This is a genomic window from Kocuria oxytropis (assembly GCF_040981195.1).
Lineage (GTDB): Bacteria > Actinomycetota > Actinomycetes > Actinomycetales > Micrococcaceae > Kocuria > Kocuria oxytropis.
Window position 1 is genome coordinate 454,694 of the sequence record NZ_JAVFXA010000001.1, and the last position, 55,985, is coordinate 510,678.

The 55,985-nt window shown below is 74.4% G+C and carries 54 protein-coding genes (1 of these 54 cut by a window edge); 27 read left to right on the top strand and 27 right to left on the bottom strand.

Annotated features, from left to right (window positions below; all coding sequences use genetic code 11):
* The 3 genes in view from QYM41_RS02090 to QYM41_RS02100 are tightly spaced (each overlapping or abutting the next) and all read right to left on the bottom strand, a layout consistent with a single transcriptional unit that may run on beyond the window.
* Positions 1–200 carry the 5' portion of an AzlD domain-containing protein gene (locus QYM41_RS02090; protein ID WP_368798071.1) on the bottom strand. It extends 112 nt beyond the left edge of the window, so only the first 200 of its 312 coding nucleotides appear in the window; the start codon lies at positions 198–200; its stop codon lies off the left edge, out of view.
* The gene (locus QYM41_RS02095) at positions 197–937 is read right to left on the bottom strand and encodes an AzlC family ABC transporter permease (RefSeq protein ID WP_368798072.1); all 741 of its coding nucleotides are present in this window, start codon (positions 935–937) and stop codon (positions 197–199) included. The genes QYM41_RS02090 and QYM41_RS02095 overlap by 4 nt, the downstream gene beginning before the upstream one ends.
* Complete coding sequence (locus QYM41_RS02100; RefSeq protein ID WP_368798073.1) at positions 934–2,967, bottom strand: glycoside hydrolase family 15 protein; 2,034 nt, start codon at positions 2,965–2,967, stop codon at positions 934–936. The genes QYM41_RS02095 and QYM41_RS02100 overlap by 4 nt, the downstream gene beginning before the upstream one ends.
* 100 nt (positions 2,968–3,067) lie before the next feature.
* On the opposite strand from QYM41_RS02100, the gene QYM41_RS02105 reads away from it, so the two are divergent.
* From QYM41_RS02105 to QYM41_RS02115, 3 genes are read left to right on the top strand one after another with little or no spacing between them, the layout of a single operon-like run.
* Positions 3,068–3,382 (top strand): metal-sensitive transcriptional regulator, encoded by a 315-nt coding sequence (locus QYM41_RS02105; protein ID WP_368798074.1) that lies wholly within the window; start codon positions 3,068–3,070, stop codon positions 3,380–3,382.
* 46 nt (positions 3,383–3,428) lie between these two features.
* Complete coding sequence (locus QYM41_RS02110) at positions 3,429–3,638, top strand: heavy-metal-associated domain-containing protein (RefSeq protein WP_368798075.1); 210 nt, start codon at positions 3,429–3,431, stop codon at positions 3,636–3,638.
* A complete protein-coding gene (locus QYM41_RS02115; protein WP_497795581.1) occupies positions 3,631–5,928 on the top strand; it encodes a heavy metal translocating P-type ATPase in 2,298 nt (765 codons plus the stop codon). The genes QYM41_RS02110 and QYM41_RS02115 overlap by 8 nt, the downstream gene beginning before the upstream one ends.
* Positions 5,929–6,039: 111 nt before the next feature.
* Here QYM41_RS02115 and QYM41_RS02120 read toward each other — a convergent pair whose 3' ends face one another.
* From QYM41_RS02120 to pdxR, 3 genes are all read right to left on the bottom strand, one after another.
* Complete coding sequence (locus QYM41_RS02120) at positions 6,040–6,543, bottom strand: hypothetical protein (RefSeq protein WP_368798076.1); 504 nt, start codon at positions 6,541–6,543, stop codon at positions 6,040–6,042.
* A gap of 61 nt (positions 6,544–6,604) precedes the next feature.
* Positions 6,605–7,195, bottom strand: coding sequence for a DUF308 domain-containing protein (locus QYM41_RS02125; RefSeq protein WP_368798077.1), 591 nt, complete (start codon positions 7,193–7,195; stop codon positions 6,605–6,607).
* Positions 7,196–7,277: 82 nt separating this feature from the next.
* The gene (pdxR, locus tag QYM41_RS02130) at positions 7,278–8,828 is read right to left on the bottom strand and encodes a MocR-like pyridoxine biosynthesis transcription factor PdxR (protein WP_368798078.1); all 1,551 of its coding nucleotides are present in this window, start codon (positions 8,826–8,828) and stop codon (positions 7,278–7,280) included.
* Positions 8,829–8,925: 97 nt separating this feature from the next.
* On the opposite strand from pdxR, the gene pdxS reads away from it, so the two are divergent.
* Positions 8,926–9,879 carry a pyridoxal 5'-phosphate synthase lyase subunit PdxS gene (pdxS, locus tag QYM41_RS02135; protein WP_368798079.1) on the top strand — a complete coding sequence of 318 codons (954 nt, stop codon included), beginning with the start codon at positions 8,926–8,928 and terminating at the stop codon, positions 9,877–9,879.
* On the top strand, positions 9,876–10,478 hold the full coding sequence (gene pdxT, locus QYM41_RS02140; RefSeq protein ID WP_368798080.1) for a pyridoxal 5'-phosphate synthase glutaminase subunit PdxT: 603 nt from the start codon (positions 9,876–9,878) through the stop codon (positions 10,476–10,478). The genes pdxS and pdxT overlap by 4 nt, the downstream gene beginning before the upstream one ends.
* A gap of 56 nt (positions 10,479–10,534) precedes the next feature.
* Here the strand turns inward: pdxT and QYM41_RS02145 are convergent, their stop codons facing one another.
* From QYM41_RS02145 to QYM41_RS02165, 5 genes are all read right to left on the bottom strand, one after another.
* Positions 10,535–11,428: a universal stress protein gene (locus tag QYM41_RS02145; protein WP_368798081.1), complete on the bottom strand. Its 894-nt coding sequence runs from the start codon at positions 11,426–11,428 to the stop codon at positions 10,535–10,537.
* Between the two features lie 39 nt (positions 11,429–11,467).
* A complete protein-coding gene (locus tag QYM41_RS02150) occupies positions 11,468–12,460 on the bottom strand; it encodes a universal stress protein (RefSeq protein WP_368798082.1) in 993 nt (330 codons plus the stop codon).
* Between the two features lie 51 nt (positions 12,461–12,511).
* Positions 12,512–13,864, bottom strand: a complete 1,353-nt coding sequence (locus QYM41_RS02155; RefSeq protein ID WP_368798083.1) for an MATE family efflux transporter — start codon at positions 13,862–13,864, stop codon at positions 12,512–12,514.
* An 83-nt stretch (positions 13,865–13,947) separates the two neighbouring features.
* The gene (locus QYM41_RS02160) at positions 13,948–15,405 is read right to left on the bottom strand and encodes a benzaldehyde dehydrogenase (protein WP_368798084.1); all 1,458 of its coding nucleotides are present in this window, start codon (positions 15,403–15,405) and stop codon (positions 13,948–13,950) included.
* Positions 15,406–15,534: 129 nt separating this feature from the next.
* On the bottom strand, positions 15,535–15,912 hold the full coding sequence (locus QYM41_RS02165) for an RNA-binding S4 domain-containing protein (protein WP_368798085.1): 378 nt from the start codon (positions 15,910–15,912) through the stop codon (positions 15,535–15,537).
* A gap of 355 nt (positions 15,913–16,267) precedes the next feature.
* On the opposite strand from QYM41_RS02165, the gene QYM41_RS02170 reads away from it, so the two are divergent.
* Both QYM41_RS02170 and QYM41_RS02175 read left to right on the top strand, forming a co-directional pair.
* On the top strand, positions 16,268–17,113 hold the full coding sequence (locus tag QYM41_RS02170; protein ID WP_368798086.1) for an ABC transporter substrate-binding protein: 846 nt from the start codon (positions 16,268–16,270) through the stop codon (positions 17,111–17,113).
* Between the two features lie 153 nt (positions 17,114–17,266).
* Positions 17,267–19,246: a M13 family metallopeptidase gene (locus QYM41_RS02175; RefSeq protein WP_368798087.1), complete on the top strand. Its 1,980-nt coding sequence runs from the start codon at positions 17,267–17,269 to the stop codon at positions 19,244–19,246.
* Between the two features lie 102 nt (positions 19,247–19,348).
* On the opposite strand, the gene QYM41_RS02180 is transcribed toward QYM41_RS02175, so the two are convergent.
* The 4 genes from QYM41_RS02180 to QYM41_RS02195 form a co-directional block, all read right to left on the bottom strand.
* Positions 19,349–20,869 carry an APC family permease gene (locus QYM41_RS02180; RefSeq protein WP_368798088.1) on the bottom strand — a complete coding sequence of 507 codons (1,521 nt, stop codon included), beginning with the start codon at positions 20,867–20,869 and terminating at the stop codon, positions 19,349–19,351.
* Positions 20,866–21,741, bottom strand: coding sequence for a universal stress protein (locus QYM41_RS02185; RefSeq protein ID WP_368798089.1), 876 nt, complete (start codon positions 21,739–21,741; stop codon positions 20,866–20,868). Before QYM41_RS02185 ends, QYM41_RS02180 begins: the two co-directional genes overlap by 4 nt.
* A complete protein-coding gene (locus QYM41_RS02190) occupies positions 21,738–23,183 on the bottom strand; it encodes a flavin monoamine oxidase family protein (protein ID WP_368798090.1) in 1,446 nt (481 codons plus the stop codon). The genes QYM41_RS02185 and QYM41_RS02190 overlap by 4 nt, the downstream gene beginning before the upstream one ends.
* Before the next feature lie 106 nt (positions 23,184–23,289).
* Positions 23,290–24,021 (bottom strand): mycothiol-dependent nitroreductase Rv2466c family protein, encoded by a 732-nt coding sequence (locus tag QYM41_RS02195; protein ID WP_368798091.1) that lies wholly within the window; start codon positions 24,019–24,021, stop codon positions 23,290–23,292.
* 145 nt (positions 24,022–24,166) lie between these two features.
* Here QYM41_RS02195 and QYM41_RS02200 point away from each other — a divergent pair, with 145 nt between their 5' ends.
* Complete coding sequence (locus tag QYM41_RS02200) at positions 24,167–24,850, top strand: TetR/AcrR family transcriptional regulator (RefSeq protein ID WP_368798092.1); 684 nt, start codon at positions 24,167–24,169, stop codon at positions 24,848–24,850.
* A 22-nt stretch (positions 24,851–24,872) separates the two neighbouring features.
* On the opposite strand, the gene QYM41_RS02205 is transcribed toward QYM41_RS02200, so the two are convergent.
* Positions 24,873–26,306, bottom strand: a complete 1,434-nt coding sequence (locus tag QYM41_RS02205; protein WP_368798093.1) for an aminobutyraldehyde dehydrogenase — start codon at positions 26,304–26,306, stop codon at positions 24,873–24,875.
* A gap of 243 nt (positions 26,307–26,549) precedes the next feature.
* On the opposite strand from QYM41_RS02205, the gene QYM41_RS02210 reads away from it, so the two are divergent.
* On the top strand, positions 26,550–27,047 hold the full coding sequence (locus tag QYM41_RS02210) for a DUF427 domain-containing protein (RefSeq protein ID WP_368798094.1): 498 nt from the start codon (positions 26,550–26,552) through the stop codon (positions 27,045–27,047).
* A 7-nt stretch (positions 27,048–27,054) separates the two neighbouring features.
* Positions 27,055–28,077, top strand: coding sequence for a hypothetical protein (locus tag QYM41_RS02215; protein WP_368798095.1), 1,023 nt, complete (start codon positions 27,055–27,057; stop codon positions 28,075–28,077).
* 13 nt (positions 28,078–28,090) lie between these two features.
* Here QYM41_RS02215 and QYM41_RS02220 read toward each other — a convergent pair whose 3' ends face one another.
* The 3 genes from QYM41_RS02220 to QYM41_RS02230 are packed head-to-tail and all read right to left on the bottom strand — an operon-like array spanning position 28,091 to position 31,589.
* On the bottom strand, positions 28,091–29,449 hold the full coding sequence (locus QYM41_RS02220; RefSeq protein WP_368798096.1) for an MFS transporter: 1,359 nt from the start codon (positions 29,447–29,449) through the stop codon (positions 28,091–28,093).
* A 10-nt stretch (positions 29,450–29,459) separates the two neighbouring features.
* Positions 29,460–30,464 (bottom strand): PDR/VanB family oxidoreductase, encoded by a 1,005-nt coding sequence (locus QYM41_RS02225; RefSeq protein ID WP_368798097.1) that lies wholly within the window; start codon positions 30,462–30,464, stop codon positions 29,460–29,462.
* Positions 30,465–30,473: 9 nt separating this feature from the next.
* Positions 30,474–31,589, bottom strand: coding sequence for an aromatic ring-hydroxylating oxygenase subunit alpha (locus QYM41_RS02230; protein ID WP_368798098.1), 1,116 nt, complete (start codon positions 31,587–31,589; stop codon positions 30,474–30,476).
* Positions 31,590–31,764: 175 nt separating this feature from the next.
* Here QYM41_RS02230 and QYM41_RS02235 point away from each other — a divergent pair, with 175 nt between their 5' ends.
* From QYM41_RS02235 to QYM41_RS02260, 6 genes are all read left to right on the top strand, one after another.
* Positions 31,765–32,379 (top strand): PadR family transcriptional regulator, encoded by a 615-nt coding sequence (locus QYM41_RS02235; RefSeq protein ID WP_368798099.1) that lies wholly within the window; start codon positions 31,765–31,767, stop codon positions 32,377–32,379.
* A gap of 201 nt (positions 32,380–32,580) precedes the next feature.
* On the top strand, positions 32,581–33,537 hold the full coding sequence (locus QYM41_RS02240) for a hypothetical protein (RefSeq protein ID WP_368798100.1): 957 nt from the start codon (positions 32,581–32,583) through the stop codon (positions 33,535–33,537).
* An 83-nt stretch (positions 33,538–33,620) separates the two neighbouring features.
* On the top strand, positions 33,621–34,673 hold the full coding sequence (locus QYM41_RS02245; protein ID WP_368798101.1) for a zinc-dependent alcohol dehydrogenase family protein: 1,053 nt from the start codon (positions 33,621–33,623) through the stop codon (positions 34,671–34,673).
* A 32-nt stretch (positions 34,674–34,705) separates the two neighbouring features.
* The gene (locus QYM41_RS02250) at positions 34,706–35,209 is read left to right on the top strand and encodes a hypothetical protein (RefSeq protein WP_368798102.1); all 504 of its coding nucleotides are present in this window, start codon (positions 34,706–34,708) and stop codon (positions 35,207–35,209) included.
* 213 nt (positions 35,210–35,422) lie between these two features.
* Positions 35,423–35,611, top strand: coding sequence for a CsbD family protein (locus QYM41_RS02255; RefSeq protein WP_133408845.1), 189 nt, complete (start codon positions 35,423–35,425; stop codon positions 35,609–35,611).
* A gap of 416 nt (positions 35,612–36,027) precedes the next feature.
* Positions 36,028–37,695: an NERD domain-containing protein gene (locus tag QYM41_RS02260; RefSeq protein WP_368798103.1), complete on the top strand. Its 1,668-nt coding sequence runs from the start codon at positions 36,028–36,030 to the stop codon at positions 37,693–37,695.
* A gap of 41 nt (positions 37,696–37,736) precedes the next feature.
* On the opposite strand, the gene QYM41_RS02265 is transcribed toward QYM41_RS02260, so the two are convergent.
* The 4 genes from QYM41_RS02265 to QYM41_RS02280 all read right to left on the bottom strand — a co-directional run bounded on the left by QYM41_RS02265 (position 37,737) and on the right by QYM41_RS02280 (position 41,138).
* Positions 37,737–38,126, bottom strand: coding sequence for a CBS domain-containing protein (locus tag QYM41_RS02265; RefSeq protein WP_368798104.1), 390 nt, complete (start codon positions 38,124–38,126; stop codon positions 37,737–37,739).
* A 39-nt stretch (positions 38,127–38,165) separates the two neighbouring features.
* Positions 38,166–38,516 carry a P-II family nitrogen regulator gene (locus tag QYM41_RS02270; protein ID WP_368798105.1) on the bottom strand — a complete coding sequence of 117 codons (351 nt, stop codon included), beginning with the start codon at positions 38,514–38,516 and terminating at the stop codon, positions 38,166–38,168.
* Positions 38,513–40,033, bottom strand: a complete 1,521-nt coding sequence (locus QYM41_RS02275; protein ID WP_368798106.1) for a DUF1538 domain-containing protein — start codon at positions 40,031–40,033, stop codon at positions 38,513–38,515. The genes QYM41_RS02270 and QYM41_RS02275 overlap by 4 nt, the downstream gene beginning before the upstream one ends.
* A gap of 79 nt (positions 40,034–40,112) precedes the next feature.
* Entirely contained in the window at positions 40,113–41,138 is a 1,026-nt protein-coding gene (locus QYM41_RS02280) for a DUF368 domain-containing protein (protein WP_368798107.1), read from the bottom strand.
* A gap of 246 nt (positions 41,139–41,384) precedes the next feature.
* Here QYM41_RS02280 and QYM41_RS02285 point away from each other — a divergent pair, with 246 nt between their 5' ends.
* From QYM41_RS02285 to QYM41_RS02320, 8 genes are all read left to right on the top strand, one after another.
* Entirely contained in the window at positions 41,385–42,143 is a 759-nt protein-coding gene (locus QYM41_RS02285) for a dienelactone hydrolase family protein (RefSeq protein WP_368798108.1), read from the top strand.
* 276 nt (positions 42,144–42,419) lie between these two features.
* Complete coding sequence (locus QYM41_RS02290; RefSeq protein ID WP_368798109.1) at positions 42,420–42,641, top strand: hypothetical protein; 222 nt, start codon at positions 42,420–42,422, stop codon at positions 42,639–42,641.
* Positions 42,642–42,764: 123 nt separating this feature from the next.
* A complete protein-coding gene (locus QYM41_RS02295) occupies positions 42,765–43,637 on the top strand; it encodes an N-acetylglucosamine kinase (RefSeq protein WP_368798110.1) in 873 nt (290 codons plus the stop codon).
* Positions 43,638–43,671: 34 nt separating this feature from the next.
* Positions 43,672–44,586: an EamA family transporter gene (locus QYM41_RS02300; protein WP_368798111.1), complete on the top strand. Its 915-nt coding sequence runs from the start codon at positions 43,672–43,674 to the stop codon at positions 44,584–44,586.
* Between the two features lie 45 nt (positions 44,587–44,631).
* On the top strand, positions 44,632–44,838 hold the full coding sequence (locus QYM41_RS02305) for a hypothetical protein (protein WP_368798112.1): 207 nt from the start codon (positions 44,632–44,634) through the stop codon (positions 44,836–44,838).
* 55 nt (positions 44,839–44,893) lie between these two features.
* The gene (locus QYM41_RS02310; protein WP_368798113.1) at positions 44,894–46,018 is read left to right on the top strand and encodes an NAD(P)/FAD-dependent oxidoreductase; all 1,125 of its coding nucleotides are present in this window, start codon (positions 44,894–44,896) and stop codon (positions 46,016–46,018) included.
* Positions 46,019–46,144: 126 nt separating this feature from the next.
* Positions 46,145–47,173: an ion channel gene (locus QYM41_RS02315; RefSeq protein WP_368798114.1), complete on the top strand. Its 1,029-nt coding sequence runs from the start codon at positions 46,145–46,147 to the stop codon at positions 47,171–47,173.
* A gap of 161 nt (positions 47,174–47,334) precedes the next feature.
* Entirely contained in the window at positions 47,335–48,120 is a 786-nt protein-coding gene (locus QYM41_RS02320) for a VOC family protein (RefSeq protein ID WP_368798115.1), read from the top strand.
* Positions 48,121–48,940: 820 nt separating this feature from the next.
* Here the strand turns inward: QYM41_RS02320 and QYM41_RS02325 are convergent.
* Entirely contained in the window at positions 48,941–49,735 is a 795-nt protein-coding gene (locus tag QYM41_RS02325) for a ferritin family protein (protein WP_368798116.1), read from the bottom strand.
* Between the two features lie 159 nt (positions 49,736–49,894).
* Between QYM41_RS02325 and QYM41_RS02330 the strand changes: the two genes are divergently transcribed.
* Positions 49,895–50,866 carry an ABC transporter ATP-binding protein gene (locus QYM41_RS02330; protein WP_368798117.1) on the top strand — a complete coding sequence of 324 codons (972 nt, stop codon included), beginning with the start codon at positions 49,895–49,897 and terminating at the stop codon, positions 50,864–50,866.
* On the top strand, positions 50,863–51,660 hold the full coding sequence (locus tag QYM41_RS02335) for a DUF2705 family protein (protein WP_368798118.1): 798 nt from the start codon (positions 50,863–50,865) through the stop codon (positions 51,658–51,660). The genes QYM41_RS02330 and QYM41_RS02335 overlap by 4 nt, the downstream gene beginning before the upstream one ends.
* Positions 51,661–51,746: 86 nt before the next feature.
* Here QYM41_RS02335 and QYM41_RS02340 read toward each other — a convergent pair whose 3' ends face one another.
* Together QYM41_RS02340 and QYM41_RS02345 are read right to left on the bottom strand one after the other, a co-directional pair.
* Positions 51,747–54,266: a glycoside hydrolase family 3 protein gene (locus QYM41_RS02340; RefSeq protein ID WP_368798119.1), complete on the bottom strand. Its 2,520-nt coding sequence runs from the start codon at positions 54,264–54,266 to the stop codon at positions 51,747–51,749.
* A gap of 172 nt (positions 54,267–54,438) precedes the next feature.
* Positions 54,439–55,122 (bottom strand): maleylpyruvate isomerase family mycothiol-dependent enzyme, encoded by a 684-nt coding sequence (locus tag QYM41_RS02345; RefSeq protein WP_368798120.1) that lies wholly within the window; start codon positions 55,120–55,122, stop codon positions 54,439–54,441.
* Between the two features lie 101 nt (positions 55,123–55,223).
* On the opposite strand from QYM41_RS02345, the gene QYM41_RS02350 reads away from it, so the two are divergent.
* Positions 55,224–55,670 (top strand): MarR family winged helix-turn-helix transcriptional regulator, encoded by a 447-nt coding sequence (locus QYM41_RS02350; RefSeq protein WP_368798121.1) that lies wholly within the window; start codon positions 55,224–55,226, stop codon positions 55,668–55,670.
* A gap of 82 nt (positions 55,671–55,752) precedes the next feature.
* On the opposite strand, the gene QYM41_RS02355 is transcribed toward QYM41_RS02350, so the two are convergent.
* Entirely contained in the window at positions 55,753–55,935 is a 183-nt protein-coding gene (locus QYM41_RS02355; protein WP_368798122.1) for a PspC domain-containing protein, read from the bottom strand.
* Between the last annotated feature and the right edge of the window lie 50 nt (positions 55,936–55,985).

Below are 55,985 nucleotides of genomic sequence, written 5' to 3' on the forward strand. Positions count from 1 at the left end.
AGCCGGGCGTCGAGGACCAGGGCCTGGCCGGAGCCGAACGCGTTCATGACCACCAGCGCGGCGAGCAGGCCCACGGTGACGGTGCCCGCCATGCGCCCCACGCGCGGGTCGTCCAGCACCCGGCCCGGGACGAGATAGCCGACGAGCTTCAGGGCGTAGGCGAGCGCGCACGCCCCGAGCACCCAGAACCACATGCTCATGCCCCCGCCTCCTGCACTCCGGGACCGGACGCCGTCCCGGCGCCGGCACCGTCCGCCCCCGGGCCGCGGGAGCGGCCCAGGAACGCCGCGACCACGGCGGCCACCAGGATCGGCATCCCGGCGGGCAGCACGGGGACGGTCAGGGCCGTGACCACGCCGCAGACCACCGCGACCGCCACGGGCTCCCGGGCGCTCAGCCGCGGCCACAGCAGGCCCAGGAACGCTGCCACGGCGGCGCCGTCCAGGCCCCAGCGGGCGGGATCCCCCAGGGCGTTGCCGAGCAGGGCGCCCAGCACGGTGAACAGGTTCCAGAGCACGAACACGCCCAGCCCCGCCGTCCAGAACCCCCGCCGCTCCTCGACGGGGTGGACCTGCGAGGACGCGGCCGCGTTGGACTCGTCGATGGTCACGTGCGCGGCGAGGAGCCGGCGCCAGCCGCGCGGGCGGACGAGGGCGTTCATGCTCATCCCGTAGACCGCGTTGCGCACCCCCAGCAGGGTGGCGGCGCCCAGCGCGGAGGCGCCGGCGCCGCCGCCCGAGACCACGCCGATGAAGGCGAACTGGGAGCCGCCGGTGAACATCAGCGCGGACAGGGCGACGGTCTGCCAGAAGCTCAGCCCCGCGGCCACGGACAGGGCCCCGAAGGAGATGCCGTAGAGCCCGGTCGCCACGGCCACGGACAGGCCGATCCGGACGGCCGGCGAGGACCGCCAGTCGACGGGCGCCGCGTGGCTCACGGGGCGCCGCCCCCGGCGGCGGAGGACCCGGCGCCGGTCTGCGGCGCGTCGTCCGCGTGCGGCTCGGCCGTCGTCCGGCGCCCCTGGGCGGCGTCGAGGGCGTCCAGGGCCTGGACGAGGGCGAGGTGGGTGAAGGTCTGGGGGAAGTTGCCGGTCATCCGCCGCCGCTCGGGGGACCACTCGGTGGAGAGCAGCCCCAGGTCGTTGGCGCGGGAGAGCACGAGGTCCACGAGCTTGCGGGCGTCGTCCGCACGGCCCGAGCGCGCGTACTGGGCCGCCAGCCACAGGGACGCGCCGAAGTGCGGGTTGTCCTGGCCCGGGAAGCCGTCCACCCCGATCACCCCGGCGTACGCGTCGGGGTCGTCGGGGTCCACCGGGCCCAGGACGTTGCGGTAGCGGTGGATCAGCCCGCTCGGGTGGCGCAGCTCCTCCTCGATCCGCCGCACGGTGCCGAGCATCCGCTCGTCGTCGTAGGCCACGAAGCCCACCTGCGGCAGCTGGAGCAGGGAGGCGTCCACGGTCCTCGCCCCGTAGTACTGGACGAAGGAACCGGCCTCGGGGTCGTAGCCGCTCGTCCAGATCTCCTCGGCGAGGGCGTCCCGCAGCTGCTCCCACAGCTGCGCGTCGCCGGGCAGCCCGTGCAGCCGCACCGCGTCCACACCGCACTGGAGGGCCGCCCACATCAGCACGCGCGAGTGCGTGTAGTACTGCCGCTCACCGCGCATCTCCCAGAGACCCTGGTCCGTGACCTCGTAGTTGTCCACGACCGAGCGCAGCATCGCCTGCTGCAGGGGCCAGGAGAGGTGGTCCTCCACGGCGCCGCGGCGGCGGAGCCGCTCGAACACCACCATGACGTGGCCCACGGCGTCGGACTGGTGCTGGCCCGCGGCGCCGTTGCCCTCGCGGACCGGCCGCGAGCGCTCGTAGCCGGGCAGGTCGAGCTGGTGCTCGCGCCCGCGGCGCTCCCCGGCGACCCCGTAGATGTTCTGCAGGTCGTGCGGGTCGCCCGCCACGGAGCGCAGCAGCCAGTTGCGCAGCTGGGCGGCCTCGCGGTCGTGGCCGTGGTCGAGCATGACCTCGAGGGCCATCGCCGCGTCCCGCAGCCAGGCGAAGCGGTGGTCCCAGTTGCGCTCCCCGCCGACGACGTCCGGCAGGGACGTGGTGGGGGCGGCCACCAGCCCGCCCGTCTCCTGGTGCATCAGGGCCCGGACCACGAGCAGGGAGCGCCGGACCACGTCCGAGCGCCGGGCCACGGCGTGGCCGCGGACCGGGACGATGTGCACCGGCTCGTCGCCCTCCACGGCGGGCGGGGCGTAGAGCCCGGACCACTCCTGCCACAGCTCCACCGTGCGGGTGAGCTGCTCGTTGACGTCGATCGGCGCCGGGGGCGTGCGGTGGGACGGGAAGTGGGTGAGGACGAAGTCCCGGGCCTGGCCGGCGGAGACGGTGAAGGTGCCGCGGTGGCGGCGCTCGTCGTCGTCGTCGGTGGACTCGGGCAGGGGCTCCCCGCGCAGCACGAGGGCGTCCGGGCCGGCCATGGCCACGAGCATGGGCGGCGCGGAGTCGCCCCCGCCGGGGTCCTCCTCCCCCTCGAAGCGGCTGACCCAGGGGACCACGGCGCCGTAGCCGAAGCGCACGCGCAGCTCGTGGTACATCTCGACCTCGCCCGTGAGCCCCTCCACGCGGCGGACCACGTCCGTGCGGGAGGTGAGGGGCAGGAAGTCGGTCACCCGCACGGAGCCGGAGTCGGTGACCCACACGGTCTGCAGGACGAACGTGTTCTCCACGTAGAACCGCTCGGCGACCTGGGCGTCGGCCTCGTCCTCGTCGAGGTCCTCGCCGCCGGCCGCGACCGTGCAGGCGGGGGCGAGCAGCCACCGCCCGTGGTCGGCCTCCCCGAGCAGGGCGCCGAAGACCGAGGGGGAGTCGAACCGGGGTGCGCACAGCCAGTCGATCGACCCGGTGCGGGAGACGAGCGGGCCCGTGCGCATGTTCGAGAGCAGGGCGTAGTCCTCGATCAGTGAAGCCATGCCTCAAGATTCCCACATCCGCGGCGACCGACCGGGCACAGGGCTGTCCACATACCCCCAAGGGGTATATAGTGGTCCGGGACGACCCGAGGAGGACCGGATGACGCAGACCCTGCCGCCGCACGGCTACAGTCACGACAAGGATGCCTGGCTCAAGCGGCTGCGCCGCATCGAGGGACAGGTCCGGGGCATCCACCGGATGGTCGAGGAGGACCAGTACTGCATCGACATCCTCACCCAGGTCTCCGCGATCCAGTCCGCGCTCAAGGCCGTGAGCCTGGGGCTGCTCGACGAGCACCTGAACCACTGCGTGGTGGGCGCCGTCGAGGCCGCCCAGGAGTCCGGGGACCTCACCCACATCGACGACAAGCTCCAGGAGGCGTCCGCGGCCATCGCGCGCCTGCTCAAGAGCTGACCCCCTGAACCACCGCACACCCCACCGACCCCCAGAGGAGACCGTCGTGCAGACCACCGTCAACGTGTCCGGAATGACCTGCGGCCACTGCGTCCTGTCCGTCACCGAGGAGCTCACCGAGCTGGAGGGCGTCGAGTCCGTCGACGTCGACCTCGTGGCCGGCGGGGTCTCCCCCGTCGTCGTGACCTCCACCCGCGAGCTGTCGGAGGACGAGATCAAGGAGGCCGTCGAGGAAGCGGGGTACACCGTTGCCTGACACCCGCACACCCGTCCCCGCCGAGGTCGCCGGGCCGCTGCGCACCCTGGAGCTCGAGATCACGGGCATGACGTGCTCCTCCTGCGTGAACCGGGTGGAGAAGAAGCTGGGGAAGCTCGACGGCGTCGACGCGTCCGTCAACCTCGCCCTCGAGACCGCCACCGTCCACGTGCCCGAGGGCGTGAGCGACGCCCAGGTCCTCGAGACGGTCGAGCAGGCCGGGTACGGCGCCACCCTGCGCAACGCCCCCGGGGACGACGACGCGTCCGCCCCGGAGCGCCCCGACGCCATGACGAAGGTCGCCGGGCGCGAGGCGTCGTCGCTGCGCTCGCCCGAGTCCCTGCGCCGGCGCCTGCTCGTGGCGGCCGCGTTCTCCGCCCCGGTGTTCGTGATCTCCATGCTGCCCGGCTTCCAGTTCCCGCACTGGGGCTGGGTGGCCGCGGCGCTGAGCCTGCCGGTCGTGACGTGGGCGGCGTGGCCGTTCCACCGCTCGGCCGCGGTCAACGCCCGGCACCTGGCCTCCACCATGGACACCCTCGTGTCCCTCGGCGTGACCGCCGCGTACCTGTTCTCGCTGTGGAACCTGCTGCGCGATCCCGGCATGACGGCCGGGGCGATGCCCGGCCACGCCATGGACATGAGCGGCCACCAGCTCTACTTCGAGACCGGTGCCCTCGTCACCGCGTTCCTGCTGCTGGGCCGCTACCTGGAGGCGCGGGCGAAGGCCCGCTCCGGCGAGGCGCTGCGCGCCCTGCTGGAGCTCGGCGCGAAGGACGCGGTGGTCCTGCGGGACGGCGTCGAGACGGACCTGCCCGCGGAGCAGCTGCGCCCGGGGGACCTGATCGTCGTGCGCCCCGGCGAGAAGATCGCCGCCGACGGCGTGGTCGTGGACGGCCGCTCGGCCGTGGACACCTCCCTGCTCACCGGGGAGTCCCTGCCGGTGGAGGTCGAGGTCGGCGACGCCGTCACCGGCGCCACGATCAACACCAACGGCCATCTGCTGGTCGAGGCCACCCGCGTGGGGTCCGACACCACCCTGGCCCAGATGGGCCGGATGGTGTCCCGGGCGCAGTCCGGCAAGGCCCCCGTGGCGCGGCTGGCCGACCGCATCTCGGGCGTCTTCGTCCCGGTCGTCCTGGTGCTGGCCCTGGCCACCCTGGCGGGCTGGCTCCTGCTGACCGGGGACGTCAACGCGTCCTTCGTGGCCGCGGTCTCCGTGCTCGTCATCGCCTGCCCCTGCGCCCTGGGCCTGGCCACGCCCACGGCCCTGCTCACCGGCACCGGCCGGGGCGCGCAGCTGGGGATCCTGATCAAGGGTGCCGAGGTGCTCGAGGACACCCGCACCGTGGACACCGTGGTGCTCGACAAGACGGGCACCGTCACGAGCGGCCGGCTCTCGGTCGCCGCCGTGACGCCCGTGTCCGGGTACTCCCGGGACCAGGTGCTGGACCTCGCGGCCACCGTGGAGCAGCACTCCGAGCACCCCATCGCGCGGGCCGTGGCCGAGGCCACCCCGCACCGGTTCCCGGTCTCCGGGTTCGTCTCGGCCCCCGGCGGCGGAGTGCGCGCGCGCGTGACGGACGGGATGCACTCCCGCTCGGTGGTGGTCGGGCGCACCACGTGGCTGGCCGAGAACGGCGTGCGCCTGGACGGCGCCCAGCTCGACGCCCTGCGCCGCGCCCAGGAGGGCGGGTTCACCACGATCCTCGTGGCCGTCGACGGCGCCCTCGTGGGCTTCGTCGACCTGCGCGACACCGTCAAGGAGGACGCGCGCGCGGCGATCGCCCGGCTCCGGGAGCTGGGGCTGCGGCCGCTGCTGCTGACCGGCGACAACGAGCCCGTGGCCCGGGCGGTCGCCGCGGAGGCCGGCATCGCCGCCGGGGACGTCGTCGCGGACGTCAGCCCCGAGGGCAAGGTCGCGGTGGTCCGCGACCTGCAGGACGAGGGGCGCGTGGTCGCCATGGTGGGCGACGGCGTGAACGACGCCGCGGCCCTGGCCCAGGCCGATCTCGGGATCGCGATGGGCGCCGGCACGGACGCCGCGATCGAGGCCGCCGACATCACGGTGGTGCGCAGCGACGTCGGCTCGGTGCCCACGGCCATCGCCCTGTCCCGCCGGACGCTGTCGATCATCAAGTCGAACCTGTTCTGGGCCTTCGCCTACAACACGGTGGCCATCCCCGTGGCCGCCGCCGGACTGCTCAACCCGGTGGTCGCGGGCGCCGCCATGGCCTTCAGCTCCGTGTTCGTGGTGCTGAACTCGCTGCGGCTGCGGCGCTTCGGGCGCTGAGCCGTCCGCACCACGCCGCCCGGCGCCGACCGGCCCGGACCCCGTCCGGACGCGCACGACGCCCCGGGGAGGACGAGGATCCTCCCCGGGGCGTCGTGCGCTGCGCCGGCCTCAGGCGCGCGGCGCGGCCGGTCCGTCGTCGTCCGTGCCGCGGCCCGGGCGGGGGCTGTCCGCGGCGGTCGTGCCGTCCGCGGCGGGGGCGCCCTCGGCGGCGGTGCCCTCGACGGGACGCCGGCCGAGGAGGTCCTCCCCCTCGGTGTCGGGCCGCACGCGCTGGCCGAACTCGGCCTCGCCGGCGGGCCGTGCGGCGGCCTGCCGCCGGGCCCGGGCCTCGGCGTAGAGCTTGGCCGAGGAGCGGTTGACGCCCGTGCCCTCGCCGAGGTGCGGGTCGTTGGGCTTCTCCACGATCATCAGCGTGGCGCTGATCACGAGCGTCACGATGAACGCGATGCCGGCGGCGATGAAGGCGAGGTCCAGGCGCAGGGCGTTGTCCGTGCCGCCGCTGGCGAAGATCCCGACGGCCACGAACGCGATCGCGGCGAGCACCGCCGAGAGGATCAGGGGGCCCTTGACGTCGGCCCGGGAGCCGCCTCTCGAGCCCTTGCGCTGTGCCACTGGTCCTCCTCGTGAACGGGTGTCCTCGGCAGGTCGGGGCCCTGCCGTGCGGTAGCCCAGTCTACGCCGTCCCCGAGGGGGCCCGGCCCCGGCGGTCCTCGTGCCGGAGGGTCAGGGCGGCCAGCAGGTGGGTGACGCCGATGACCACCGCGGCCGCGCCCACCACCCCGAAGATCGCCTTCGCCCCGAGGTCCACGACGAGCACGAGGCCCGTGGCGGCGAGGACCGTGGTGAGCCCGGCGATGGTCCAGTCGCGGCCCAGCGGGAAGCTCGTGCGGAACCTCAGCCCGAGGGCCAGCTCGGTGAGCCCGGCCAGACCCATGACGGAGCCCGCGTAGACCACGAGCCACGCGGGGGTGTCGGCGCCCAGGACCGTGAAGATTCCGCCGAGCAGGTACAGCACGCCGTAGGACTGGGGGATCTGCCGGGTGGGGCCCATGTCCACGTGGTCGTTGCCGTTGAGGCGCAGCTGCAGGAGCACGCTCGCCGCGCCCGTCAGCACGAGGTACAGCCCCACGCCCCAGGCCACCACGGGCAGCGTGGGCTCCTGCCAGAACACGGTCACGGCGCCGAAGACCAGGGCCACGAGCGCCCGCAGCAGCGTGGGCGCGAACAGGTCGCGGTGGATGCCGGTGCTCGGGTCGGGGTTCACGGTGCGCCTTTCGGGGAGCGTGCTGCGGGGAGAACCCCGGCGGAAGGGCCCCGGCGGGGACGCCCGCGGGGCACGGGTCAGTCTAGCGACCGGCGCCCCCGCCGGGCGCCGAGAGCACCCGGGCCAGCACGGCGAGGGCGTCCGGCAGGGCGTCGCCCGCCGGGGCGGCGCCGGTGGCGCCGAAGCCGACGACGACGCCGCGGCGGCCGCCCCCGGCGCCGTGCGCCCAGTACGAGCCCAGGGCCGCCACCCGCACGCCCGCGGCCGCGGCGCGGTCCACGACGTCCTGCTCCTCGAACGGCACCTCCCCGGTGAACTCCAGGACGGCGTGCAGACCGCCGTCCATGGGCACGGCCCGCACCCCGCGGACCTCCGCGAGGGCCTCGGTGAGCAGGTCCCGCCGGCGGCGGTACTCCCGCCGCATCCGGGCGGTGTGCCGGCGCAGCCCGCCCTCGGCGAGGTAGCGGGCCATCGCGTCCTGGGCCACCGCGGAGGCCGGGTTGCCCAGGTCCGTGCGCAGCCGCAGCAGGTCCTCCCGCAGGGCGGGCGGGGCCAGCAGGTAGCCCACCCCCAGGCCGGGCGCCAGCACCTTGGTGAAGGAGCCCAGGGTGGCCACGTGACCGCCGGCGCCGAGCAGCCGTCCCGGGGCGGGCGGCTCCGGGACCGTGCCCGGGGCGTGGTCGAGGGAGGACAGGGCGGGCAGCGGCTCGCCCACGTAGCGAAGCTCCGAGTCGTAGTCGTCCTCCACGATCAGCGCGTCGTGGGCGCGCGCCCAGCCGAGCAGCTCGAGCCGGCGGGCGGCGGGCATCGACGCCCCGAGGGGGTACTGGTGGCTGGGGGTCACGATCACGGCGTCCGGGGACCGGTCGATCTCCCACCGGCCCGGCCCGGACCACGCCCCGGACGGCAGCCGGGCGGGGTCCAGCCCCTGGTCGTCGATCGGCACCGGCAGCACCTCGTGGCCGAGACGCTGCGGCACCCGGCGCAGCGAGGGGTAGCCGGGGTCCTCCACCGCGACCCGCAGGCCCCGTCCGGCGTGACTCCCGAGCACGGCGAGCAGCAGCTGGAGACCGTCCCGCGCGCCCGCCGTGACGAAGAGGTCCTCGGGGTCCCGGACCACGCCGCGCATCAGCCGCAGGTGCTCGGCGATCTGCTCGCGCAGCGGCTCCGAGCCCTGGGCCGGGGGCGCCCCGGTGCCGGCCGCGGCCGCGGCGTCCCGCCACGCGGCGCGCCACTGCGGGGTGGCCAGCCGTGCGGTGTCGGGCCGCCCCGGCGTGAGGTCGATCATGGGCCGCTCCCGGGCCCGGCGCCGCGGCGGCACGGGCGGGCGCGGTCCGGGCCGCGCCGCCGGGGGCTCCGCCCGGGAGCGGGCCAGGTCCGGGTGGACCACCGTGGCTCCGTGGGTCGCGTGCAGGTACCCCTCGCCGTGGAGCTGGTCGTACGCGGTGACCACGGAGCCGCGGGAGATCCCCAGCCGGGCGGCGAGCCCGCGCGTCGAGGGCAGGGGGTCCCCGGGGCGCAGGGCCCCGGAGACCACCAGCTCCCGCAGCTGCTGGACGAGCTGGGCGGGCAGCGGCGCGGGATCGGCCCGGTCCACGCGCACGGGCAGCTCCACGTCGTGGGGGTGTCGCACCGGCCGGCTCCTCTCGCACCAGGACGTCAAGTGGTCCAACAGATTCTATCGATGGTGGACCTGTCGGTGGACCACTTACGGCGGGAGGATGGAGTCCATGACCGATCTGCAGACCACCCCTGCCCAGACCCCCGCCCGCACCACCGGCTCGGACGCGACCCCGCTGACCGGCTCCCCGCTCGTCAAGCGCGGTCTCGCCGACATGCTCAAGGGCGGCGTCATCATGGACGTCGTCACCGCCGAGCAGGCCCGCATCGCCGAGGACGCCGGCGCCGTGGCCGTCATGGCCCTCGAGCGCGTGCCCGCGGACATCCGGGCGCAGGGCGGCGTGGCCCGCATGTCGGACCCCGACCTGATCGAGGGCATCCAGGCCGCCGTCTCCATCCCCGTCATGGCGAAGGTGCGCATCGGCCACTTCGTGGAGGCCCAGGTGCTCGAGCACCTGGAGGTCGACTACATCGACGAGTCCGAGGTGCTCTCCCCCGCCGACTACGTCAACCACATCGACAAGCAGCGCTTCACCGTCCCGTTCGTGTGCGGTGCCACCAACCTGGGCGAGGCGCTGCGCCGGCTCGCCGAGGGCGCCGCCATGATCCGCTCCAAGGGCGAGGCCGGCACCGGCGACGTCTCCGAGGCCACCAAGCACATCCGCACCATCCGCGGCCAGATCGCCGAGCTGCAGGCCCTCCACGCGGTGTCCCCCGACGCCCTCTACGTGAAGGCCAAGGAGCTCGCGGCCCCCTACGACATCGTCCTCGAGGTCGCCCGCACCGGGAAGCTGCCGGTCGTGCTGTTCACCGCGGGCGGCGTGGCCACCCCCGCGGACGCCGCCATGATGATGCAGCTCGGCGCCGACGGCGTGTTCGTGGGCTCCGGCATCTTCAAGTCCGGCAACCCCGCGGCCCGGGCCCAGGCCATCGTGAAGGCCACCGCCTACTTCGACGACCCGGAGAAGATCGCCGAGGCCTCCCGCGGGCTCGGCGAGGCGATGGTCGGCATCAACGTGGGCGACCTCCCCGCCCCGCACCGGCTCGCGGAGCGCGGCTGGTGAGTTCCGCACCCCGCGTCGGCGTCCTCGCCCTCCAGGGCGGGGTCGCCGAGCACGCCGCGATGCTGCAGGAGCTCGGCGCCGAGCCCGTGCTCGTGAAGACGGCCGAGCAGCTCGCCGGACTGGACGCGATCGTGCTGCCCGGCGGGGAGTCCTCCACCGTGGACCGGCTGCTGCGGCTGTTCGGGCTGCGGGAGCCGCTGCGGGAGGCCGTCCTCGGCGGCCTCCCCACGCTGGGCACGTGCGCCGGGCTGATCCTGCTCTCCTCCGGCATCGAGGACCCCGCCCCCGGCCAGCAGACCCTCGAGGTCCTGGACGTCACGGTGGCCCGCAACGCGTTCGGCCCCCAGACGGCCTCCGAGGAGGTCGAGCTCGCCTGGGGCGACGACGGGGACGTGGTGCGCGCGGCCTTCATCCGCGCCCCCGTGGTGACCCGGGTCGGCGAGGGCGTCGAGGTCCTCGCCCGGCACCGGGGCGAGGTGGTCGCGGTGGCGAGCGGGGCCGTCGTCGGCATCTCGTTCCACCCCGAGCTGACCGGGGAGACGACGGTGCACCGGCACCTGCTCTCCCTCGTGGCCGCCCGGCGCGGACTGCCCGCCTGAGCGGTCCGCTCCCGTCTGAGCGGTCCGCCCCGTCGGCGGGTGAGGCGGACCGCGGGTCAGTCCTTCTTGCGGTTCGGGACCACCATCACGGGGCCCTCGCCGTCCTGGAGCACGGCCTGCGAGACCGAGCCCATGAGCAGTCCGCGGAACCCGCCGTAGCCGCGGCTGCCGACCACCACGAGCTCGGCCGACCTCCCCGCCTCGACGAGCTGGTCGGCGGGCCGGCCGGACAGGACGAACGTCTCGACGGCCAGGTCCGGGTGGTCCGCCCGGACCGAGTCCGCGACCTGGTCCACGAGGCCCTGGGCGGGTTCGGTGAGCTGCTCCCGCACGGCCCGGTCCAGGTCGGCGGAGCCCGTCGGCATGCTCAGCGTCTCCGGGACCACGGTGAGCAGCGCCAGGCCCAGGCCGTGCCGCACGGCGTAGCGGCCCGCCGCCAGGACGGCCGGGTTGTCCCGGCCCAGCCGGTCCACGCCGACCACCACGCGGCCCGAGAAGGGCCCGGAGTCGCTGCGGGCGGACCGCCCCCGGGAGTCCCCGGGGTCCGGGAGCACGATGACGGGGCAGCTCGCGTGCGCCGCGGCGGCGGCCGTGACCGAGCCGAGCCGGCCGCGCACCCCCCGGCGGCCGCGGCGGCCGAGCACCAGGGCCGCGGCGCTCTCCGCCTCGTGCACCAGCACCCCGGCCGCGTCCCCGCGCTCGACGACGGCGACCGCCTGCACCCCGGCGTCACGGCACCGCCCGACGGCGGTGCCGGCGATCTTGTCCGCCTCCTCCTCGATCGCCTCCAGGAACGGCCCGTAGAGACTGGGGTCCACGGCCACCGGCCGCCCCATGGAGACCACCACCCTGAGCTCGCCGGCGAGGGCGCCGGCCTCCCGGATCGCCCAGTCGAGGGCGCGCTCGCTGTTCTCCGAGCCGTCGTAGCCGACGACGATCTGGTCCGCCATGTGCCGCTGCTCCCTGCTCTCGCCGACGGGGTGTGGTGCTCAGGAACGGTGCGCGGGCACCACCATGACCGGGCCGGCGGCGTTCTCCAGCACCGCCTGGGAGACCGAGCCGAGCAGCAGCCCCCGGAAGCCGCCGATGCCGCGGGAGCCCACCACGACCAGGTCCGCGGAGTGGGTGGCGTTCATCAGGATGCGGGCCGGGCGGCCCACGAAGATGTGGTGCTCCACCGTCAGCTCGGGGTGCTCCGCGGCGATCTCGTCCGAGATCTGGGTGAGCTTCTGGTCGGCCTCGTGGAAGTACCGGGCCTGGTTGAACTCGTCCTGGAACCAGGAGGGCGTGCCGGAGAGGGCGCCGTTCACGGAGACCAGCGCCAGGGCCTTGCCGTGCTCCCGGGCGTACGCCACGGCCCTGCTCAGCGCCGGGCTGCGCGAGCCGAGCGCGTCCAGGCCCACGACCACCCGGCCGGTGAAGTCGATCCGGTCCGCCTTGACCGGCCCCTCCGCCTCGAGGGCGAAGTCCCCGGCGCTGCCGCCGCGCCGGTCGGTGTGCCGTTCGGTGTGCTTGCTCTCCGCGGCCTCGGGGACGATGATCACCGGGCACTTGGCGTGCGCCGCGACCGCGGCGGACACGGAGCCCAGCCGGCCGCGCAGCGCACCGCCGCGGCCGCGCTTGCCCATGACGACCAGGGCGGCCTCGCCCGACCGCTCCACGACGGCCTTGGCGGCGTCCCCGGCCGCCTCCACGACCTCCACGGGCAGTCCCGCCTGCTCCACGGCCTGCCGGGCCTCGGCCAGGTGCTCGGAGTTCTCCTTCATCACGGCCTCGGTGAACCGCATCTCGAGACCGGGGTCCCCGACCCCGATCACGGGGTAGGCGCCCAGCAGGCGCACCGTCAGCTCCTGCGCCCGGGCCTCCTCGAGGGCGCGATCGAGCGCGTGCCGGGCCTGGTCGGAGCCGTCGATGCCGACGAGCACCACGTTGTGCCCGGAGTCGGCGGCGGACTGGTTCTCTGCGCGGGGATCACTGTTCATGTCTGCATCGTAGGTGATCCACGCCACGATGCCCGGGTGCGCTCCCGGTTGTTACCGAGCGTTCCTGAGCAGCCAGGAGTCGCCGTGCGCGCGCAGCCCCAGGGTGAGGGCGCGAGCCCCCAGGTATCCGCCGGCGTAGGCGACCCACAGCCACACGAACCCGCCGGTCCCCGATCCCGCGCGGAGGGCCACGAGCGCCAGCAGCGGGGCGTAGACCACCAGGTTCAGCACCCCGGCCAGCGCCAGGTAGCGGGCGTCCCCGGCCCCGATGAGCACGCCGTCCAGGACGAAGACGTAGGCGGCCAGCGGCTGCCCGGCGGCCACCACCAGCAGGCCCGCCGCGAAGAGGGCCTGCACCCCGGGGTCGGGGCTGAGCAGGAAGCCCAGCCGCGTGCCGGCCAGGGCCACGACGAGCCCGGTCACCACGCCGAAGCCGAGCCCCCACAGCACGAGCCGGTTCATGAGGGCCCGGACCTCCCGGCGCTGCCCGGGGTCCGCGACGTCCCGGGCCCCCATGTCCCGGCCCAGCAGGGCCTGCGCCGCGATCGCGAGGGCGTCGAGGGCGAAGGCCAGGAAGTTGAACACCGTCATCACGAGCTGGTGCGCCGCGAGGTTCTGGGCGCCCTGGCCCGTGACCACCAGGACGGTCGCGAGGATCGCCACCCGCAGCGAGACGGTGCGGAGCATCAGCCAGGAGCCCACCGTGAGGTGCGCGCGCAGCCGCGGCCACGTGGTCGCGGGCCCCACCCCGTGCTCGCGGGCCAGCCGGCGGAGGATCCGGAGGTAGGCCAGGGCCATGGCCCACTGCACGGCGCTCGTGCCGATCGCCGCGCCGGCCACCCCCAGGCCCACTCCGTGGACGAGCAGCAGGTTCAGCCCCGCGTTGGCCGCGGCCCCGACCCCCGCGATGACCAGCGGGGTCCGGGTGTCCTGGAGCCCGCGCAGCACGCCGGTGGCCGCGAGCACCAGGAGCATCGCGGTCAGCCCGGGCAGGGACCAGTGCAGGTAGACCACGGCGTGCTCCAGGACCTCGCCGCGGGCCCCCATCAGCGCCAGCAGCGGGCGTCCCGCCGCCCAGCCCGCCGCGGACAGCAGCAGCCCGAGCCCGGCGGCCGTCCAGAGCCCGTCCCGGCCCACCGCCACGGCCTCCTGCAGCCGGCCCGCGCCGAGGTGCCGGGCCACCGCCGGGGTGGTGCTGTAGGCGAGGAAGACCATGAGCCCCACGACCGTCTGCAGCACCGCGGCCGCCACGCCCACGCCGGCGAGCTGGGGGGTGCCGAGGTGGGCGACGATCGCGGAGTCCGCCAGCAGGAACAGCGGCTCGGCCACGAGCGCGCCGAAGGCGGGGACGGCCAGAGCCAGGATCTGCCGGTTGAGGCCGCGGGGGCGGGAGGTCGTGGTCACCGGTCCAGGCTACCGATGCCGGCCCTCGGCCCCCTCCGGGCGGCGCGGCGCCCGGAGGGGATCGAGCCCGGAAGGGCCGGTGCTCAGAAGGGGTAGTGCGGGACGTCCGGGCTGATCGTGATCCACTGGGTCTCGGTGAACGCGTCGATGTTGGCCGTCGGCCCCCCGAAGCGGGAGCCGGTGCCCGAGGCGCCCATGCCCCCGAAGGGGGCGTTGGCCTCGTCGGCGACCGTCATCTCGTTGATGTGGATCTTGCCGGACCGGATCCGGTCGGCGATCTTCATGGCCTCGCCGACGTCCCCGATGATGGACACGGAGAGCCCGTACTCGGAGGCGTTGGCGTACTCCACCGCCTCCTCGGCGCTGGACACCTTCATCACGGGCGCCACCGGCCCGAAGATCTCGTCCTTCCAGGCCGTCATCTCGTGGGTGAGGTCGGCGAGCACCGTGGGCCGGTAGAACAGCCCGTCGTGGGAGCCGCCGGCGACCACCCGGGCACCGGCGATGGCCGTCTCCTGCACGATCGCGTCGATGGACTTGAGCTGGCGCTCGTCGATGATCGGTCCCATGTGCACGGGCCCCTCGGCGGGGTCCCCCACCACCAGGGCCTCCGCCTTGGCCGCGAGCTTGTCGACGTACTCGTCGTGCAGGTCCTCGTGCACCAGGTGGCGCCCGGTGGTCATGCAGATCTGCCCCTGGTGGAAGAAGGAGCCCATCGCCCCGACCCCGGCCGCCAGGTCCACGTCGGCACCCGGCAGCACGATGACCACGTTGTTGCCGCCGAGCTCCAGGTGGGCGCGCTTGAGGTGCTGCGCGGCGGCCGCGCCCACGTGCCGGCCCGCCGCCGTGGACCCGGTGAAGGACACGACGTCCACCTGCGGGGCCTCGACCGCGGCGGCCCCCACGTCACCGCCGCCCGGCAGCAGCTGCAGCACCCCGGGCGGCAGCCCGGCCTCCTCGAACACGCGCATGATCAGCGCGCCGCCGGTGACCGAGGTGCGGGGGTCCGGCTTGAGCAGCACCGCGTTGCCCAGGGCCAGGGCGGGGGCCACGGAGCGGATCGAGAGGATCAGCGGGAAGTTGAACGGCGAGATGACCGTGACCACCCCGGCCGGCACCCGGCGGGACAGCGACCAGTGCGGCGCGTCGGAGGGCAGGTACTCCCCGTGCGGGTGGGTGGGCAGCGCCGAGGCCTCGTAGCACTCGGCGGCGGCGACCGAGGCCTCCAGCCCGGCCTTGGGCTGGATCGCCCCGGTCTCCCGGACCACCCAGTCCATGACCTCCTCGACGTGCTCCTCGAACAGCAGACCGGCGCGGCGCAGCACCGCGGCGCGCTCGGAGGGCTTCAGCGCCGCCCACTCCCGCTGGGCCGCCTCGGCCTTCTCCGCCGCCTCGTAGACGTCCTCGGGAGAGGCGAAGCCGATCCGCCCCAGGGTCTCGTCGGTCGACGGGTTCGTCACGTCCTCGGCGCCGCCGCGGCCGTCGCGCCACCCGTTGACGTAGATCTTTCCGGTCCACACCGTCGTGTCCAGCAGTGCCATGGGTCGAACTCCTCGGGATCCGGCCGCGGATCGGACCGCCGGACGGCGGGGTGATCCACGGCACACGTGCAGTGGGGATTATTCTGCGCCTTCCTGGGAGCGGGCCCGGAGCGGGCGCGCCGTTCGGGCTCACACCCCCCGGAGGCGGTCCATCTCCCGGCGGTCCTTCTTGGTGGGCCGCCCGGCCCCCCGGTCCCGCCGCGGGACGGCCGCGTGCAGCGCGGGAGGAGGGGGCGGGCTGTGGTCCACGTAGGCCGTCGCGGCGACCGGCGCCCCGACGCGCTTGGTCAGCAGCTGCACCACCTCGAGGACCTGCTCGTGGCCGGGCCGGCGCACCGCGACCCGCTGGCCGGGGCGCACGGGCTGGGCGGCCTTGACCGAGGTGCCGTCGATCTTCACGTGACCGGCACGGCACGCGGCCGTGGCGGCGGAGCGGGTCTTGAACACGCGCACCGCCCACAGCCACACGTCCACGCGCACGCTCGCGGGCGCCTGCGGCGCGCTCATCGGCGCTCCTGACGGCGTCGGTGCGGGTCCTCGGTGCGGGTCATGGGCCCATTGTGCCGAATCCGCGGCCCGCGGCGGGCCCCCGGCCGTCCGCGCCCGGCTCCCCGCGGCCGCACGGGCCCGGGCGGCCGCCGGACCCGAAGCCGCCGGCCGCCCGGGTCCGGCGCCCGCGGCGGGCCGAGCCGGCGGTGTCGCCCGCAGTGGGGACAGATGATCGGCTACCGATCAGTGGTGTGCAACATCCCGGAGCGCCCGGAGCACCTACACTGAGGCACATTCACCGGCGGGCCGCCCACCGGGCAGGACGCCGTGCCGGCGGCCGCGGCCCGCCACCTCCCGAGGGAAGGACAGATCCATGAAGAGCAGGTTCCACGGGGCAGCGACCCTGTCCGTGCTGGCCGTCTCCGCGCTGGCCCTGAGCGCGTGCACGAGCACCGGAGGAGGCGAGCAGGGCTCCGGCGAGGGCGAGGGCGAGGTGAACCTGATCAGCTCCGGGACCCTCACGGTCTGCTCGGACATCCCCTACGCCCCCTTCGAGTACGTCGAGAACGGCGAGACCGTGGGCTTCGACATCGACCTGGTGAACCGGATCGCGGAGGACCTGGGCGTGGAGACCAACGTCATCACCACGCCCTTCGAGGCCATCGAGACCGGCTCCGCGCTGGACACCGACCAGTGCGACCTCGCCGCGTCCGGGATGACCATCACGGAGGAGCGCGAGTCGGTGATGGACTTCTCCGAGCCCTACCTCGACGACAACCTCGCCCTGCTCGTGGCGCCGGACTCCGGCATCCGGTCCGTGGCCGACATCGAGGGCCAGCGCGTGGGCGTGCAGCAGGCCACCACCGGCGAGGACTACGCCCGGGACAACGGGGCGGACGTCGTCCAGTACGAGACCTCCTCCCTGATGATCCAGGGCCTCAACACCGACGACGTCAAGGCCGTGCTGGGCAACATCTCCGTGACCGGCCCCGCCATCGCGGACAACCCCGAGCTGCAGCTCGTCGAGGAGATCGAGACCGGCGAGCAGCTGGGACTGGCCGTGAAGACGGGCAACACGGCCCTGCTGGAGCAGGTCAACGAGTCGCTGGCCACCATGGAGGAGGACGGCACCCTCGCCCAGCTCGAGGCCGAGTGGCTGGGCACCGCGGACTCCGAGGGCACGGACGCCTCGGCGAGCCCGGAGCCGTCCGCGAGCTGAGCCGCCGGAGACACCCGCCGGTCGGGTGTGACGAGCACCACGGACGCCGTGGCCCGCGCGAGGCGGGCCACGGCGCCGTCGTCCGTAGGCTGGATCCGGGCCGGCCCCGCCGCCCGGCGCCCTGCGCCCCGCGACGACGACAGGGGAAGCCCCGTGACCACCGACTCCGGCCTCGAGCTGCAGCACGTCCACCCCGGTGTCCGCCCGCAGGACGACCTGTACCGCCACGTCAACGGCGGATGGATCGAGGCGCACGAGCTGCCGGGCGACCGGGCGTTCGACGGCGCCTCGGCGATCCTCACCGACCTGAACACGCAGCGCGTGCACGAGATCGTGCAGGAGGCCCCGGCCGGGTCCCGGATGGGGGTGCTGTACCGCTCCTTCCTCGACGAGGACGAGATCGAGCGGCGCGGGCGGGCCGCCCTGGACCCGGACCTCGCGGTGCTGGACGCCGCCCGGGACAAGGAGGGCCTCGCCCGCGCGTCGGGGGCCCTGCACCGCACCGGTGCGGACGGGCCGCTGTCCTTCTTCGTGGAGAACGACTCCCGGGACTCGTCCCGCTACTCGTTCTTCCTGTGCCAGAACGGGCTGTCGCTGCCCGCGGACAGCTACTACACGGATCCGCAGCACGAGCGGCTGCGCACGGCGTTCACCGCCCACGTCGCGGCGATGCTCGAGCTGGCGGGCCTGCCGGAGCGCTGGGGCACGGCCGCCGGGGACGCCGCGGCGGCCGTGCTCGGCATGGAGACGCAGCTCGCCGCCGCCCACTGGGACACCGTCGCCGCGCGGGACGTCGAGGAGATGTACAACCCCGTGGACGTGCCCGGCCTGGAGGCCCTGGCGCCCGGCTTCCCGTGGACGGCGTGGCTGGAGGGCCTCGTCCCGGAGCACGGCGCGGCGCTCGTCGACCGGGTCATCGTCCGCCAGCCCTCCTTCGTGGCGCAGCTGGGCCGGCTGTGGCAGGAGTGGTCGCCGGAGCAGATCCGGATCTGGCAGTCGTGGCGGATCGTGTCCAAGCGCGCCCCGTTCCTGCCCCGGCCCTTCGTCGAGGAGAACTTCCGCTTCTACAGCACCGCCCTGTCCGGGATCACCCGCCCCCGCCCGCGATGGAAGCGGGCCGAGTTCCTGGTCACCCGGGTGCTGGGCGACGACGTGGCGCGCGAGTACGTGGCCCGCTGGTTCCCGCCGGCGCACAAGGCGCGGGTGGAGCAGCTCGTGGCGCACCTGCTGGCCGCGTACCGGGAGCGGATCTCCCGGCTGGAGTGGATGTCGGAGGCCACCAGGGCCCGGGCCCTGGAGAAGCTGTCCACGTTCCGGGTCAAGGTCGGTCACCCCGGGACCTGGCGGGACTACTCCTCCCTGGAGCTGGATCCGGCGGACCTGCTCGGCAACGTGCGGGCGGGGCTGGCGCTGGAGCACGACCGCACCGTGCGGAGGATGGGCACCCCCGTGGACCGCGGGGAGTGGTTCCTCTACCCGCACTGGGTCAACGCCTACTTCCACCCGGTGCTCAACGAGGTCGTCTTCCCGGCCGGGATCCTGCAGCCGCCGTACTTCGACATCGACGCCGACGACGCCGTGTGCTACGGCGCGATCGGCTCCGTGATCGGCCACGAGATCGGCCACGGCTTCGACGACCAGGGCGCCAAGTACGACGCGCAGGGCCATCTGGAGAACTGGTGGACCGACGAGGACCGGGCGGAGTTCGCCCGGCGCACCGCGGCGCTCGTGGCGCAGTACGACACCTGCACCCCGCAGGGGCTGGACCCGGAGCGGCACCGCGTCAGCGGGGCCTTCACGGTGGGCGAGAACATCGGGGACCTGGGCGGGCTGGAGATCGCCCTGGTGGCCTACCGGATGTCGCTGGCCGAGCGGGGCCTGGACCAGGACAGCGCGCCGGTGCTCGACGGCCTGACCGGCGCGGAGCGCTTCTTCTACGCCTACGCGGCGCTGTGGCGCTCGACCGCCCGGGAGCAGGAGCTGGTCAACCGGCTGGCCACCGACCCGCACGCCCCGGCCGAGTTCCGCTGCAACCGGGTGGTGCAGAACATGGCCGCGTTCCACGACGCCTTCGGCACGCGCCCCGGCGACGGCCTGTGGCTCCCCCCGGAGGACCGCGTCACCATCTGGTGACCCCGCGAGACCCCCTCCCCCGCGAGAACCGCCCCGCGAGATCGCAGCTCTCGGCGACCGGGGCGTGCCGGGTCGCCGAGAGCTGCGATCTCGCGGCCACCGTCAGTCCAGGACGGGGAGCTCGGTGGTCTCGAAGCGTTCCCGGAAGAAGGCCGGGTTGCGCCGGTACTGGACGAGCATGACCGCCACGCCGAGCAGGAGGATCCCCACGCCCAGGAGGAAGACCAGGCCCACGCCCCCGATCTGCGAGCCGGAGCCGTACTCCGGGTCCATCGAGTCGTAGGCCGTCTGCCCGAAGAACACCAGCAGCAGGATCCCGCCGAGCAGCGGCGCGACGAACTTCGTGAACACGTTCTTCGGCCCGCGGAACCACTCGCGCCGGAAGTACCAGACGCAGGCGAGGGCGGTGACCCCGTAGTAGAAGCAGACCATCATGCCGAGGGTGGTGATGGTGTCCCAGAGCACGTTCTCCGAGACCACCCGCATCACGGCGTAGAAGCCCGCCGAGATCACCGCCGCCGCGACCGTCGCGTAGCCCGGGGTCTGGAACCGCGGGGTGACCCGGGCGAACTTCGGGGGCAGCGCTCCGTAGTAGCCCATGGCCAGCATCGTGCGGGCCGGGGAGACGAACGTGGACTGCAGGGAGGCCGCCGAGGAGGAGAGCACCGCGAGGGACATCAGGATCGCGAAGGGGCCCATCACGGGGCCGGCCAGCGCCGCGAAGATGTTCTCCTGGATCTCCTCGTTGCCCATCCCCAGCCCCTGGTCGGAGACCCCGGAGAACGTGAGCACCGCGAGGGCGATGGTCATGTAGAGGGCGACGATCACGAAGATCGTGGTCAGGGCGGCCTTGCCGGGGGTGCTGGCGGCCCCCGTGGTCTCCTCGTTGATGGTGAGCACCACGTCCCAGCCCCAGTAGATGAACACGGACAGGGACACGCCCGCCGCGAACGCGGAGAAGGACTCGACGCCGAACGGGTTGAACCACTCGGCGCGCACGGTCAGTCCCTCGTAGGCGGTGCCGGCGGCCACGTGGCCGAAGGCCGCGACCGAGAACCACAGGAGCACGACCGCCTGGAACGCCACGAGCACGTACTGGAACGCCTTGGTGGTCTCCATCCCGCGGTAGGAGATCCAGGCGGCCAGGGCCACGAACACGAGACACGTGGCCACGTTGACGGGCACGTTGCGGGTGAGCTCGGCGATGGCGTCGTTGCCAGTGATCTGGGCGAGGGCGAGATAGAGGAAGTCCACGGCCACGCCCGCGAGGTTGGAGAGCACCAGGATCGTGGCGGCCAGCAGGCCCCAGCCGCCCATCCAGCCCAGCCACGGGCCGAAGGCCTTGGAGCCCCACGTGAAGGTGGTGCCCGAGTCCGGCATCGCGCGGTTGAGCTGCTGGTAGCCGAAGGCCACGAGCAGCATGGGGATGAAGCCCACGAGGAAGATCGCCGGCAGGGAGGTGCCGACCTCTGCTGCGGTGGGGCCCAGGGCGGCGGAGAGGGTGTAGGCCGGGGCGATGCAGGAGACGCCGATGACCACGGAGCCGAGCAGCCCCACGGCGCCCTTGCTGAGACCCTTGTCGGTGCCGGTGCGCGCCGGCGCCTGGATGTCCGATGCGCTCATGACGCGTCCTCCTCGGTGCGGTCCGGGCGAGGCACGACGACCATCGGCACCGGGATGTGCTTGAGCAGCCTGGCTGCGGTGGAGCCCAGGAAGATCTGCCGCCCCTGGGCGAGGCGGGACGAGCCGATGAGCAGGAGGCCGCCGGGAGCCCAGTCGACGTCCCGGGCGGCCTTCTTCAGGGTCCGCCCGGCGGCGACCCGCACGCGCACGGGCCGGCTGCGGCGGGCCTCGTCCGCGGCGGCCTCGAGGTGCTCCTCGACGCGCCGGCGGACCTGCTCGGCCGTGCCCGGGTCGGCGGCCTCCCCCTCGAGGAAGGAGATGAGCTCGAGGTCCAGGGCGGAGTGCTCGACCGCCCGGACGGCCTCCCGGATGACCTGGTGCGCCCCGGGACGGGTGCCCACGGCCACGGACAGCCGGGTGAGCGGGACGTCGCCGGGGTACCGGCGCGGGGCGAGGGCCACGGGCACGGGCGAGCTGTGCAGCAGCGCGTCGACCACGGGCCCGGCCGAGAACCGTCCCGCCCCGGTGCCGGCGCCCACCACGATCAGCTGCGCACCGAGCTCCTCGGCGGCCCGGACGAGGCCCGCGGCCACGGAGTCGTCCTCCCGCAGGTGCGTGCGGGCGACGACGTCCTGTGGCACGAGCTGCGCGGCCTCCCCCAGCCACGTGCGGGCCTGCTGCCGCACGACCGGGGCGACGTCCCCGACCGGAGGGTAGACCTGCTGGTAGGGGCTGTCCGTGCGCAGCACGAGCACGATCTCCAGCTCCGCGCCGAAGGCCCGGGCGATCGCCGCCGCGAGCCGGACGGCGTCCTGGCCCCGCCGGCCCCCGTCGACGCCGACGACGCAGCGCCCCGGCCGGTCGCCGTTCACCGCCCGGCTCCCTGCATGACCGCGGCGGGTGCGGCGCCCAGGACCTCGGCGGCGGCGAGCCGGCCCTGGCGCAGGGCGCCGTCGACGTGCTGGTAGCCCTCGGCGGCGAGGTCGGAGCAGGCCCAGCGGAGGGGGCCCACCGGGGTGCGCTGGTGGGCGCCGTAGCGGTGCAGGCCGCCGAGGTCGTAGCTGGCGGCGTAGGCGCCGCGGGTCCACTCCTCGGAGCCGAAGTCGGACTCGTAGTAGACCACCGGGTCCAGCGCCTCCTCCCCCAGGTAGTGGGAGAACGACTCGAGGATCCGCCGCCGGCGCTCCTCGGCGGGCAGCGCGAAGAGCTCGTCGGCCTTCTCGTCCGAGACGAAGCCGACCAGGGTGCCGCGGGGGTCCCCGTGGTTGGTGTTGTCGTAGACCTCCTGGGACAGCTCGTGGGCGCCGAAGCCGGTGCCGGACAGGCCCTTGTCCCGCCAGAAGGGGGTCTCGTAGACGGCGTGGACCTTGATCACGAGGCCCAGCGACTGGTGCTGGTGCATCTGGTGCTGCAGCCGCGGCAGGGGCGGCTCGAAGGAGATCCGGGAGTAGAGGTTGGGCGGGACGGCCACGACCACGTCCTTCGCGACCACGGTGAGCCGGTCCGACCAGACGGTCACGGGGGTGCCGGGGACGTGCTCGGCGTAGGTGTCCTCCGGCCCGCCCCACCGGATCGTGCGCACCGGGGTGTCCAGGAACACGACGTCCGGACCGAGCTGGGCCGCCATGGCCTCGGAGACGGACTGCATGCCGCCGACCACCCGCCGGTCGAGGATGAAGTCCTCGTCCACGAGGTTCGAGAAGGACCCGGCGGAGGCGGCCATGAGCACGGCCTGCAGCGCCGAGAACGCGTGCGCCGGCTTGGTGAGCATCCCGCCGGCCACGAAGATGCCGATGTTGTTGCAGGCGGCCTCGTCGTCGGAGTGCTTCCGCAGCCAGTGGTGGAAGGAGACCGTGTCCAGCTCCCGCGCCGCCGGGTGCGCCCACGGCTCGGTGACGCCGAGCTCGTCCACGAGGCCGTCCAGGAGCGCCACGAGCTTCTCCATCTCGGCGGTCGTGGACTCCCCCGCCGGGAACATCGACCCGGTGTAGGTGTGCCGGGTGCCGTCCGGGGCCAGGTAGACGGACTCGCCCTCGCGGTAGCGCTGGAAGGTCTCCAGGCCGAGCTCCTCGACCAGCGCCAGCAGCTCGGTCTGGTCCGGGGAGATCCACTGCCCGCCGATCTCCAGGAACGCGCCGTCGACCGTCTTCGACCAGGTCCGCCCGCCCACGCGGTCGCGGGCCTCGAGGACGGCCACGGAGCGGCCGGCGGCGGCGAGCGTGCGGGCCGCCATCAGCCCGGCGGGCCCGGCCCCGACGACGACGACGTCGCGCTCGAGCGCGGTCTCGCTGCCCAGGGTGCGTTGATCGGTCACTGTGCTCTCCTTCACGCTAAAATGAACTCCATTCATTAAGCGCGGGCGCACGGCCGCCCGTCAAGACCTGCGGCGGAAAATGCTCCGGGAACCCGGCGGCGGGACGCTACTTCTTGGTCCGCCGGCTCCCGGCGTGCCAGTCCTCCTCGATCCCGGGGCCGTCCGGCGGGACACCGAGGCCTCGCAGCCGGGGCTGCTCCCGGAGGCTGCGCTTGAGCTCGGCGAAACCGGGGAAGCGGGCGAGGGCCACCACGTGGTCCCACAGCTCCACCGCCTCCTCCTCGGCGGGCAGGCGGCTGATGACGGGACCGAAGAAGGCCACGCCCTCCGGCGGCTCGAAGTGGATGATGGGGGTCCCCACGTCCCGGCCCGTGAGCGCCAGCGCCTCGTCCGTCTCCGCGCGGACCACGGCGTCCCACGTCTCGTCCTCGAGGGCGCCGGCGAGCTCCGCCGGGAGTCCTGCGGCCGCGAGGACCGGCTCGAGGAAGGCCGGTGCGGCGCGGCGGTCCTGCCCGGGCGCCTCGGGGCCGGGCGCGGGGTCGGCGTCGAAGGTGCGCGCCCCGATCTGCTCGTACAGCCGCCCGACCGCCTCGCGCCCGTGCTCCGCGCGGGTCCGGGCGGCCACGCGCAGCAGGCGCAACCCCGCGGTGTGGGACGCCTCGTACTCCGGCGGGAACCACGCGCCGTAGTCCACGTGCTCGTTGAGCAGGCGCAGGGAGATGAACCGCCAGTCCACCCGGTACGGCCGGCGGGCCGTCACCGTGCGGACCCACCTGCTGGTCAGCCACGCGAAGGGGCACGTCGGATCGAAGTAGAAGTGGATGTCGGCGCTGCTCACCGCCCACACGCTAGGACCCGGCCGGGCGGCGGTCAAGGACACGGCCACCGGGCCGCCGCCCTAGACTCGGAGGTGACCGCCCGACCCCGCGACCCGGCGCCTCCCGCCCGGGAGCCCGCGGCACCGACCACAGGAGGACCCGCCCATGGCTCCCGCCGGCCCCGCTCCCCGGCGGCGCGGTCGTCCGCGCCAGCCGGTGCTCTCCGAGGACCGGATCACCCGGGCCGCGATCAAGATCGTCGCCACCCGGGGCTACCAGCACCTGACGATGACGGAGCTGGCGCGGGAGCTGAAGGTCTCCACCTCGGCGCTGTACAACCACACGCCCTCGAAGCGCGAGGTGCTGATCCGGGTCCAGGACGCGATCAACCAGGGCATCGACCGCTCCGCCTTCGGCACCCTGCCCTGGGACCAGGCGCTCGAGCGCTGGGCGCGGTCCTACCGCGACTGCTACGCCCAGCACACCGCCATGATCCCGATCATGGCGGTCCTGCCGGTCGCGAACTCCCCGCACACCCTGCAGATGTACGAGACCGTCGCCTCGGGCCTCGCGGACGCGGGCTGGGAGGGGGCGGGCATCGCGGACGTGATCGTCTCGATCGAGTCCCTGGTCTTCGGCGCCGCCTACGACGCCACGGCGCCCGCCGACATCTTCGACCCCGGGGAGCGCTCGGACCTCGCCCCGGTGTTCGCCGACGCCGTGCGGGCGCGGCCCGCGGACGCGGCCGCGGCGGCGGAGGAGGCCTTCGACGTGGCCCTCGGCGCCATGCTGGACGGCTTCCGGCTGCGCCTGGCAGCCGCGCAGGACCGGAGATCCGCGGGGGGCTGAGCCGTCCCGCCGCCGGGCCCGCTCAGGAGTCGAGCGCGTGCATCACGTGCTTGACCTGGGTGTACTCCTCGACCGAGTAGAGGGAGAGGTCCTTGCCGTAGCCGGAGTCCTTGAACCCGCCGTGCGGCATCTCCGAGATGAGCATGACGTGGGTGTTGACCCACACGCAGCCGAACTCGAGCTCCCGGGAGACCCGCATGGCCGTGCCGTGGTCGGAGGTCCACACGCTCGAGGCCAGGGCGTAGTCGACCCCGTTGGCCAGCTCGAGGGCCTCCTCCTCCGTGCCGAAGGGCTGCACGGTGAGCACGGGGCCGAAGGTCTCCTCCTGGACGAGCGCGTCGTCCTGGTGCACCCCGGTCACCACCGTGGGCTCGAAGAAGTAGCCGGGGGAACCGTCCACCGGCCGGCCCCCGGTGACCACGCTCGCGTGCTCGGGCAGCTCGGCGAGCTTGCGGCACACGTCCTCGAAGTGCCGGGCGTTGTTGAGGGGCCCGTAGAAGTTCTTGGACTCGTCCGGGTCGCCCGTCACCACGTCCCGGGCGGCCGCGGCGAGCAGGCGCACGAACTCGTCGTGGGCGCTGTCCTGGACGAGCACGCGCGTGACGGCGGTGCAGTCCTGGCCGGCGTTGAAGGTGCCGAACTCCACGAGCGCCTTCGCGGCGGCGGGCAGGTCGGCGTCCGCGAAGACGACCGCGGGCGCCTTCCCGCCGAGCTCCAGGTGGCCGCGGGTGAGGTTCTGCGCGGCGGCGAGGGCCACGGCGCGGCCGGCGCGCACGGAGCCGGTGATGGAGACCATGGCGGGGGTCCGGTGCCCGGCCAGCAGCGCACCCGTGGAGCCGTCGCCCAGCAGGACGTTGACCACGCCGGGCGGGAAGATCCCGTCGACGAGCCGGGCCAGCACCAGGGTGGACTCCGGGGTGGTGTCCGAGGGCTTGAGGACCACGGTGTTGCCGGCGGCCAGCGCGGGGCCCAGCTTCCAGATCGCCATGAGCAGCGGGTAGTTCCAGGGCGTGACCTGCGCGACGACGCCGACCGGCTCCCGCCGCACGTAGGACGTGTGCCCGCTCAGGTACTCCGCCGCGGCCTTGCCCTCGAGGGTCCGGGCGGCCCCGGCGAAGAAGCGCAGGTTGTCGGCGCCGGCGGCGACCTCCTCGTCGGCGATCATCTGCCGGGGCTGACCGGTGTTGCGGTGCTGGGCGTCGACGAGCTCGGCGCTGTGCGCCTCGAGCGCGTCCGCGAGCCGGAGCAGCAGCAGCTGGCGCTCGCCCGGCGTGGTGCGCTTCCACGTCCGGAACGCCGCGCGGGCGGCGGCGAAGGCCCGGTCCACGTCCGTGGCGTCCGAGACCGGGGAGACGGCGACCGTCGTGCCGGTGGTGGGGTCGACCACGTCGATCCGGCCGGTGCCGTGGGCCTCGACGAAGGCGCCGTCGACGTAGTTCTGCAGGACGTCGCTCATGGTGGTTCCTCTCCGGGGACGAGAACGGGATGCCTGTCACTCTAAATGACCGTGGTTCATTTCAATAGGGTCCGGTGTGACCGGGGACACCGGCGGGCGGTGGACCGGCCCCCGGTGCGACGTCCGCGCCGGGGGCACCACCCCGCGGTGCCCCTCTGCCCCGCGGCACGGTGGCGCCGTAGCATGGTGGTGCAGGACACCCGTCCGCCCGGGTCGCCGGGCGGACCTTTGGAGGGCGAGCAGATGAGACGACCCCGGCCCGACACCCCCGGCCCCGGCCAGGAGTCCGTGTGGGACTACCCGAGACCACCGCGCACGGAGTCCAGCCGGGAGCACGTGGAGGTGTGGCTGGGCGGCGCGCGCATCGCCTCCACCATCTCCGCGCTGCGGGTGCTCGAGACCAGCCACCCACCGACCTACTACCTGCCCCGCGAGGCCTTCGCCGCGGGCGCCCTGGTCCCGTGCGAGGGGAGCTCGTGGTGTGAGTGGAAGGGCGCGGCGGCGTACTTCGACGTGCACGGCGGGGAGCGCACCGCCGCCCGTGCGGCCTGGACCTACCCCGCCCCCACGCCCGGCTTCGAGTCCCTGCGCGGGCACGTGGCCCTGATGCCCGGACTGATGGACCGGTGCCTCGTGGCCGGGGAGCAGGTGCTCCCGCAGGAGGGCGGGTTCTACGGGGGCTGGATCACCTCCCGGGTGACCGGCCCGTTCAAGGGCGCCCCCGGCAGCCGGGGCTGGTGAGCCCGCGATGCGCCGCGCCGCCCGGCTCGCGAGCCTGCTGGTCCTGCTGCTGCTGACCCCGGCGTGCGCGCCGTCCGGTCCCGCCGGGGCCTCCGGGACTCCCGGAGGCGCCGAGGCGTCCGGGACGAGCACGGGCTCAGCGGCCGCCCCGGAGGCACCGGCCACCCCGCCCGCGCCGGGGCCCGCGGATCCCCCGGCGTCCGCAGGTGCGCCGGAGCCTCCGGAGGACGCGGAGGACGCGCTGGTGATCGAGGTCGCCCACGTCGGGGGCTTCTCCACCCCGGAGTGGCTGGCCGCCCGGCTGCCGCTGGTCAGCGTGCACGCGGACGGCCGGGTCATCACGCAGGGCCCGCAGATCGAGATCTTCCCGCCGCCCGCCCTGCCCGCGCTGCAGGTGCAGCGCGTCGACCGGGACGCCGTCGCGGTGCTGGTCGACCGGGCGCTGCGCGCGGGCGTCGGCGAGTCCTCGGACCTCGGCAGCCCGCCGGTGGCCGACCTCCCCTCGACGCGCTTCACCGTGGTGACCCCGGAGGAGACCGTCGTGCGGGAGGTGTACGCCCTGGGGGCCGGGACGCCGTCCGGACCGGGCGGACCGCCCGGGGAGCCGCCGACCGGCCCGGGCAGCGGCCTGACCGCCGAGCAGCTGGCCGCACGGGCCGAGCTGCAGTCGCTCGTCCGGGAGCTGAGCGACCCGGCCTCGGTGCTGCCCGGGGACGCCGTGGGCGAGCAGGAGGTCTACGTCCCGGAGGCCGTCGCCGGCGTGGTCACCGAGTGGCGGGACCCGCAGGACGGCCGGGAACGGCGCCCGGTGCCGTGGCCGGGGCCGCCGCTGCCCGGGGAGCCGCTCGAGCCGCGGCTGGGGCTGAGCTGCGTGGTCGCCACGGGCGAGCAGGCCCGGGCCGTCCTGGACGCCGCCGGCTCGGCCGACACGCAGACGCCCTGGCTCTCCGAGGACGGCGAGCGCTGGTCGGTCACGTTCCGGCCGCTGCTGCCCCACGAGGAGGGCTGCGGAGATCTCGCGGACTGGTGAGCAGGCACCGGTGTCAGCCGGCCGAGGACGGGCTGTGCCGGCGCCCCGGCCGCCCTCCGGCGGGATCCTCCGCGTCCTCCGCCCAGGGGCGCAGCCGCACGAGGGCCAGGGCCGCGAGGGCGACGACCACCGCGACCCCCACGTAGAGCTGCGTGGGCGTCCAGCCGGTGTCCAGCAGCGCGCCGACCGCGATGGGCGCCAGGATCGCCCCGGCCCGGCCCACGCCGATGCCCCAGCCCACCCCGGTGGTCCGGATGCCGGGCTCGTAGGTCATCGGCGCCACGGTGTAGAGCCCGGCGATGCAGCCGTTGATGAGCATGCCGACCACCACGCCGGACGAGAATGCCAGCAGGGGCACGGACGTCGTCGTGATGAACAGCACGAGGGTCACCGCGGAGAGCACGGTGAAGGCCATCAGGGTCAGCCGCTCGTCCCACCGGGTGGTCAGGGCCCCGTAGAGCAGGGACCCGAAGGTGCCGCCCATCGTGAGCATGAGCCCGCCCACGATGCCCTGCTGCTCGCTCATGCCGGTCTCCACGAGGAGCCGGGGAGTCCAGGAGTTGGCGAAGTAGAAGCCGAACATGATGACGAAGAAGGCCGCCCACAGCAGGAGGGTCGCGGTGCGGTAGCGGCCGCTGAGCAGCAGCCCGACGCTGCTCCCGCGCTCGCCGGCGCCGGCCGGGACCGGGCCGAGCTCGACCTCGCCCTCGAGCCGGAGGCGCCGGGCGATGCGGTCGAGCTGCCGGGAGGCGCCCGCCGGCCGCCGGGTGCGGAGGTAGTCGACGGACTCGGGCAGCACGGCCAGCACGAGCCCGATGGCCACGAGGGTGAGCAGGCCGCCGGTGAGGAACACGGAGCGCCAGCCGAAGGCGGGGATCAGCTGGGTCGCGCCCATGCCGCCGAGCGTGGCGCCCACGCCGTAGCCGGCGGTGAAGATGCTGACGGCCATGCCGCGGCGGCGGGCACTGGCGTACTCGCTGGTGATCACCGTGGCGGAGGCGAGGATCCCACCCACGCCCAGGCCCGTGACCACCCGCCACAGCCCGAGCTCCAGCACGCTCCCGGCCGTGGTGGACAGGAACAGGCCGAGGGCGTTGACGGCCAGGGCGAGCACGAGGATCTTCCGCCGGCCGTACCGGTCCGCGAAGGGCCCGAGCACGAGGGAGCCCGCGGCCATCCCGATCAGCCCGGCACTGAGCAGCCAGCCCAGCTGGGAGCCGGAGAGTCCGAACTCCTCGGTCACGGACGTGGCCGTGAACGCCATGGCGAGGACGTCGTAGCCGTCGAGGGCGTTGAGGAACGTGGTCACCGCGATGATGAGCCACTGGTACGACGACATCCTGGATGCGTCGATCTGGTGTCGGATGTCCATGGGGAGCCTCTCAGGGGACGTCGATGGTGAGGACGGCGGCCGGGCGCTCGCCGGCCCCGGGGTCCGGTGCGGCCGAGACCGCCCGTGAGACGCAGCAGCACAGGGACCTGCCGGTCTCCTTCTGCCGGTCCGAGTAGAACACGTCGCGGTGGTCGATCCGCCCGCTCAGCCCGAGCACGGCGACCTGGCACAGCCCGCACTCGCCCTTGCGGCAGTCGGACATCATGTCGAGGCCCTCCCGCTCGAGGGCCTCGAGCAGGGACTCGTCCGGGCCGACGACGGTCTCGGCGCCGAGCCGCGGGACGCGGACCGTGAACGGCTCGGCCTCGAACCAGCCGCTGTTGCCGAAGGTCTCGTAGCGCAGGCCGGTGCGGTCGAGCCCGCGCTCGGCCCAGGCGCGGCGCACCGCGTCCATGAGCCGGATGGGCCCGCACATGTAGAGCTCGGCGCCCTCCGGCACGGAGGCCACGAGGGCCGGGACGTCGAGCGAGCCGCCCTCGTCGTCGACGTGGGCCTCGAGCCGGTCGCCGTGCACGGCGGCCAGGTCGTCGAGGTAGGCCATGGCGGCGCGGGAGCGGGCGACGTAGACGAGGCGGTAGTCCGCGCCGAGCCGGCGCAGCAGGGCGGCCATCCCGGTGATCGCCGTGATGCCGATGCCGCCGGCCAGCAGGACGTAGGCCGGGGCTCCCACGCGCAGCGGAAAGTTCTGCAGCGGCTGGGTGATCTCGAGGGACTGCCCGGGCTCGAGTCCGTGCATGAACACGGACCCGCCGCGGGAGGTGGGGGTGCGGAAGACGCTCAGCGCCAGCTGCGCGCCGTCCTCGGTGGCGTCGACCACCGAGTAGGAGCGCACCTGCTGCTCGCCGTGCACGCGGACGCGGACGTCCACGTGCTCGCCGGGCCGCACCGGGCGGGGCAGCTCCGGGCGCAGGACGACGCGCCGGATGCCGGCGGCGACGTCCTCGACGGCGACGACGGCGGCGTGCTGCCAGACCTCGTGCTGGGAGTCGGCCACGGTTCCTCCTCAGGCCCCGGCGGGGACGGTGGGGGCGGCGGCGGGACGGCCCTCCGCCTCGAGCGCCCGCTCGAGGAGCCGGCGCACCCACATCCCGCCCATGTCGATGTTGAGGTTGTAGAACTCGTGCTCGGGGTTGGCGTCGATGGCCGCCTGCTGGGCCTGCAGCATGGCCTCGTCCTCGCCGAACACCCCGTGCACGCCGTTGCGCAGCTCGGTGGTGATGAGCTGGCTCTCCAGGCGGTAGTTGCGCATGAAGGCCCAGAAGTAGTGGCAGGAGCGGTCCGTCTCCGGGGTGATCGTGTTCATCACGTAGCCGTTGACCCCGCGGGAGCGGTCCCCCTCGGGCGCCCCGGTCCCGGCCTCCGCGACGCCCACGTCGATGCAGATGGTGGAGGGGAAGGTGTAGTGGATGATCTGCCAGCGATCCACCCTGCCCGCGAAGCCGGGGAACCGGTCCCGCATGTTCTTGAGCCAGAAGGGCGGGGGCTCGATGTTGCGCATCCACCGGGTCACGGTCACGGAGCGCTCGTCGTGGGTGGTCTCGAACTCCGACTCGGACAGCTCCTCCTGGCCGATGCTGGAGGAGTGCACGAACTCCTCGTGCGTGAGGTCCATGAGGTTGTCGAGGACGAGCTGGTAGTTGCAGGGGGCGTGGATGGTCTCGCCGTCGCCGGCCCACTCGGTGCTGTCCAGCTGGTGCATGTCGGGCACGAGCGCCGGGTCCGCCCGCGTGGGGTCGCCCAGCCACACCCACACGTAGCGGTGGCGCTCGACCACCGGGAAGGACGGCACCGTTGCGGAGGGGTTCAGCGTCTCCTGCGCGGGCATCGAGGTGCACCGCCCCGCGGCGTTGTAGCGCAGCCCGTGGTAGGGGCACTGGATCTCGTCGCGGCCGACGAGCCTGCCCTGGGACAGCGGGGCGAGCCGGTGCCAGCAGGCGTCCGCCAGGGCCACGGCCCGGCCGTCGGCGGTGCGGTACAGGGCCAGCGGCCGGCCCGCGACGGTGCGGGAGAGGATGCCCTTCCCGGTGATCTCGTGGTCCCAGCCGGCGACGTACCAGGCGTCGAGCGGGTGGGCCAGGAGCTTGGCGGTGCTGCTGGTCTTCGTGGCGGAGACGGTCATGGCGCGGTCCTCTGCTGGGCGGTCCGGGAGGGCACCGCCACTCACTATCACCATAGGTAGTCAGTGGCGTGGCACACAGAATACCTATGTACATAGTGAGTGACAAGAGCCACGGTCCGGTCGTCCCGGATAGGCTCAGCTGGACGACGTCCCGCTTCGACGGAAGGAACCGCCCGTGAGCCTCCGCTCGGCGCTGCTGGCACTGCTCTCCTCGGGGCCGCTGACGGGCTACGACGTGGTCAAGCAGTTCAGCGCCTCCGTGGGGCACGTCTGGCACGCCCCCGACTCGCAGATCTACCCGGAGCTGCGCAAGATGCACGCGGAGGGGTTGCTCGCGAGCCGGCCCGTGCCGTGGGGCTCGCGCGGGGCCACCAAGACGGAGTACTCGATCACGCCCGAGGGCGAGCGCGCCCTGCGGCAGTGGCAGGAGCAGCCGTTCGGCTACGTCCGGGAGCGGGACCCCGCCCACCTCCGGGCCGCCTACTTCGAGTGGGCGCCCCCCGGGGCCGCGGCCGCGCAGCTGCGTGCGCACATCGAGCACTACCGCGACCAGCGCGCGCAGGCCCTCGCGCAGATCACGGCGCTCCAGGAGCGCACGAGCCCCACGCTGGCGCGCCGGCTGGCGGCCAACCCCGAGGACCAGTGGGAGCGGATCACCCGGTTCAAGGTCTTCGCCTACGAGGGCCAGGTGTCCCGCGCGGACCAGGAGATCACCTGGGCCGAGCGCGGTCTGCGCCTGCTGGAGGAACTGGGCGAGCTCGGCCGGCCCGACGAGCCCGGCACGCGCTGAGACGCGCCGGGCGGCCCGGCACGGCCTGCGGCGCACCGGACCGCCCCGGGGCGCCGCGCCCTGGCCGCCGCGCCCCGGGCGGCCGGCGGTCACGGGTCGCCCCGTGACGCGCCCCGCGCCGTACCCGGCCCCGTTCCCGCCGGACGCGCCGGCCGGTGCGTAGTCTGGACGCACCCCCCGCCTCCGGCCCCAGGACAGACCATGAGCCGCTCGTCGCTGCCCCGCCCCCTCCTCCCTGCCCTGTGCGCCGCGCTCCTGCTGACCGGCTGCGCCCAGGGCGCCGGTCCGGGTTCGGCGGCGACGCCCGCGGCTAGCGCGTCGTCGTCGCCCACCCCGTCCCCGACCCCCACGCCCGAGGAGCCCGCGGAGCTGATCGGCGGGGGCACCGAGGTGTTCCCCGACCGCCGGATGGTGGCCCTCTACGGCCGCCCCGGGACCCCGGCCCTGGGCGTGCTGGGCGAGCAGGGCCCCGAGGAGTCGGCCGTCCGGGCGAAGGAGCTCGCCGCCCAGTACGAGCCCTTCAGCGATGTGCCGGTGGTCCCCGCGTTCGAGATCATCGCGACCACCGCGTCCGCGAGCCCCGGTGAGGACGGGGACTACTCCGAGGAGCTCCCGGTCGAGGAGCTGCGCCCCTACGTGGAGGCCGCGGCGGAGCAGGACGTGTACGTGGTGCTGGACCTCCAGCCCGGCCGCCAGGACTTCCTGAGCCAGGCGCAGCAGTACCGGGAGCTGCTCGAGCTGCCCAACGTGGGACTGGCCCTGGACCCGGAGTGGCGACTGGCCCCGGAGCAGGTGCACATGGTCCAGATCGGCTCGGTGGACGCGGCCGAGATCAACGCGACCACCGCGTGGCTCGCCGAGCTGACCCGGGAGCAGGAGCTGCCGCAGAAGGTGGTGGTCCTGCACCAGTTCGCGGAGTCCATGATCACGAACCGCCACCTCGTGGACGCCTCCCGCCCGGAGCTCGCGCTGGTCCTGCACGCCGACGGCCACGGGACCCCGGAGCTGAAGAGGGGCACGTGGGAGAGGCTGCAGCAGGGCCTGCCGGACGGGATCCGGATGGCGTGGAAGAACTTCTACGACGAGGACACCCCGACCTTCACCCCGGAGGAGACGTCCGCGATCGAGCCGCAGCCCTGGTTCGTCTCCTACCAGTGATCCGTCGGTCCGCGGCGCCGGCACGCCTACGATGAGCCGGAGCGGCCCGGCAGTCCGCCGGTCCGCCGACCGAGGAGGACCCCATGAAGGCACTCGTCTACCACGGACCGGGCAGCAAGGCGTGGGAGGACGTCCCGGACCCGGTCCTCCAGGACCCCACCGACGTGATCGCGAAGGTCGACACGACCACCATCTGCGGCACGGACCTGCACATCCTCAAGGGCGACGTCCCCGCCGTCGTCGACGGCCGGATCCTCGGCCACGAGGCGGTGGGCACGATCACCGAGGTCGGGGACGCCGTGACCGGGCTGAGGCCCGGCGACCGGATCATCATCCCGGCCGTCACCAACTGCGGGAAGTGCTCCTACTGCAGGAACAACCAGCCCTCCCACTGCCAGACCCTGGGCGGGGTCGGCTGGGTGTTCGGGCACCTCATCGACGGGACGCAGGCCGAGTACGTGCGCGTGCCGTTCGCGGAGACCTCCGTGCACCGGGTCCCCGAGGGGCTCGACGACGAGGACGTCCTGTTCCTGACCGACGCCCTGCCCACGGGATTCGAGATCGGGATCCTCAACGGCAACACGAAGCCCGGCGACACGGTCGCGATCGTGGGCGCGGGGCCGGTGGGCCTGGGCGTGGTCATGACGGCCAACCTCTGCGGCGCCGGACGGGTCATCACCGTGGACCTCGACGAGAACCGGATGGACAAGGCGCTCGAGCTCGGGGCCACGGACAAGGTCAACGCCGGGGACCCGGACGCCGTCGAGCGGATCAAGGCCCTGTCCCCGGACGGTCTCGGCGTGGACGTGGCCATCGAGGCCGTGGGCGTGCCGGAGACCTTCCGGACCTGCCTGGACGTGGTCCGCCCCTACGGCACCGTGGCCAACGCCGGTGTGCACGGCAAGCCGGTGGAGCTGCCCCTGGACCGGATGTGGATCTCCAACGTCCGCATCAGCATGGGGCTCGTGGACTGCCGCACCGTGGGCAACCTGCTGAACATGGTCCGCTCCGGCCGGCTGGACGCGAAGGCCATGGCCACCCACCGCTTCACCATGTCCCACATGGAGGAGGCCTACGAGCTGTTCGGCAACGCCGCGCAGCACCGGGCGGTGAAGGTGGTCATCACGGCGGACTGAGCAGCCGGCCCGGCGCTTGCTAGCGTGTGCCCGTGCGGACCGACAGACTCCAGAGCCCCCGGCAGCGGAAGACCATCGACCGGCTGGCCCGGTGGCTCGTCCGCGCCCACGGGACCGAGCCGGGATGGGACGCGCTCGTGCTGGACGTGCTGTGCGTGGGCCGGGACCTGCGCCTGCAGGTGCGGGAGGTCCGGGGCGACCGCACGGTCCGCCGCCCCGTGGACGTCGAGGGCGTGCGCAGCACCCCGCGCCGGCTGGCCCGGGCGCTCCAGGACGACTACGCCGACCTCGTGGACGGGTCGTGGCTGTCCGCCACGCTGATCGTCACCGTGGCGCAGCGGCACTGGCAGCACCCCGGCGTGGAGCTCGTGCTCAACTACGACGACGACCCCGTCCTGCCGGCGCACGCCCCGCACCCGGTCGCCGCGGAGGACTGGCGCCGGCACCTCGGGCGCTACCGGCGGATGGACCGCAGGATCCCGGCCTGGCTGCGCGAGCGCCTGACCGCCGCGGGGCTCGACGTCCCGGAGCGCTGAGCGCACCGCTCACGCCCGGTCCCCCGGATCCGTCCTGGTCGCCGCATTTCCTCTGTTCACCGCGTGCCGTCTGTTCCCCGCGTGCCGTCTGTTCACCGCGTGCCGTCTGTTCGCCCTGGGGTGAAAGCCCGGTTCCGGCTGCCGCCCCTGTTCCCTCAGCATGCTGACAGGTCTACTCTGAGGGCACCTGTTCACCGACCGGAGGGAGAGCCCATGGGACTCGGAGACAAGATCAGCAACGCCGCGGAGAAGGCGGGCGGCACCGCGAAGGAAAAGGTCGGCGACGCCACCGACAACCGCGACCTCCAGGCCGAGGGCCAGGCGGACAAGCTGTCCGGCAGCGCCAAGCAGGCCGGCGAGAACGTCAAGGACGCGGGCAAGAACTTCAAGGACGGAATCTAGCAGCACGGTTCAGCCGTCGAACCACCCGGAGGGCCCCGGTGTCGCAGTCGACGCCGGGGCCCTTCGCCGCGCTCCGCCTCCCGCCCGCCGCGAGGGGTCCCGTTCCGCCTCCCTCCCGCCGCGAGGAGTCGCGTTCTGCCTCCGCCCGCCGCGAGGGGTCCCGTTCCGCCCCCCTCCCGCCGCGAGGAGTCCCGTTCCGCCCCCCTCCCGCCGCGAGGAGTCCCGTTCCGCCCCCCTCCCGCCGCGAGGAGTCGCGTTCTGCCTCCGCCCGCCGCGAGGGGTCGCGTCCTGTCGGAGTGTGCCGCTCTTACCGACAGATTTGGACCCGCCGGCGGAGGGGGCTGCGGAGCGCGCCTCGTCCGGCAGCGGCGCACCACCTCCCGGTTGCGATGGCACATGATGGGTAGCCTGAGGCCATGCCGCAGACCTTCCCGGAGTCCCCGGAGTTCCCGCCCGGCTTCGAGGCGGAGCAGTGCGTCTGGGAGGCGCTGCGGGCGCAGCTCCCGGAGGACGCGGTGCTGATCTCGGGGCAGCGCATCACCGGGGACGCGGTCGAGGCGGAGCTGGACCTCCTGGTGCTCTGGCCGGGGGTGGGCAACGCGGTGATCGAGGTGAAGGGCGGCCAGGTCTCGGTCCGGAACGGGCAGTGGCACCAGTCCGGCCGGGGCGGTGCGCACCGGCTGAAGCGGTCGCCGCTGGAGCAGGCCCGGTCCGGGATGCACGCCCTCCTGGACTACCTGGCGCCGCGGCTGTCCCGTGGGGGCGGGCGGACCACGTTCTTCGCCGCCCTGCCCTACACGAGCCTGCCCGAGGACTGGGACGTCCCCGACGCCCCGCGGGACCGGCTGTTCGACCGCACCGACCTGGACGGCATCACCGGACGGCTGCAGCAGGTGCTGAGCCGCAGCACGCAGGCCTACCACCCACCGGACGCGGCCACCGTGGAGCTGGTCGTCAAGAACCTGCGCCGGACCCACCTGTCCCTGCGCAACGTGCAGGACCTCGCCCGGGAGCTCGAGGACTCCGGCAATCAGCTCACCCGGGAGCAGGAGCGCACCCTGTCCCTGCTGCGGTGGCAGCACCGCGCGCAGATCACAGGAGGCGCCGGTTCCGGCAAGACCCATCTGGCGATGCTCAAGGCCCGCCGGCTGACCCGCGACGGGCACCGCACGGCGCTCGTGTGCTACTCCCGGGGGCTCGCGCGGTACTTCGAGCTGATGTCCCGGGCGTGGCCGGAGGAGGAGCGCCCGGCGTACATCGGGCTGTTCCACCGACTGCCCGTCGAGTGGGGCGCGGAGCCCGGCGAGGACCACGACCCCGGCTACTGGGAGCACCGGCTCCCCCAACGGCTGCGGGAGCTGGCCGCCGCCCGTCCGGACGGGGACCGGTTCGACGCGATCGTCGTGGACGAGGCACAGGACTTCGGGGAGCTGTGGTGGGAGGCGCTCGTCCAGTGCCTCGAGGACCCGGACCACGGCGTGCTGTTCGTGTTCACCGACGAGCACCAGCGCATCTTCGACCGGGACGGTCAGGCCCCGATCGACCTCAGCCCGTTCCCGCTGGACGACAACCTGCGCAACACCGCCACCATCGCCCGGGCCTTCGCCCCGCTGGCCCGGGAGCCGCAGCGGTGCAGGAACGAGGAGGGCCCGGCGGTGCGGTTCGTCGACGTTGAGCCGCGGGCGGTCCTGGAGCTCGCCGACGACGCCGTGGTCGCCCTCCAGGACGAGGGGTGGGACCCGGGCCGCATCGCCCTGCTGACCACCGGCAGGCGCCACCCGGTGCAGCGGGAGATCGTGGACGCAGAGGGCTTCGGCGCCTACTGGGACGGCCACTTCGCGGAGGAGGACGTGTTCTACGGGCACGTCCTGGGCTTCAAGGGCCTTGAGCGCTCGGCCGTGGTCCTGGCGGTCAACGGATTCCAGGACATGGCCCGGGCTCGCCACATGGTCTACGTGGGCATGTCCCGCGCGAGGTCGCTGCTCGTCGTCGTCGGGCCCCGGGAGGTCGTGGAGGAGGCCGCCGGCCCGGACCTGGTGGCTGCGCTCGACGCGGGCGAGGCGTGGCGCCCGCCCGCGGGCTGACCCGGAGCCGCCCCGACCTGCCGCCCCGCGGGCGGGCCGCGTCAGGTGAGGTCGCTGATCAGCCGCGCCAGGATGTCGTTCATCGCCAGCAGCCCGATGAGCTCGTTGCCCTGCACCACCACCAGGCGGTTGAGGCGGAAGCGGGCCATCAGTGCCGCGGCCTGGTTCACGGAGAGGCCCTCGCCGACGGTGACCACCGGTTTCACGGCGGCGTCGTAGACGTTGAGGAGGTCCACGTCCCCCTCCTCCGCCACGATGGACTGCAGCAGCTCGCTGTAGCTGAGCAGCCCGTAGCCGTCATGGGGGTGCTGCGGCTCCACCACCAGGCTCTTGACCTGCCGGGTGCGCATCATCGCCAGCGCCTCCCGCAGCGTGCTGTAGGGGGAGATGGTGATGACGTCGCGCACCATGACGTCCTGGACGGTCAGCACGGGGTTCCTCCTGGGGTCTCGGACGGGGCGGGGGTCGGTTCAGGCGCCCTCGCGGCGCAGGTGCTCCTCGAACCGGGCGACCTGCTGCATGTCGATGCCGGTGAGGTGGTCGATGGGCACGGTGAAGGCGATGCCGCGGGTGCCGTCCTCGTCGACGAGCAGCTCGTGCATCGCCTTGAGGATGGGCGTGGCCAGGTGGGTGCCCACGACCATCAGGAGCACGGTCTGGGCGCCCTCGAACGTCAGGCCGAAGAACGTCCGCTTGGTCTCGCCGCCGATGCCCTTGCCCGGGAGGATGGTCACTCCGGTGGCCCCGGCGCGCTGGGCCTGCTCGATGACGGTGTCCTCGAGATCGTCGGGGGCGATGACCACCACGGCGGTGAACTTCATGTCGGCTCCTTGTCCGGTCGGGAGATCCTCTCCAGGATCATGGCGTACCCGAGCACCGAGAGGATCGGGAAGATGGAGGCGAAGGCGATCAGCCCGAAGCCGTCGATCAGCACGTCCCGGCCCTCGATCGCCCCCGCGAGCCCGATGCCCAGGGCGGTCACGAGGGGCACGGTGACCTCCGAGGTGGTCACGCCCCCGAGGTCGAAGGCCAGGGCCACGACGTGCTGCGGAGCCAGGAGGACCAGGACGAGGACCACGGCGTAGGCCCCCATGATCACGTAGTGCAGCGGTGCTCCCACGAGGATGCGGTACACGCCCAGGGTGATACCGGCCGCCACGCCGAGGGCCACGACGAGCCGGATGGTGCCGCCGCGGATCCGGCCGGGCGAGGCCGCCTCCGCCTGCTCGCCGATGGCCACCAGGGCAGGCTCGGCCAGGGTCGTCGCGAAGCCGATGAGCAGGGCGAAGAGCAGGATCAGGGCGGGGGCGCCGCGCTCCACCAGCTGCTCGGCCATCATCGTCCCGAGCGGGAACAGCCCGATCTCGAGTCCGACGACGAACGCCCAGAGCCCCACGAGGACGAGCACGAAGCCCACGGCGACCCGCAGCCGGTGGGTCAGGCCGCGGCGCAGCACGACGTACTGGAAGAACAGGACCACCAGCACCATGGGCAGGATGTCCCGGACCATCTCCGCGAGGCCCAGGACGTGGACCGGCACCCAGTGCCCGGGGGCGCCGTCCGGGACGGCGGCGCCGGCGGTCACGGCGTCGGCGGTCGCGGCGCCGGTGCCGGCAGTCGCGGTGCCGGCGCCGAGGGTGTAGACCCAGATGCCGTAGAGCTGCACGCCGATCATGGGCACCATGACGCACAGGGCCACGAGGCCGAAGCCGTCCGAGAGCGCGCTGCGGCCCCGGATGGAGTTGGCCAGCCCGATCCCGATGGCGGCGACGAGGGGCACGGTGACGATGTTCGTGGTGACGCCGCCGGAGTCGTAGGCGAGGCCCACGATCTCCGGGGGCGCCGCGTAGGTGGCGAGGAGAACGAGCCCGTAGCCGGGGATCAGCAGCCTCTGCACGGCCCAGCCGCGGAGGATGCGCAGGATGCCGAGGACGAGCACCGCGCCCACGGACACGGCGATGACGAGGCGCAGGACGAGGGCGTCCACGCGCCCCTCGCTCACCAGCTCGGCCTGCCCGGCCACGGCGATCAGGGCGGGCTCGGCGACCACGGCGGCGAAGCCGATGGCGAAGCCGAACGGGAGCAGCAGGCCCAGGGCACCGCGGCGGGCGAACTGGTGGGCCAGGTCCTTGCCCACGGGGAAGACGCTGAGGTCCAGGCCCTGCAGGAACAGGGCGATGCCGGCGCCCACGATCAGCAGCCCGACCACGAGCCGCAGGGGCTGGTCCGGGGCCTGCCGGAACACGGCCAGCTGGAACACCACGACCACGGCCACGATGGGCAGCAGGCTCCGCAGGGCTCTCAGGAACTCCCGCGTGAAGTGCGTGACGTGCTCCATGGGCGCTGCCGGACCTCCTCCGGGGGAGCCGCGGGCGGGAGTCTCTGCCCCCAGTGTCCCGCGCCGCGCCTGCGGCCGTCTACCGGGTGCTGCCGGTGGCCTCCTCGTCCTCGGACCCGACTCCGGCGAGCTCCTCCTGGGAGCCGTGCCCCGTGCGCGCCCGGGTGCGGGCGTCCACGGCCAGCAGGGCCAGGACGACGACGGAGCCCGCCGCGGCCGCGAGCAGCTGGACCCACCAGTCCCCCGCGGGGGAGAGCAGGGTGCGGTCCTCGAGCTGCCAGGGCCACAGGGTGCGCAGGGCACCGAGCATGAGCCCGGTGAGCGCGAGCATGGTGACGCGGTGATGGTGGTCGAGGAGCCACTGCAGTCCCTTGACGATGACCACCATGCCCAGGGCGGCCCCGAGGAAGAACAGGGACAGGTAGCCGAGGTCGAGCTCGTCGACCGCCCGCAGCGTCGGCTGGTAGAGCCCGATGGTCAGGAGCAGGAAGGAGCCGGAGAGCCCGGGCAGCAGCAGCGCGGACACCGCGACCATGGCCGCGAGCACGACGAGCAGCGGGGCCGGCGCCACCGTGGTGGGCGGAACGGACACGAGCACGAACGCGAGCACCGCCGCGAGCGCCACCACGGCGGCGTCCCGGGCGCGCAGGGCCCCGCCGGCCAGGCGCAGGGGCACCCCGATCGAGGCCAGGACCATGCCGAAGAACAGCGCCCGCATGGTCACCGGGTACTCCTCGACGAGGTGGCTCATCGGGCCGGCCACGGTGAGCAGGGCCGCGACCATCCCGATCACCACGGGCACCACGATCCGCCAGTGCACCCGGGCCAGGTGGTGCCGCACCCCGGCGGCCCGGTCCGGCCCGAGCAGCGCCCGCCGGCCGGCGGAGACCACGTGGCCGGCGGAGTTGATGAGCTCGTCGTAGATGCCCACCACGAGGGCCACGGTGCCGCCGCTGACCCCGGGCACGGTCTCCACCACGCCGATGAGCGCGCCGCGCACCACGTTGCCGGGGATGCTGCGGCGGACCTCCCCGCCGGCGTGGGCGGCGGGGGTCGTGGTGGCCGGAGAGGTCGAGGGACGGTCCGGGGGCGACGAGGGCGTCACGGGAGCTCCTGAGCGGTGGGGGTCGGGCAGGGACGAGGGTCGCCTGCCAGGCTACCGGGGCTCCGGACCGCCCCGGCGTCCCGGTGTGCCGTGGGTCACCGGTGCGTAGACTGGCCCGACCCGCGCGCCGTCGATCCAGGAGCCCGCCATGAAGCCCGACCACGACGATCCCGCCCCGACCCGCGGCACCTCCGCGGCCGGCTCGGCGCGGCCGGCGCCGGCCGCGCCCGGCAGGCCTGAGCGGTCATGAGCGACGTCGTCGTCGCCACCGGGCACGGGCAGATGCCCGTGTACGTGGCGGTGCCGGAGGGCCCGGGGCCCTGGCCCGGTGTGGTGCTCGTGCACGACTTCACCGGGATGAGCCAGGACCTGCGCCACCAGGCGGACTGGCTGGCGGGCGAGGGCTTCCTCGCCGCCGCCCCGGACCTCTTCCACTGGGGCGGCCGGCTCCGCTGCCTGCGCACGGTCATGAAGGACATCGGTGCCCGCCGGGGCCGCACGTTCGACGACGTCGAGGCGGTCCGGTCCTGGCTCGCGGCGCGTCCGGACTGCACCGGCCGGATCGGGGTGATCGGCTTCTGCATGGGCGGCGGCTACGCGCTCGCGCTGGCCGCGGAGCACGGGTTCTCGGCGGCGAGCACGAACTACGGCGGGTGTCCCGCGGGCGCCGAGCAGTGGCTGCCGAGCGCCTGCCCGATCGTGGGCAGCTACGGCGGGGCGGACACCACGCCCCTGGGCGGGGACGCCGGCCGCCGGCTGGAGGGCATCCTCACGGAGACCGGGGTGGAGCACGACATCAGGATCTACCCCGGCGTGGGCCACGGCTTCATGAACGACCACGACCCCGCCGACCTCTCCCCGATGCTCCGGGTCCTCGGCCGGTTCAGCCGCACCGCCTACGACGATCCCGCGACCCAGGACGCCCGGCGCAGGATCGCCGCGTTCTTCGACCGGCACCTGCGGGAGCGCACCGGCCCGGACGTCCCGCAGGGCTCCGGCGGCTGAGGATACGGTGCGGGCGGGCGCGCGACACGGATGACGGTGTGCGACGAGGAATTCGTGACGTGTTGTTGTTCACGCGCCCGACCGGGACGGCCGTCACAGAACCGCGCCCCCGACACGCCCTGGACAACCGCTGCAGGTTGCCGTCCGGGGAAGGGTGTGACGAAGCTCAAGACGCCCGGGCCGTTTGTCAAATCGGGGTGTCCGCACAGGTCGCGACGAACAGGGCACCATGGAAGCACGAGCACGAGCACGACAACGACGATGGGAGGTGGCGTCATGACCGCTGCTGAGAAGTGGATGACCGACCTGAGCCGGATCCAGCCGGGCGACCGGCTGGAGATCTGGGACGAGTTCTACGAGAGCTGCATCGGCACCGTGGGGCAGGTCTCGCACTCCCTGGGCGTGCTGTGGATCCTGGAGGCCGGTACCGGTGTCCGCCGGCTGTTCTCCTTCGAGGGCTGCCGCCTGCGCCCCGCACCCCTGGCCCTCGCGGCCTGAGCGCACCCGCTCCACGACGCCCGGCCGGGCCGGTTCCCACCGGCGCCCGGCCGGGCGTCGTCGTGCCCGCGTCCCGCCGGTCCCGGCACGGCACGGCACGGCACGGCACGGCAGGATGGACCCATGAGCATCCTCATCGGCCTGGACATCGGCGGCACCACGACCCACGGTCTGCGCAGCGAGGACGGCCACCCGGTGCGCGAGACGGTGGGCGGCAGCGCCAACGTGCAGAACGTCAGTCCCGGTGAGGCGTCCCGCGCCCTGGCGGGCGTCCTCGGCGAGCTGGGCGCCTCCGGCGCGGACGTGGTCGTGGCAGGAGCCGGCGGCGTCGACACGGACGCCGACGCCGAGGCGCTGCGCGCGCTCATCGCCCCGCACGCGGGTGCGGCGCGCGTCGTCGTGGTGCACGACACCCGGCTGGTCCTCGCCGCCGGCGGGTGCCGCACCGGCATCGCGGTCATCGCCGGGACCGGCTCCGCAGCGTGGGGCGCCGCCCCGGACGGCCGGGAGGCCCGCGCCGGCGGCTGGGGGCACCTGCTGGGCGACGAGGGCAGCGGCTACTGGCTGGGCCGCGAGCTCGTGCGCCGCGCCCTGGCCCGCCTCGACGACGGCCTGCTCCCCGACGCCCTGGACCGGGCGGTGCTGGCGCACTGCGGGATCGACGAGCCCGGCCGGCTCATCCAGCGGTTCCACGCCCGCGCGGACCGCGGGTTCTGGGCCGGGCTCTCGCGGGTGGCGTTCGAGGCCGCGCCGCACGACGACGACGCCCTGCAGCTCGTGGACCGGGCGGCCGCGGCGCTGGCCGACCTCGCCGCCACCGTGGCCCGGCGGCTCGAGCTCACCGGTCCGGTGGTGGTGGGCGGCGGCCTGGCGCGGCACCAGCCGCTGCTGCGGCAGCGGCTGCGGGAGGCCTCCGCGGCCCGCGGTCTCGGGGAGCTGCGGGTGCTCGAGCGCGACCCCGTGCACGGCGCCGCGGTCCTCGCCGAGCGCCGGTGAGCGACGGGGCGCGGCCGGGCCCTACCCTGAACGGGTGACCACCCTCGCTCCCGCCCGCGGCCCCGCTCTGCGCCCGACCCTCTACGTCCTGGCCGCGGTCGTCTCCGTGCAGTTCGGCGGTGCCCTCGCCGCGGTCCTCGTGCCCCTGATCGGGGCCTCGGCCACGGTGACCCTGCGGCTGCTGCTCAGCGCGGCGATCATGCTGGCCGTCATCCGGCCGCGGCTGCGCGGGCGCACCCGGCAGGCCTGGCGCTCCGGACTGTTCTTCGGGGCGGCCCTGGCGGGGATGAACTTCGCGTTCTACCAGTCCCTGGCCACCCTGCCGCTGGGCGTGGCGGTGACCGTCGAGTTCCTGGGCCCGCTGACGCTCTCGGCGGTGCTCTCCCGCCGCCCCCGGGACGTCCTAGCCGTGCTGGCGGCCCTGGCCGGGATCGTGCTCATCTCCCAGGCCCTCACCGTGCCCTGGGCGGAGCTCGACCTCGCCGGCATCGCGTGGGCCGCGCTGGCGGGGGCGGGGTGGGCCGCCTACATCCTCGGCAGCCGGTCCGCGGGCCGGCACTTCGACCAGCTGGACGGGCTCGCCGTGGCGCTGGCCGTGGCCGCGGTCCTCGTCACCCCCGTGGGCGTCCTCACGGCGCACGCCCCCGCCGTGACCTGGGCCGTGCTGGGCGCCGGGGCCGGCATCGCGATGCTCTCCTCGGTGGTCCCGTACTCCCTCGAGCTGCTGGCGCTGCGGGCCATCCCGCCCAAGGTCTTCGGCATCCTGCTGAGCCTGGAGCCCGCGGTCGCGGCCCTCGCGGGGCTGCTGGTCCTCGGTCAGGCGCTCACGGGCCTGCAGCTCGTGGGCATGGCCCTGGTGGTGGCCGCGAGCGCCGTGGTCATGGTGGGAGCCGGCACGCCCGAGCTCACGACGGAGGCCGCGGCGGCCCCCGAGACCCGGCCCAACTGATCAGCCCCCTGTTCGATGTCGGACGTCCGTGATGAGATGGTTCCCATGGAAGCCAACGAGATCATGGACCGCATCCGCTCCGCCCGCGACCACGCCCTGGAGCAGGAGCGCGAGGAGCGCAGCAACATCGCCGACGCCGACACCGCGGACAAGCAGGGCGCCGCGAGCGTGCGCCTGGCCACCCGCCAGGCCGTGCGCGAGGCCTTCGACGACATCCTCGGCGAGACCTCCGACCCCGAGCAGGACGGCTGAGCCCCGGCGCGGCGGGGCGCACGCCCCGCACGACGAGCTCCCCGGGAGGGTCCCGGTGACCCGCGCGGCCGTGGTCGGCGCGGGCATCGTGGGCCTGGCCACCGCCCACGCCCTGCAGGCGCGCGGCGCCGACGTCACCGTCTACGAGTCCGGTCCGCCCGGCGGCGGCCAGTCCGCCGGGCAGTCCCGGATCTTCCGCCATGCCCACGAGGACCCGCGGCTGATCGCCCTCGTGGTGCGCAGCCGGTCCCTGTGGCGGGCGTGGGAGCACGAGTTCGGCACCGAGCTCGTCTCCCCCGACGGCGCCGTGGCGATCGGGGACGGGGTCGAGGACAAGCTCCGCACCCTGGCGCCGTTCGACGACGTCCCGGTGCGGCGGCTCTCCCCGGACGAGCTGCACGAGCGGCTGCCGCTGCTGGCCGGTTGGACCGGCCCCGCGATGCTCGACGTCCACGGCGGCGCCATCCGCACCCTCGCCGCCGTGGCGGCGCTGACGCACCGGCTCGAGGGGTCGCTGCTGCGCGAGCACGTGCTCTCGGTGCGGCGCACGGGTCCCCGGTCCACCGAGGTGCGCACCGGGACCGGCTGCGAGAGCTACGACCACGTGGTGCTGTGCGCCGGCCGCGGCACCGCCCCGCTGGCCCGCGGCGCCGGGCTCGAGCTGCCGGTGGAGCTCGGCGCGCACGTGCGCCTCACCTTCGCCCTGGCCCCGGCCGGGGAGGCCCCCGGCGGACCGGCCCCCGGTGCCGCCCGCGGCCTCCCGACCCTCCAGGACGGCAGCGGGGACTTCGGGGAGACCGGCGTGTACGCCGCGCCGTACCCGGACGGCCGCCACTACTCCGTGGGCCTCAGCGCCGACACCCCCGCCCGCGCGGACGGGGGCCTGGCCGATCCGGCGGAGCTCGCGGCGCTGGCGGACCGGACCGTGGCCTACGTGCGGCGCGCCCTGCCCGGGCTGGATCCGCGCCCCGTGGACCACGTGCACTGCTGGGTCACCCGGCTGCCGTGGGGCGAGGACGGCGTGGGCGTCTGGTCCGAGGACGGGCTCACGGCCCTGGCCGGGCACAACCTCTTCAAGCAGGCCCCGGCGCTCGGCGAGGCGCTGGTGGAGACCGCGCTGACCGGCGTGGTCCCCGGGCACCTCCGGCACGAGGAGCGGCTGGGCCGCGCGGGCGGCTGAGGCCGCCGGGCCGCGCCGAGCCCGCAGGGCCGTGCGGTCGGCACGGCCGGGCCGCGCCGCCAGGGTGGCCGGGGCGGTTCGGCGTAGGGTCGTCGCAGGTGCCCCGCGAGCAGAAGGAGACCGCCGGTGCCGTTCTTCCTGGTCCGTCTCGTGCGACGGCTCGGCCGCCTGCGCGCCTGGGGCCTGCCGCTGCTCGTCATCGGCGTGGTCTTCCTCACCAGCTGGCCGCTCATGGCCTGGGCCGAGCCGGCCGAGAACACGATCGTGCACGCGGAGAACTACTGGTGGTGGTTCCTGGTCACCGCCTCCACCGTGGGCTACGGCGATTTCTTCCCCACGACCCTCGGCGGCCACCTGGTCGGCGTGTACGTCATCGTCGGCGGCATCGCCACCCTGACCCTCATCTTCACCCGGATCGCCACCGCGATCGAGAACGCGAGAGGACAGCGCATGAAGGGCCGGACCGAGCTCGACGTGTCGGACCACCTGGTGATCCTCGGCTACACCCCCGGGCGCACCGAGCGGCTGATCGAGGAGCTCACCGGGGACGGCACCGGGTCGATCGTGCTGGGCGCGTGGGAGGACGTGCCGCAGCACCCGTTGCCCGAGCACCCCGGTGTCGCGTTCGTCCGGGGCGACCTCACCGAGGAGACCGTGCTGCGCCGCGCGGGCCTGCACCGCACGGCGCGCGTGCTCGTCGACGCGCGGGACGACAACGAGGCGCTCACCCTCACCGTGGCGGTCACGCACGTGAACCCGGACGCCCACGTCGTCGTGACCCTGCGCGACATGGGCCGGGCCCGCAACTTCTTCTACGTCGACGACGACGTGCGCTGCGTGCAGTGGCACTCGCCGCGCCTGGCGACCGAGGAGCTGCAGGACCCGGGCATCGCCGCGGTCTACGCCGAGCTGATGACCCACGGCGGGCGGAACACCTACAGCGCCCCGCTGCCCTCCGGGCTGGCCGGCACGGGCTTCGGCCGGGTCCAGGAGGCCCTGGGCCGCGGGTTCGGCGCCACCGTGCTCGCCGTCCAGCACGGTGGCGCGCTGCTCGACCCGGGGTGGGAGACCCCGCTGCCGGAGGGCTCCGTGCTGTTCTACGTGGGCACCAGCCGCCTCACGGCGGAGGAGATCGCCGCCTGCTGCTCGGCATGAGGCCGCCCCCGCCGGGCACGGCCCGTCCCCGGACAGCGCGTCCGAGGCGACCTCTAGCCTGGGAGGTGCCGGAGATCACAGAAGGTGACGGCAGGACCACGGGCCCCGCCGCGACGTCCCCGGCGGCACCGCTGCACCCGCTCCCCGGAAGGACCCCCGTCATGACCACGCACACCGAACCCTGGCCGGCCGGCACACCCTGCTGGGTGGATCTCATGGCCTCGGACCTGGGCCGCACCCAGGACTTCTACCGCGACGTGCTGGGCTGGGACTTCAGCGAGTCCCAGCCCGAGTACGGCGGCTACTGCAACGCCCTGCTCGGCGACCGCCCCGTCGCCGGGCTCTCCCCGACCATGGAGGGCATGGAGGACGCCCCGCACGTGTGGACCGTCTACCTCGCCACCGAGGACATCGCCGCCCACGCCGCACGGGCGGCCGGGGCCGGGGCCACGCCGGTGTACGAGCCCATGCAGGTCGAGCCCTTCGGGTGGATGGGGATGTGGGCCGATCCGACCGGGGCGGCCTTCGGCCTCTGGCAGGCCGGGGAGCACACCGGGTTCACCGCCTTCGGCGAGCCCGGCGCGGTGGTCTGGTGCGACCTCATGACCGCCGACCCGGCCCGCGCCCGGCAGTTCTACGCCGCGGTCTTCGGCTACGACTACCAGGACATCGGCGACGAGGGCATGCCCTACGCCCTGTTCACCGTCCCCGGCGGGCAGAGGCCGGCCGGCGGGTTCGGCGGCCCGGACCCGGAGTCCCCCGACGCCCCACCGGCCTGGTCGGTGGTGTTCCAGGTCTCCGACGTCGACGCGGCCGCGCAGCGGGTGCGCGAGGCCGGCGGCTCGATCCACCGGGAGCCCTTCGACTTCGAGTTCGGCCGGATGACGGTCGCCGCCGGCCCGGACCGGGAGGTCTTCGTGCTGATGACCCCCGCGGAGGACATGTAGGCCCCTGCTGGGGCGCCTCGGGCCCGGCCCAGGCGCCCCAGCGCCACGGCGACCGGCCGGGCGCCGGCCAGGCCGGGGAGGGCCGCGAGGTCCTCGTCCAGCCTCAGCAGATCGGCACGGGCGTCCGGATCGGCGAACAGACGGCCGACCCACGGCCGCGCCGGCCCGGGGCCGGCGTAGCGGGTCCCGGGCCAGCACCACCGGGCCACCGCGGCCCGGGCGAGTCGGCGTGCGCCCGCGCTGCGGGCCAGCGCGGTCCGGGCCTCCTCGGCGAAGAACGCCAGGTGCCGTTCCTTGACACGCACGATCTCCCGGGCCGTGGCGGTCAGCCGGGGCTCAGTGGCGCCCAGCCGGCGGTACACCGCCGCGAGCACGGCGGTGTCGAGCCCCGCGGCGGCCATCTGTCCTCCCGTGACGTCGGCGCCCAGCAGGTTGCTCGCCACGGCGGCGAGCGCGGGCCGGGCCCGCTCGTCCCAGCCCCGCCGGACCCGCCCGCGGCGCGTGCCGGCGGGCTCCTGCACCGCCCGTCCGTGAGCGGTCAGGACCGCCCCGAGGGACTCGGCGAGCCAGTGCTGCTCGTAGCCCCACGCGGTGAGGAAGGCGGTCACCCGGGACTCGGCGTGGGTGGGCGTCACCAGGACGTCCCGCAGCCGGTCCAGCAGACCGCGCTCGACGCACCACAGGTGCACCAGCACGTCGAGGGTCTCCGGGGCGAGCCCGTGCAGGCAGGCCGGGTCGAGGTCCGCGGGGCGCAGGTCGTACGGGTCGCGCGCATAGGCGCGCACGTCGAACCGGGGAACGGGCACGCCGGCGGCCGTGCTCACGCCGGCACGCCCCTGGCGTCCAGGGCGTCGGCCACCACGCGCAGACCGTCCATGCCGGGCAGCTTCGCGATCTGGCGGTCGATGGCCTCGATCTCCCTGCGGCCCTCGGGGCCGGCGAAGAGGTGGCCCATGACGTGGGTGACCTCCTCCTCGCTCGAGACGCCGGAGCCCACGGGCTGCCAGGCGGTGCGCAGTGCCAGGCGTGCCAGCTTCTGTGCCTTCGGGTTGTCCTGCAGCCGGGCGCGGGCCTGGGTGGTGTAGAAGGCGATGTGCTTGGTCTCCTGGGCGGCGATGCGCCGCAGCAGCGGGGCGAGCACCGGGTTCTCCTCGAGCACCGCCAGGCGCCGGTAGGCGGCCGCGGCCGAGCGCTCGTTCACCGCACCCCAGAGCATGTGCACGGCGACGAAGTCCGTGCCCACCAGGCCGGACAGCAGCGACTGCTTCACCGGGCCGAGCCGGTCGCGCCAGCCCAGCTTGACCCGCTTGGCCTTGACCTCGTCGAAGGCCACGGTGATGCCGTGCAGGGACAGCACGTGGGCCAGGGCCTCGCCGTGCCAGAACTCCTCCCGGTTCCACAGGGTCATGAAGGTGGCGACCTCCGGGTCCTTGCGGGAGGGGCTGACGAGCATGTCCCGCAGGTAGCAGACGGTGTGGAACTCGACGTCGCACATGTACCGCAGCGTGCGCAGCGTCTCCGGGGGCAGGGGGTCCTCCCGCAGCGCGTCCAGTCCGAGGTCCTCCCAGTGCAGACTGGTGGACTCCTCGGCGAACCGGTCGATGTCGAAGGCCATGATGCCTGTTCTCCTCCTCGGTGGGGTGCTCTCGTGGAGGTGTTCGGCGCCGAGGAGACGGCGGATGGGTCGGCCGGGTCCGCGGCGGGCGGGGGCACCTGCCCTACGATGTGGTCATGCGTTCGGCAGCGACCGTGCGCGAGGTCGAGGAGCACTGACATGACACCGGTCATCCGCGCGCACGGACTCGTGAAGGACTACGGGCGCACCCGTGCCCTGCACGGCGTGGACCTCAACGTGCAGGCCGGGGAGGTCTTCGGCTTCCTGGGGCCCAACGGCTCCGGCAAGTCCACCACCATCCGGCTGCTCATGGACCTGCTGCGGCCCACGGCGGGGGAGGTCGAGGTCCTCGGCACCGCGCCCTCCGCCGGCGGGCCCGCGCTGCGCGCGCGGATCGGCTACCTGCCCGGCGAGCTCTCCTTCCCCGCCCGGATGAGCGCCGGGGACTACCTCGGCTACCTCGCCGCCCTGCGCGGCGGCCGGGGGCGGCGCCGCACCGGCGAGCTCGCGGAGCGGCTCTCCCTGGACCTGTCCCGCCCCCTGCGGGCGCTGTCCAAGGGCAACAAGCAGAAGGTGGGCCTGGTCCAGGCCTTCATGCACGAACCCGAGCTGCTCGTCCTGGACGAGCCGACCAGCGGCCTGGACCCGCTGCTGCAGCGGGAGTTCCTGCTCCTCGTCCGCGAGGCCGGTGCCGCCGGCGCCACCGTGTTCCTCTCGAGCCACATGCTGCAGGAGGTCGAGGAGGTCGCCGGACGCGTCGCCATCATCCGCGAGGGCCGGGTGGTCGACGTCGACGACGTCCGGGCGCTGCGGGCCCGCGCCGGGCAGCAGGTGCTCCTGCGCTTCGCCGAACCGGTGGCGCCGGCCGAGTTCGCCGGCCTGCCCGGCGTCGAGGACGCGGCCGTCGACCCCTCCGACGGCGTGACCCTGACATGCCTGCTCCGCGGGGATCCCATGCCGCTGCTGACCGCGGCGACCCGGCACCGCGTGGTCCGCTGGCAGGCGGAGGACCGCGAGCTCGAGGACCTGTTCCTGGACTTCTACCGGGGTCCCGCCGCTCCCGCCCCGCCGGGACGGCAGGACGGGCCGGGCCCCGCGGCCGGGGCCACGGAGCGGGAGGTCCTGCGGTGACCGCCCGGGGCGGCACCGTCCTGACCGCGGTGCTGCGGAGCAACCGCCGGTCGCTGCTGCTGTGGGCGTTCGCCGTCGCGGCCGTCACGGCGCTGTACACGGCGTTCTACCCCAGTGTCGGCGGCGGCCAGATGGACGCGATGCTCGAGTCCATGCCGTCCGAGTTCATCACCGCGATGGGCTTCGACAGCATGACCACGGCGGCCGGCTACGTCACCTCCACCGTGTACTCGCTGCTCGGGGCCGTCCTCACGCTGGTGTGCGCGATCGGCCTGGGCGCCCGCCTGGTCGCCGGGCAGGAGGAGGACGGCACGCTGGAGCTCGAGCTCAGCGCGCCCGTCTCGCGGCGCAGGGTCTACGCCGAGCGCCTGGCGGCCCTGTGGCTGACGGTCCTCGTGCTGATCCTGGCCCTCAGCGCCTCGCTGGGCGTGCTCTCCGCCGCGCTGGAGCTCGGCCTCACGGCCACGAACGTGGCCGCGGCGAGCACGGGGCTGCTGCTGTTCGGGGGCGCCCTGGGCACCGTGGCGTTCGCCGTGGGGGCCGCGACCGGCCGGCGCGGGCTCGCCCTGGGCACGGCCGCGTCCGCCGCGGTGGCCTCCTACCTGCTCAGCTACCTCTCCCCCATCGCGGAGGCGCCGTGGATGGAGCAGCTCTCCCCCTTCCACTGGTACATCGGCGCCGAACCGCTGGCCACCGGCTTCGACGGGCCGGGCCTGGCGCTGCTGGCCGCCCTGGCGGTGCTGGCGGCCCTCGGCGGCGCCGTCTCCTTCGCCCGCCGCGACCTCATGGTCTGAGGCACGGGCGTGCCCACCGGGCCACCGGGCGTTCGTGCCGGGACGGCACGTGCACGGCCCCGGGGAGGACCGGTGGTGCCCCGGCCTCAGGGCAGGGGGACCCGCGCCCGGACGTCGCCGAGCCCGCGGGCGATCAGCAGCTCGCCGCCCGCGGCCAGGGGCGCCCAGGCGCCGGCGGCCTCGTCCCAGCGGCGGCGCAGCCGTTCGTCGCAGCGCACCGTGACGGCGGCCGTGGCCCCGGCGGGGACGTCCACCCCCTGGTAGCCGACCAGGCGGACGGGCTGGTCGTCCTCGGCCGGGTCCAGGTAGACCTGCACGGTCTCCCGGGAGTTCCGGGCGGAGGTGTTGGTGACCTCGACCGTGGCCTCCAGGCCGCTCTCGCCCGCACGGGCCTGCACGGTCCCGTACTCCCAGCTGCCGTAGCCCAGCCCGTGCCCGAACCAGAACAGCGGGGCGGGGGCGTGGCCGGCGTGGTAGCCGCGGTGGCCGATGAAGGTCCCGTCGTCGTAGCGCAGCGCCAGGTCGCCGTCCGGGACCACGTCCCAGGCCGGGGCCGCGCCGTCCGCCGCGGGCCAGCTGGTGACCAGGCGTCCGGTGGGCTCGAGCGCACCGGTCAGCGCGGCCGCCACGGCGTGCCCGCCCTCCTGGCCGGGCAACCCGGCCACCAGCACCGCGTCCACCCGGTCCAGCCAGGGCATGAGCACGGGGGTGGCCGCGTTGACGACCACCACGGTGCGCTCGGCGGCGGCGGCCACACGGGTCACGAGCTCGTCCTGGCGCCCGGGCAGGGCCAGCGTCGTCTTGTCGGCGGCCTCGGTCTCCTGGTCCTCGGTCAGCCCGACGACGACGACGGCGGTGCCGGCGGCGGCCGCCGCGGCCTCGGCGGCGGCGAGCAGCTCGTCGTCGGGGCGCGGGGCCGGGCCGGCCACCAGGGCCGTCCGGCCCAGGGTGGTCATCTCCAGCAGATGGCTCTCCTCGGCCAGCCCCAGGGCGGGGTCGCGCAGGAGGTTCTCGGGCCGGACAGCCGGGTCGAGGGCCACGGTGGCCGTGACGGTGGCCGCGGCCGGCAGCTCCACGACCTCGGCGAAGGCCGGTGGGCGCAGCATCGCCTCGCCCGGGTCCTGGCCCTCGAGGCGCAGCTCGGCCGTCAGCTCCTGCCCCGCCGCCGCCAGGTGCCAGCGCCCGGCGCCGAGGGCGCCCAGCCGCACCGGTCCCCCGTCGTGGACCAGGGCGGTGGTGAGGACCGCGACGGTCGGATCCTGGCCGAGGTGGTCCCCGTCGATCGAGATCGCCGGGGTGTCGGAGTGGTAGCGGGCGAGCTCGGTGCCGTCGGCGCCGCGCAGCACCACCTGCATCCCCGGGGTGCCGGTGGCCGGGTCCGTGAGGAAGGCGGGGTCGGCGGCGACCGGGCGGGCCCGCACGGCCGGGCCGTCGGCCGTGCGCACGCGGTCCCCGAGCAGCGCGGCCAGCCCCTCGGCGATCGTGGACCGGTAGGGCGGGTTCACGACCGCGGACCCCCCGCCCATGTCCACGGTGTCGATCGCGTGCCGTCCGATCAGCGCCACGGCGTCGTCGGTCCCCTCCGTGACCAGGGGCAGGACGCCGTTGTTGGCCACCACCGTCATGCCGCGGGCGGCGATCCGGCGCAGCTGCTCCTTCCGGACCGGCGAGTCCACCGCCGGCAGCCCCTGGGCCCACGGGCGGGGCTGCCGCCCCTCGGGAGTGAGCCCACCGACCCTCTCGGCCAGGCGCAGCAGCCGCAGCACGTGGTCGTCGATCGTCGCCTCGGCGACCTCCCCGGCCCGGACCGCGGTCACGAGCCGCTTGCCCCACGGGCCGCCGGGGCCGGGCATGACCAGGTCCAGGCCGCCGTTGGCCGAGGCCGCGGTGCGCTTGGTGGCGAACCAGTCGCTCATGATCAGCCCGTCCCAGCCCCACTCCCCCTTGACGATCCCGTTCTGCACGTGGTCCTGCTCGGTCGCCGGCACCCCGTTGACGTCGTTGTAGGCGGCCATCATCGACCAGGCGCCGGCGTCCTGCACGGCCATCTCGAAGGGCAGCAGGTACAGCTCCCGCAGCGCGGTCTCGGAGAGCCGGGAGTCCATGAAGTTGCGCAGCGTCTCGGACTCGTTGGCCACCAGGTGCTTCAGGCAGGCGGCGGTGCCGGACCCCTGCATGCCCCGCACGCAGGCGCTCGCCGTGCGCCCGGTGAGGTACGGGTCCTCGGAGTATGCCTCGAACAGCCGCCCGCCCAGCGGGGTGCGGTGCAGGTTGATCGTGGGGCCGAGGACCACGTGGATGTGCTGGCGCTGGGCCTCCTCGGACAGCATCCGTCCCACCTCCTCGGCGATCCCGTCGTCGAAGGACCCGGCGATCAGGGTGGCACTGGGGAACAGGGCGACCGCGTCCCCTCCGACGAAGGTCAGCCCGCGCACCCCGGTGGGCCCGTCCGAGAACGCCAGGGGCGCCAGTCCGATCGTCTCGTGGCCGGGCAGGGTGAAGGCGGTCGCCCCGGTGAGCAGGTGGACCTTCTCCGCGAGGGAGAGGCGGTCGACGAGCTCGCCGAGGCGGACGGTGCGGCCGGAGGTCGGGGTGGCGTCGGTCATGGTGGTGTCGCTTTCTGCCGGGACGTGCTCCTCACGGTGCCACACGTCGCTCACGGCCGGCGGAGCGGGGCGCGCACCCGGGGGACGCAGCGCACGGGATGCCGCGTCCGGGACTCCGCACGCCCCTCCCCTGACCCGGCGGCGACTCCCGCGGGCACCCGGGCGGGCCGGGTCAGGCGGCCGCGAGCTGACGGCGCAGCGTCTCGGCGCCCTCCCCCGCGAGCCGGTCCAGCCCGGCCCGGCGGCCCGTGAGCAGGAGCAGCAGGGCGGCGATCGGCCCGCTGATCTCGGGGCCCTCCCCCGTCTCCCAGGAGACGTCGGTGGCGCGGAGCCGGAACCCCTCGAGCGGGAGGCCCCGGAACACCCGGGCCTTGCCCGTGCCGCTGGTGGAGCGCACGCGCTCCGCGGCCACGGCGGCGGCCTCGGGCGGCACCGCGAGCTCGAGTCCGAGCGGGACCGCGATGTCCTGTCCGTGCACGAGGATGTCGATCAGCGTCTCGAGGTTCGTCATGCCCACGTTGGTCCGCCGGGACCCCGCCGAGGACCGGATCCCCGCCACCAGCTCGTCCACCGGGCGGCGGGCCCGCTCACGGGCGGACTCCCGGATGACGTGGTTGAGTCCCCCGGGGTGCCGCAGCGCGGACCGCAGCGCCTCGACCGGGCCCATCTGCTGGAGGGTGAGGTGGGCGGCGACGTCCCGCACCCTCCACCCCTCGCACAGCGACGGGTGCTCCCACTGCTCCCCGGAGAGCCCGGCGAGCAGGTCCGCGGTGCGCCGGCGCTGGAGATCGATCGCGGCCCAGATCTCGTCGTCGCCCGTCCGGCCGCTCGTGCTGTCGTTCATGACCTCGTGCATGGCCGTGCTCCCTCGCCCCGGGGCGGGGCCGCCAGCGGACCCCTCGTGCCTCCGGGATCCTCCGATGATAGTTCGTTCATAGGACTGTTCGAGGGGCGGGCATGACGGATCAGCTGCACGTCGGGGTGCTCATGTTCATCGCGTACCGCTCGGCGGAGAACCGGATCGTCGACGCGGCCCGGCGGGCCGGCTACACGGACCTCACCGTGGCGCAGGCGCGCATGCTGGCGCGGATCGGCCCGGAGGGAACGCGGCTGTCCCACCTGGCCGAGCAGGCCCAGGTGGCCAAGCAGACGGCCACGGTGCTCGTGGACCGGCTGGAGCGCGCGGGCTACGTGGAGCGCACGGTCGACCCGCAGGACGCCCGGGCCCGTCTCGTGCGGATCGCGGGCCGGGGCCTGGAGCTCGTGCCGGTCGCGCGGGCCGAGGAGGCTAGGATCGAGGCGGAGTGGACGGCGCACCTGGGAGAACTCCGGATGCGCCGGCTGCGCGAGGCGCTCACGGCGTTGCGGGAGATCACCGACCCGTACGCGGCGCCGGAGCAGTAGCGGCCGGGGCCCGGACGCGACCGGGCGGCGCCAGGCCGCCCCGTGCCGGCGGCGGTGAGCGCAGCGCCTGGTTCGCGGGCTGCTAGGACTCCTTGGGGATGATGATCCACAGCGCGATGTAGACCAGCTCCCCCACGCCCACCAGGCCGAAGACGATGAACCCCAGGCGCAGCAGGAACTTCGGCAGTCCGAAACGGGCCGCGAGGGCCGCACAGACGCCGGCGATGAGCTTGCCGTTGCGGGGCCGGACCAGTGCAGTGTTCATGGCCCGATCCTACTCCTGGGGCTCCGGACACGCCCGGGAGCGGAGCCGTC

Coding starts and splice junctions, on each gene's coding strand:
- QYM41_RS02100 (WP_368798073.1), bottom strand. CDS start 2,967: ATGGCTTCACTGATCGAGGACTACGCCCTGCTCTCGAACATGCGCACG.
- QYM41_RS02105 (WP_368798074.1), top strand. CDS start 3,068: ATGACGCAGACCCTGCCGCCGCACGGCTACAGTCACGACAAGGATGCC.
- pdxS (WP_368798079.1), top strand. CDS start 8,926: ATGACCGATCTGCAGACCACCCCTGCCCAGACCCCCGCCCGCACCACC.
- QYM41_RS02145 (WP_368798081.1), bottom strand. CDS start 11,428: ATGGCGGACCAGATCGTCGTCGGCTACGACGGCTCGGAGAACAGCGAG.
- QYM41_RS02150 (WP_368798082.1), bottom strand. CDS start 12,460: ATGAACAGTGATCCCCGCGCAGAGAACCAGTCCGCCGCCGACTCCGGG.
- QYM41_RS02160 (WP_368798084.1), bottom strand. CDS start 15,405: ATGGCACTGCTGGACACGACGGTGTGGACCGGAAAGATCTACGTCAAC.
- QYM41_RS02165 (WP_368798085.1), bottom strand. CDS start 15,912: ATGAGCGCGCCGCAGGCGCCCGCGAGCGTGCGCGTGGACGTGTGGCTG.
- QYM41_RS02170 (WP_368798086.1), top strand. CDS start 16,268: ATGAAGAGCAGGTTCCACGGGGCAGCGACCCTGTCCGTGCTGGCCGTC.
- QYM41_RS02180 (WP_368798088.1), bottom strand. CDS start 20,869: ATGAGCGCATCGGACATCCAGGCGCCGGCGCGCACCGGCACCGACAAG.
- QYM41_RS02200 (WP_368798092.1), top strand. CDS start 24,167: ATGGCTCCCGCCGGCCCCGCTCCCCGGCGGCGCGGTCGTCCGCGCCAG.
- QYM41_RS02205 (WP_368798093.1), bottom strand. CDS start 26,306: ATGAGCGACGTCCTGCAGAACTACGTCGACGGCGCCTTCGTCGAGGCC.
- QYM41_RS02210 (WP_368798094.1), top strand. CDS start 26,550: ATGAGACGACCCCGGCCCGACACCCCCGGCCCCGGCCAGGAGTCCGTG.
- QYM41_RS02215 (WP_368798095.1), top strand. CDS start 27,055: ATGCGCCGCGCCGCCCGGCTCGCGAGCCTGCTGGTCCTGCTGCTGCTG.
- QYM41_RS02220 (WP_368798096.1), bottom strand. CDS start 29,449: ATGGACATCCGACACCAGATCGACGCATCCAGGATGTCGTCGTACCAG.
- QYM41_RS02230 (WP_368798098.1), bottom strand. CDS start 31,589: ATGACCGTCTCCGCCACGAAGACCAGCAGCACCGCCAAGCTCCTGGCC.
- QYM41_RS02240 (WP_368798100.1), top strand. CDS start 32,581: ATGAGCCGCTCGTCGCTGCCCCGCCCCCTCCTCCCTGCCCTGTGCGCC.
- QYM41_RS02245 (WP_368798101.1), top strand. CDS start 33,621: ATGAAGGCACTCGTCTACCACGGACCGGGCAGCAAGGCGTGGGAGGAC.
- QYM41_RS02255 (WP_133408845.1), top strand. CDS start 35,423: ATGGGACTCGGAGACAAGATCAGCAACGCCGCGGAGAAGGCGGGCGGC.
- QYM41_RS02260 (WP_368798103.1), top strand. CDS start 36,028: ATGCCGCAGACCTTCCCGGAGTCCCCGGAGTTCCCGCCCGGCTTCGAG.
- QYM41_RS02270 (WP_368798105.1), bottom strand. CDS start 38,516: ATGAAGTTCACCGCCGTGGTGGTCATCGCCCCCGACGATCTCGAGGAC.
- QYM41_RS02275 (WP_368798106.1), bottom strand. CDS start 40,033: ATGGAGCACGTCACGCACTTCACGCGGGAGTTCCTGAGAGCCCTGCGG.
- QYM41_RS02285 (WP_368798108.1), top strand. CDS start 41,385: ATGAGCGACGTCGTCGTCGCCACCGGGCACGGGCAGATGCCCGTGTAC.
- QYM41_RS02290 (WP_368798109.1), top strand. CDS start 42,420: ATGACCGCTGCTGAGAAGTGGATGACCGACCTGAGCCGGATCCAGCCG.
- QYM41_RS02295 (WP_368798110.1), top strand. CDS start 42,765: ATGAGCATCCTCATCGGCCTGGACATCGGCGGCACCACGACCCACGGT.
- QYM41_RS02305 (WP_368798112.1), top strand. CDS start 44,632: ATGGAAGCCAACGAGATCATGGACCGCATCCGCTCCGCCCGCGACCAC.
- QYM41_RS02320 (WP_368798115.1), top strand. CDS start 47,335: ATGACCACGCACACCGAACCCTGGCCGGCCGGCACACCCTGCTGGGTG.
- QYM41_RS02325 (WP_368798116.1), bottom strand. CDS start 49,735: ATGGCCTTCGACATCGACCGGTTCGCCGAGGAGTCCACCAGTCTGCAC.
- QYM41_RS02330 (WP_368798117.1), top strand. CDS start 49,895: ATGACACCGGTCATCCGCGCGCACGGACTCGTGAAGGACTACGGGCGC.
- QYM41_RS02340 (WP_368798119.1), bottom strand. CDS start 54,266: ATGACCGACGCCACCCCGACCTCCGGCCGCACCGTCCGCCTCGGCGAG.
- QYM41_RS02345 (WP_368798120.1), bottom strand. CDS start 55,122: ATGCACGAGGTCATGAACGACAGCACGAGCGGCCGGACGGGCGACGAC.
- QYM41_RS02350 (WP_368798121.1), top strand. CDS start 55,224: ATGACGGATCAGCTGCACGTCGGGGTGCTCATGTTCATCGCGTACCGC.
- QYM41_RS02355 (WP_368798122.1), bottom strand. CDS start 55,935: ATGAACACTGCACTGGTCCGGCCCCGCAACGGCAAGCTCATCGCCGGC.